56 protein-coding genes (2 of these 56 cut by a window edge) are annotated in these 57,671 nt (G+C 41.3%); 33 read left to right on the top strand and 23 right to left on the bottom strand.

What is annotated here, in order from left to right; all coding sequences use genetic code 11:
* Both CSV64_RS05125 and CSV64_RS05120 read left to right on the top strand, forming a co-directional pair.
* Positions 1–105 carry the end of a DUF4317 domain-containing protein gene (locus CSV64_RS05125; protein ID WP_099633713.1) on the top strand. The gene continues 1,089 nt to the left of window position 1, outside the view, so the window shows 105 of its 1,194 coding nt (coding positions 1,090–1,194); its start codon lies off the left edge, out of view; the stop codon is at positions 103–105.
* A gap of 248 nt (positions 106–353) precedes the next feature.
* Entirely contained in the window at positions 354–1,865 is a 1,512-nt protein-coding gene (locus CSV64_RS05120; RefSeq protein ID WP_099633712.1) for a malate:quinone oxidoreductase, read from the top strand.
* A 63-nt stretch (positions 1,866–1,928) separates the two neighbouring features.
* Here CSV64_RS05120 and CSV64_RS05115 read toward each other — a convergent pair whose 3' ends face one another.
* The 4 genes from CSV64_RS05115 to CSV64_RS05100 all read right to left on the bottom strand — a co-directional run bounded on the left by CSV64_RS05115 (position 1,929) and on the right by CSV64_RS05100 (position 5,531).
* A complete protein-coding gene (locus tag CSV64_RS05115; RefSeq protein ID WP_099633711.1) occupies positions 1,929–3,146 on the bottom strand; it encodes an NAD(P)/FAD-dependent oxidoreductase in 1,218 nt (405 codons plus the stop codon).
* Positions 3,136–3,477, bottom strand: a complete 342-nt coding sequence (locus CSV64_RS05110; RefSeq protein ID WP_099633710.1) for a (2Fe-2S)-binding protein — start codon at positions 3,475–3,477, stop codon at positions 3,136–3,138. The genes CSV64_RS05115 and CSV64_RS05110 overlap by 11 nt, the downstream gene beginning before the upstream one ends.
* Positions 3,474–3,743 (bottom strand): (2Fe-2S)-binding protein, encoded by a 270-nt coding sequence (locus tag CSV64_RS05105; RefSeq protein WP_099633709.1) that lies wholly within the window; start codon positions 3,741–3,743, stop codon positions 3,474–3,476. Before CSV64_RS05105 ends, CSV64_RS05110 begins: the two co-directional genes overlap by 4 nt.
* A 66-nt stretch (positions 3,744–3,809) precedes the next feature.
* Positions 3,810–5,531: a sigma-54 interaction domain-containing protein gene (locus CSV64_RS05100; protein WP_233190405.1), complete on the bottom strand. Its 1,722-nt coding sequence runs from the start codon at positions 5,529–5,531 to the stop codon at positions 3,810–3,812.
* 296 nt (positions 5,532–5,827) lie between these two features.
* Between CSV64_RS05100 and CSV64_RS05095 the strand changes: the two genes are divergently transcribed.
* The 6 genes from CSV64_RS05095 to CSV64_RS05070 are packed head-to-tail and all read left to right on the top strand — an operon-like array spanning position 5,828 to position 12,806.
* The gene (locus CSV64_RS05095) at positions 5,828–6,964 is read left to right on the top strand and encodes an NAD(P)/FAD-dependent oxidoreductase (protein ID WP_369823499.1); all 1,137 of its coding nucleotides are present in this window, start codon (positions 5,828–5,830) and stop codon (positions 6,962–6,964) included.
* Positions 6,961–7,980: a proline racemase family protein gene (locus CSV64_RS05090; RefSeq protein WP_099633708.1), complete on the top strand. Its 1,020-nt coding sequence runs from the start codon at positions 6,961–6,963 to the stop codon at positions 7,978–7,980. The genes CSV64_RS05095 and CSV64_RS05090 overlap by 4 nt, the downstream gene beginning before the upstream one ends.
* Positions 7,981–7,995: 15 nt before the next feature.
* On the top strand, positions 7,996–8,901 hold the full coding sequence (locus tag CSV64_RS05085; RefSeq protein WP_099633707.1) for a proline racemase family protein: 906 nt from the start codon (positions 7,996–7,998) through the stop codon (positions 8,899–8,901).
* A gap of 35 nt (positions 8,902–8,936) precedes the next feature.
* Positions 8,937–10,382 carry a Na+/H+ antiporter NhaC gene (nhaC, locus tag CSV64_RS05080; RefSeq protein WP_099633706.1) on the top strand — a complete coding sequence of 482 codons (1,446 nt, stop codon included), beginning with the start codon at positions 8,937–8,939 and terminating at the stop codon, positions 10,380–10,382.
* A 23-nt stretch (positions 10,383–10,405) separates the two neighbouring features.
* Positions 10,406–11,335: a 4-hydroxy-tetrahydrodipicolinate synthase gene (gene dapA, locus CSV64_RS05075; protein WP_099633705.1), complete on the top strand. Its 930-nt coding sequence runs from the start codon at positions 10,406–10,408 to the stop codon at positions 11,333–11,335.
* Entirely contained in the window at positions 11,316–12,806 is a 1,491-nt protein-coding gene (locus CSV64_RS05070; protein ID WP_099633704.1) for an aldehyde dehydrogenase family protein, read from the top strand. Before dapA ends, CSV64_RS05070 begins: the two co-directional genes overlap by 20 nt.
* Before the next feature lie 182 nt (positions 12,807–12,988).
* On the opposite strand, the gene CSV64_RS05065 is transcribed toward CSV64_RS05070, so the two are convergent.
* Complete coding sequence (locus tag CSV64_RS05065; RefSeq protein WP_099633703.1) at positions 12,989–13,525, bottom strand: ECF transporter S component; 537 nt, start codon at positions 13,523–13,525, stop codon at positions 12,989–12,991.
* 176 nt (positions 13,526–13,701) lie between these two features.
* Between CSV64_RS05065 and CSV64_RS05060 the strand changes: the two genes are divergently transcribed.
* The 6 genes from CSV64_RS05060 to CSV64_RS05035 all read left to right on the top strand — a co-directional run bounded on the left by CSV64_RS05060 (position 13,702) and on the right by CSV64_RS05035 (position 20,386).
* The gene (locus CSV64_RS05060) at positions 13,702–14,403 is read left to right on the top strand and encodes a polysaccharide deacetylase family protein (protein WP_099633702.1); all 702 of its coding nucleotides are present in this window, start codon (positions 13,702–13,704) and stop codon (positions 14,401–14,403) included.
* A 391-nt stretch (positions 14,404–14,794) separates the two neighbouring features.
* Positions 14,795–16,315: a phytoene desaturase family protein gene (locus tag CSV64_RS05055; RefSeq protein ID WP_099633701.1), complete on the top strand. Its 1,521-nt coding sequence runs from the start codon at positions 14,795–14,797 to the stop codon at positions 16,313–16,315.
* 13 nt (positions 16,316–16,328) lie between these two features.
* Entirely contained in the window at positions 16,329–17,192 is an 864-nt protein-coding gene (locus CSV64_RS05050; RefSeq protein WP_099633700.1) for a phytoene/squalene synthase family protein, read from the top strand.
* 18 nt (positions 17,193–17,210) lie between these two features.
* On the top strand, positions 17,211–18,719 hold the full coding sequence (locus CSV64_RS05045) for a phytoene desaturase family protein (RefSeq protein ID WP_099633699.1): 1,509 nt from the start codon (positions 17,211–17,213) through the stop codon (positions 18,717–18,719).
* Positions 18,720–18,746: 27 nt separating this feature from the next.
* Positions 18,747–19,865, top strand: a complete 1,119-nt coding sequence (locus tag CSV64_RS05040; protein ID WP_099633698.1) for a glycosyltransferase family 2 protein — start codon at positions 18,747–18,749, stop codon at positions 19,863–19,865.
* A 38-nt stretch (positions 19,866–19,903) separates the two neighbouring features.
* Complete coding sequence (locus CSV64_RS05035; RefSeq protein WP_099633697.1) at positions 19,904–20,386, top strand: glycosyl-4,4'-diaponeurosporenoate acyltransferase CrtO family protein; 483 nt, start codon at positions 19,904–19,906, stop codon at positions 20,384–20,386.
* Between the two features lie 107 nt (positions 20,387–20,493).
* Here CSV64_RS05035 and CSV64_RS05030 read toward each other — a convergent pair whose 3' ends face one another.
* Positions 20,494–21,279 carry a lantibiotic ABC transporter permease gene (locus tag CSV64_RS05030; protein ID WP_099633696.1) on the bottom strand — a complete coding sequence of 262 codons (786 nt, stop codon included), beginning with the start codon at positions 21,277–21,279 and terminating at the stop codon, positions 20,494–20,496.
* A gap of 155 nt (positions 21,280–21,434) precedes the next feature.
* Here CSV64_RS05030 and CSV64_RS05025 point away from each other — a divergent pair, with 155 nt between their 5' ends.
* Together CSV64_RS05025 and CSV64_RS05020 are read left to right on the top strand one after the other, a co-directional pair.
* The gene (locus tag CSV64_RS05025; RefSeq protein ID WP_099633695.1) at positions 21,435–21,827 is read left to right on the top strand and encodes a (deoxy)nucleoside triphosphate pyrophosphohydrolase; all 393 of its coding nucleotides are present in this window, start codon (positions 21,435–21,437) and stop codon (positions 21,825–21,827) included.
* A 24-nt stretch (positions 21,828–21,851) separates the two neighbouring features.
* Entirely contained in the window at positions 21,852–24,755 is a 2,904-nt protein-coding gene (locus CSV64_RS05020; RefSeq protein WP_099633694.1) for a DEAD/DEAH box helicase, read from the top strand.
* 41 nt (positions 24,756–24,796) lie between these two features.
* On the opposite strand, the gene CSV64_RS05015 is transcribed toward CSV64_RS05020, so the two are convergent.
* Positions 24,797–26,584: a multicopper oxidase family protein gene (locus CSV64_RS05015; protein WP_099633693.1), complete on the bottom strand. Its 1,788-nt coding sequence runs from the start codon at positions 26,582–26,584 to the stop codon at positions 24,797–24,799.
* 158 nt (positions 26,585–26,742) lie between these two features.
* On the opposite strand from CSV64_RS05015, the gene CSV64_RS05010 reads away from it, so the two are divergent.
* A complete protein-coding gene (locus CSV64_RS05010; protein ID WP_099633692.1) occupies positions 26,743–27,600 on the top strand; it encodes a YitT family protein in 858 nt (285 codons plus the stop codon).
* 251 nt (positions 27,601–27,851) lie between these two features.
* Positions 27,852–29,306 (top strand): protein adenylyltransferase SelO, encoded by a 1,455-nt coding sequence (locus tag CSV64_RS05005; RefSeq protein ID WP_099633691.1) that lies wholly within the window; start codon positions 27,852–27,854, stop codon positions 29,304–29,306.
* 82 nt (positions 29,307–29,388) lie between these two features.
* Here the strand turns inward: CSV64_RS05005 and CSV64_RS05000 are convergent, their stop codons facing one another.
* The 6 genes from CSV64_RS05000 to CSV64_RS04975 all read right to left on the bottom strand — a co-directional run bounded on the left by CSV64_RS05000 (position 29,389) and on the right by CSV64_RS04975 (position 34,672).
* The gene (locus CSV64_RS05000; RefSeq protein ID WP_099633690.1) at positions 29,389–30,327 is read right to left on the bottom strand and encodes an ABC transporter permease; all 939 of its coding nucleotides are present in this window, start codon (positions 30,325–30,327) and stop codon (positions 29,389–29,391) included.
* Entirely contained in the window at positions 30,305–31,228 is a 924-nt protein-coding gene (locus CSV64_RS04995) for an ABC transporter ATP-binding protein (RefSeq protein ID WP_099633689.1), read from the bottom strand. Before CSV64_RS04995 ends, CSV64_RS05000 begins: the two co-directional genes overlap by 23 nt.
* 84 nt (positions 31,229–31,312) lie before the next feature.
* Positions 31,313–31,984, bottom strand: a complete 672-nt coding sequence (locus CSV64_RS04990) for an ABC-2 transporter permease (protein WP_099633688.1) — start codon at positions 31,982–31,984, stop codon at positions 31,313–31,315.
* On the bottom strand, positions 31,981–32,841 hold the full coding sequence (locus CSV64_RS04985; RefSeq protein ID WP_099633687.1) for an ABC transporter ATP-binding protein: 861 nt from the start codon (positions 32,839–32,841) through the stop codon (positions 31,981–31,983). The genes CSV64_RS04990 and CSV64_RS04985 overlap by 4 nt, the downstream gene beginning before the upstream one ends.
* Positions 32,842–32,847: 6 nt before the next feature.
* On the bottom strand, positions 32,848–33,219 hold the full coding sequence (locus CSV64_RS04980; RefSeq protein ID WP_099633686.1) for a GntR family transcriptional regulator: 372 nt from the start codon (positions 33,217–33,219) through the stop codon (positions 32,848–32,850).
* Positions 33,220–33,343: 124 nt separating this feature from the next.
* Positions 33,344–34,672, bottom strand: a complete 1,329-nt coding sequence (locus tag CSV64_RS04975) for a TrkH family potassium uptake protein (RefSeq protein ID WP_099633685.1) — start codon at positions 34,670–34,672, stop codon at positions 33,344–33,346.
* 165 nt (positions 34,673–34,837) lie between these two features.
* Between CSV64_RS04975 and CSV64_RS04970 the strand changes: the two genes are divergently transcribed.
* Positions 34,838–35,023, top strand: a complete 186-nt coding sequence (locus tag CSV64_RS04970) for a hypothetical protein (protein ID WP_369823497.1) — start codon at positions 34,838–34,840, stop codon at positions 35,021–35,023.
* 96 nt (positions 35,024–35,119) lie between these two features.
* Here CSV64_RS04970 and CSV64_RS16620 read toward each other — a convergent pair whose 3' ends face one another.
* Positions 35,120–35,275: a hypothetical protein gene (locus CSV64_RS16620; RefSeq protein WP_158233005.1), complete on the bottom strand. Its 156-nt coding sequence runs from the start codon at positions 35,273–35,275 to the stop codon at positions 35,120–35,122.
* Positions 35,276–35,350: 75 nt separating this feature from the next.
* The gene (locus CSV64_RS04965; protein ID WP_099633684.1) at positions 35,351–36,268 is read right to left on the bottom strand and encodes a patatin-like phospholipase family protein; all 918 of its coding nucleotides are present in this window, start codon (positions 36,266–36,268) and stop codon (positions 35,351–35,353) included.
* A gap of 170 nt (positions 36,269–36,438) precedes the next feature.
* On the opposite strand from CSV64_RS04965, the gene CSV64_RS04960 reads away from it, so the two are divergent.
* From CSV64_RS04960 to CSV64_RS04930, 7 genes are all read left to right on the top strand, one after another.
* A complete protein-coding gene (locus CSV64_RS04960) occupies positions 36,439–36,786 on the top strand; it encodes a DUF378 domain-containing protein (RefSeq protein WP_099633683.1) in 348 nt (115 codons plus the stop codon).
* A gap of 138 nt (positions 36,787–36,924) precedes the next feature.
* Entirely contained in the window at positions 36,925–37,488 is a 564-nt protein-coding gene (locus tag CSV64_RS04955) for an RNA polymerase sigma factor (RefSeq protein WP_099633682.1), read from the top strand.
* Positions 37,481–38,197 (top strand): anti-sigma factor, encoded by a 717-nt coding sequence (locus CSV64_RS04950; protein ID WP_099633681.1) that lies wholly within the window; start codon positions 37,481–37,483, stop codon positions 38,195–38,197. The genes CSV64_RS04955 and CSV64_RS04950 overlap by 8 nt, the downstream gene beginning before the upstream one ends.
* A gap of 169 nt (positions 38,198–38,366) precedes the next feature.
* Positions 38,367–39,728: a copper amine oxidase gene (locus tag CSV64_RS04945; RefSeq protein ID WP_099633680.1), complete on the top strand. Its 1,362-nt coding sequence runs from the start codon at positions 38,367–38,369 to the stop codon at positions 39,726–39,728.
* A gap of 40 nt (positions 39,729–39,768) precedes the next feature.
* The gene (locus tag CSV64_RS04940; RefSeq protein ID WP_099633679.1) at positions 39,769–40,401 is read left to right on the top strand and encodes a class F sortase; all 633 of its coding nucleotides are present in this window, start codon (positions 39,769–39,771) and stop codon (positions 40,399–40,401) included.
* 127 nt (positions 40,402–40,528) lie between these two features.
* Positions 40,529–41,053: an RNA polymerase sigma factor gene (locus CSV64_RS04935; RefSeq protein ID WP_233190404.1), complete on the top strand. Its 525-nt coding sequence runs from the start codon at positions 40,529–40,531 to the stop codon at positions 41,051–41,053.
* Positions 41,046–42,362, top strand: a complete 1,317-nt coding sequence (locus CSV64_RS04930; RefSeq protein ID WP_099633678.1) for a DUF4179 domain-containing protein — start codon at positions 41,046–41,048, stop codon at positions 42,360–42,362. Before CSV64_RS04935 ends, CSV64_RS04930 begins: the two co-directional genes overlap by 8 nt.
* A 33-nt stretch (positions 42,363–42,395) precedes the next feature.
* Here CSV64_RS04930 and pgeF read toward each other — a convergent pair whose 3' ends face one another.
* Both pgeF and CSV64_RS04920 read right to left on the bottom strand, forming a co-directional pair.
* Entirely contained in the window at positions 42,396–43,157 is a 762-nt protein-coding gene (gene pgeF, locus CSV64_RS04925) for a peptidoglycan editing factor PgeF (RefSeq protein ID WP_099633677.1), read from the bottom strand.
* Positions 43,154–44,287: an amidohydrolase gene (locus CSV64_RS04920; protein ID WP_099633676.1), complete on the bottom strand. Its 1,134-nt coding sequence runs from the start codon at positions 44,285–44,287 to the stop codon at positions 43,154–43,156. The genes pgeF and CSV64_RS04920 overlap by 4 nt, the downstream gene beginning before the upstream one ends.
* A gap of 600 nt (positions 44,288–44,887) precedes the next feature.
* Between CSV64_RS04920 and CSV64_RS04915 the strand changes: the two genes are divergently transcribed.
* Both CSV64_RS04915 and CSV64_RS04910 read left to right on the top strand, forming a co-directional pair.
* Complete coding sequence (locus CSV64_RS04915) at positions 44,888–46,369, top strand: BCCT family transporter (protein ID WP_099633675.1); 1,482 nt, start codon at positions 44,888–44,890, stop codon at positions 46,367–46,369.
* Positions 46,370–46,648: 279 nt separating this feature from the next.
* On the top strand, positions 46,649–48,205 hold the full coding sequence (locus CSV64_RS04910; RefSeq protein ID WP_099633674.1) for an ABC-F family ATP-binding cassette domain-containing protein: 1,557 nt from the start codon (positions 46,649–46,651) through the stop codon (positions 48,203–48,205).
* A gap of 120 nt (positions 48,206–48,325) precedes the next feature.
* Here CSV64_RS04910 and CSV64_RS04905 read toward each other — a convergent pair whose 3' ends face one another.
* Complete coding sequence (locus CSV64_RS04905; protein WP_099633764.1) at positions 48,326–49,192, bottom strand: LysR family transcriptional regulator; 867 nt, start codon at positions 49,190–49,192, stop codon at positions 48,326–48,328.
* 115 nt (positions 49,193–49,307) lie between these two features.
* Between CSV64_RS04905 and CSV64_RS04900 the strand changes: the two genes are divergently transcribed.
* Together CSV64_RS04900 and CSV64_RS04895 are read left to right on the top strand one after the other, a co-directional pair.
* The gene (locus tag CSV64_RS04900; RefSeq protein ID WP_099633673.1) at positions 49,308–50,003 is read left to right on the top strand and encodes a CoA transferase subunit A; all 696 of its coding nucleotides are present in this window, start codon (positions 49,308–49,310) and stop codon (positions 50,001–50,003) included.
* Between the two features lie 15 nt (positions 50,004–50,018).
* The gene (locus tag CSV64_RS04895; protein ID WP_099633672.1) at positions 50,019–50,669 is read left to right on the top strand and encodes a 3-oxoacid CoA-transferase subunit B; all 651 of its coding nucleotides are present in this window, start codon (positions 50,019–50,021) and stop codon (positions 50,667–50,669) included.
* 51 nt (positions 50,670–50,720) lie between these two features.
* Here CSV64_RS04895 and CSV64_RS04890 read toward each other — a convergent pair whose 3' ends face one another.
* From CSV64_RS04890 to CSV64_RS04875, 4 genes are all read right to left on the bottom strand, one after another.
* Complete coding sequence (locus CSV64_RS04890) at positions 50,721–51,728, bottom strand: FecCD family ABC transporter permease (protein WP_099633671.1); 1,008 nt, start codon at positions 51,726–51,728, stop codon at positions 50,721–50,723.
* Positions 51,725–52,732: a FecCD family ABC transporter permease gene (locus CSV64_RS04885; RefSeq protein ID WP_099633670.1), complete on the bottom strand. Its 1,008-nt coding sequence runs from the start codon at positions 52,730–52,732 to the stop codon at positions 51,725–51,727. The genes CSV64_RS04890 and CSV64_RS04885 overlap by 4 nt, the downstream gene beginning before the upstream one ends.
* Before the next feature lie 71 nt (positions 52,733–52,803).
* Entirely contained in the window at positions 52,804–53,736 is a 933-nt protein-coding gene (locus CSV64_RS04880) for an iron-hydroxamate ABC transporter substrate-binding protein (RefSeq protein WP_099633669.1), read from the bottom strand.
* Positions 53,737–53,739: 3 nt separating this feature from the next.
* The gene (locus tag CSV64_RS04875) at positions 53,740–54,534 is read right to left on the bottom strand and encodes an ABC transporter ATP-binding protein (RefSeq protein WP_099633668.1); all 795 of its coding nucleotides are present in this window, start codon (positions 54,532–54,534) and stop codon (positions 53,740–53,742) included.
* A gap of 122 nt (positions 54,535–54,656) precedes the next feature.
* Here CSV64_RS04875 and CSV64_RS04870 point away from each other — a divergent pair, with 122 nt between their 5' ends.
* Entirely contained in the window at positions 54,657–55,703 is a 1,047-nt protein-coding gene (locus tag CSV64_RS04870) for an NAD(P)/FAD-dependent oxidoreductase (protein ID WP_099633667.1), read from the top strand.
* 51 nt (positions 55,704–55,754) lie between these two features.
* On the opposite strand, the gene CSV64_RS04865 is transcribed toward CSV64_RS04870, so the two are convergent.
* Positions 55,755–56,426 carry an MOSC domain-containing protein gene (locus tag CSV64_RS04865; RefSeq protein WP_099633666.1) on the bottom strand — a complete coding sequence of 224 codons (672 nt, stop codon included), beginning with the start codon at positions 56,424–56,426 and terminating at the stop codon, positions 55,755–55,757.
* A gap of 298 nt (positions 56,427–56,724) precedes the next feature.
* On the opposite strand from CSV64_RS04865, the gene CSV64_RS04860 reads away from it, so the two are divergent.
* Together CSV64_RS04860 and CSV64_RS04855 are read left to right on the top strand one after the other, a co-directional pair.
* Positions 56,725–57,375: a helix-turn-helix transcriptional regulator gene (locus CSV64_RS04860; RefSeq protein ID WP_099633665.1), complete on the top strand. Its 651-nt coding sequence runs from the start codon at positions 56,725–56,727 to the stop codon at positions 57,373–57,375.
* Positions 57,376–57,387: 12 nt separating this feature from the next.
* Positions 57,388–57,671, top strand: the 5' portion of a protein-coding gene (locus tag CSV64_RS04855; protein WP_099633664.1) for a Rid family detoxifying hydrolase. It continues 91 nt past the right edge of the window; 284 of the gene's 375 nt are visible here — the first part of the coding sequence; it begins with the start codon at positions 57,388–57,390; the stop codon falls past the right edge of the window.

Genomic DNA, 57,671 nt, shown 5'->3' with positions numbered 1-57,671 from the left:
GTGAAGCAAGTGAACTATGATGGCAAGCAATGTATTTTGATTGAAGTAGAAGAGGACACAATTATTGAAGGATTCAAAGTGATTTCGGAAGATTTATTGACATAAAAACAGTCATTAATTAAATCTAACAAGTGAAGAAGTTCAAAAATTCGACACATTACTGGCTTTATTCTGACAAATAAACAAGTCCCTTTAAACCTAGTTATATTTGATGTATACTAGAAAAGATGGTAGTAGATGTATGGTTAAACATGAGACAGAATAAAGTGCTCCTAGTACGCGCCATGTATGCTGTGACGCCTTATTTAGGAACATTTACGTTTCTGTAAATTTCACATATAAGGAAGGTCAAAATGAGTAATAGACAAACTAAATCAGATGTTATATTAATTGGTGCCGGAATTATGAGTGCAACGCTAGGAACAATGCTTAAAGAATTAGCGCCTGACTGGAATATCTCGTTATTCGAGAAACTAGATAAAGCTGGGGAAGAGAGTTCGCATGAGATGAATAATGCGGGAACAGGACACGCAGCATTGTGTGAACTGAACTACACTTCCGAAAGACCAGATGGGACTGTAGATATCGCAAAAGCGGTTAAAGTTAATGAACAGTTCCAGTTATCTATGCAGTTTTGGTCACATTTAGTAGAGAAAAATTTGATCAAAGATCCTGAACAATTTATTATGCCACTGCCACACATGAGTCTTGTACAAGGTGAAGACAATGTGACGTATTTGAAGAAACGCTTTGAAGCGATGACAGCAAATCCACTATTCGAAGGAATGGAGTTTTCCGAAGATCCGGAAAAACTAAAAGAATGGATTCCGTTGATCATGAAAGACCGTACTGTGGATGAAGCAATTGCTGCAACAAAAATCGATACAGGTACAGACGTAAACTTTGGTGCATTGACTCGTATGTTAATCGAGCACATGCAAAAAGTGGGCGTTGATGTAAACTACGGGCATCAAGTAGAAGATATCAAACGTACAAGTGATGGCGAATGGGAATTAAGAATAAAGAATAATAAAGACGGTAAGCTTGAATTCCATAAAACTAAATTTGTTTTCATTGGTGGCGGAGGCGGAAGTCTTCCATTACTACAGAAAACAGGTATACCTGAAAGTAAACATATCGGTGGATTCCCAATCAGTGGTGTCTTCATGGTCTGCAAAAATCCAGACGTCATTGCAAAACATCATGCGAAAGTATACGGAAAAGCAAAAGTGGGTGCACCACCAATGTCTGTTCCACACTTAGATACTCGCTATATTGATGGTGAAAAGTCCTTGCTATTCGGACCGTTCGCGGGCTTCACACCGAAGTTCTTAAAAGAAGGATCTATGATGGATCTTATTGGTTCAGTGAAACCGAATAACTTAACGACTATGCTAGCATGTGGTGCAAAGAATATGCCATTGACTAAATACTTGGTAGAACAAGTAGTACAAACAAAAGAACAACGTATCAATGAACTGCGTGATTTCATCCCAGACGCGAAAAGCGAAGATTGGGATCTATGGACTGCAGGTCAACGTGTACAAGTCATTAAAGATACTCCAAAAGGCAAAGGTACGCTTCAATTTGGCACAGAGCTTGTAACAGATCAGGATGGTTCCATTGCAGCATTACTTGGAGCATCTCCAGGAGCATCTACTGCAGTAGCAGTTATGCTGGATCTTATTAACAAGTGCTTCCCAGGACAAGTAAGTGATTGGGAGCCGAAGTTGAAAGAAATGATTCCTTCATATGGTAAAGCATTAGCAGAGCATCCTGAATTATTGAAGGACATGCATGCTTCTACTTCCAAGATATTGAAGTTAACTGAAAATGAGCTAGAGAAAGAAGCAGTTCGTAACTAATAGTTAGAATTATAAACGCACTACTACGATGTATTTCGTAGTAGTGCGTTTTTGTTTAAAAAATTATTTTGTCACTGCCGCATTGTACTCATCCCAATACAACTTAAGTTTATCCTTACCATGTGCGATTTCAGGATGAAATTGAATATAAGCATTCTCTCTTGTATGCTCAGTATGCTGTATCGAGGAAACCAACTCCTTTTCTAGTATGCCGTTCTCTAAGTTGTTTGCAATAGAGAGACCTGCAGTTTGTCCCTGGCACATGGCAACTTTAGCTCCTTCAATACCCGTGATGTTTCCCGCTACATAAAGTCCAGGAAGGGTGGATTCCATGCGTTCGTTATGCAATGGGACATAACCGCCTAGCTCTTCTATGTGATAGAAAGGACATCCAGCAACAGCTGCCAATTCCGCTAGTGGGTAGAGTCCGCCGGCGATGCACACGAAATCTGCTCCAATAATCTCTTCGGTACCAGGAATTACTTCACCGGCTGGATTAATTGTAGAGATCTTCACGCCTTCGACTTGTCCGTCACCAATTATTTCTGTGACTGCTTTTCGTAACATTATTGGTATATCCCACATTTTCACACCATTTTTAGGGAAGAATGTAATTCCGAGTTGTTTGAAAAAGTCATTTTTCATCAATTTACTTCCCATTTTAATAAATGCAGAGGGTGCCATATGCGAAACATGCAGAAGTGAGTTCATCACTTCTAATGGCTGTCCGAACTTTTCATTGACGGTATTGGAAACAGGTAATGTGATACAAGCGATATCAATATCCGCCATTTTCAGTTCCATTGCAATTGCCGATGATAAGACGTTCACTCCGATAATGACTCCGCGCTCTCCTGGCTTAACACGATGAACATTGGTCATGACTTGTGCAGCTCCGACTGACATGACGCCTGGAAGGGTCCATCCCTTAATCGGAAGAGGATTTTCTGCAGCGCCTGTTGCTAGTAGTAAATGAGTAGTTTCATGAATTTCTACATCCGTATGGACACTCCAAATTCCGTCTTGAACTTCGATGTTGGAAACGGGCGTGTGAAGCTTGATATCGACACCCAGTTTCTTCGCTTGTTGATGCAATTTATCGGATTCTACAATACCATTCCACCAGTTGCCGTTAGGTTCTTCGTATAGTTGACCGAGTAATCGTCCGCCCGGTTTCATATATTCATCGATAACCACTACACTGTGACCGCGTGAAGCAATTGTGATGGCTGCTGTCAAACCGGCCGGACCTGCACCGATGATGATTGTTTTATTTTCCATGATTGGCCCTCCAATCACGTACGTCAGTCTGTAGTTTACCGCCGCTGACGACTTTCATTCCTTGTGTGAGCGGTGTCAGACAAGCTCGTTCCCCTTGTACACCGTCTACGGTTACTCGGCATTCAAAGCAGTGACCAATATTGCAGTAAATCCCTCTAGGGGAACCACTTTCTTCATGATGGCGTAACGTTCTTATTCCGTTAGCCAGTAGAGCGGCAGCAATTGATTCGTTTTGAAGCGCACTGTATTCTACATCGTTGAATGTAAATGTAATAGTTTGTGATTCATCCAGTTTTCCTAGTACCGGGTGGTTTATGATTCGCTGGCTCATTCAATAACCTCCCCTAACTTGCCGAAACTTACGGGTCTAATTGGCGGTTGATACTTTAATGAAATTTGGGATTCGTTCCGTTCTGTACTTTCAAGCGCAATGCTGTCTACTGCATTGCGGCATGTTCTTCCTCCACAATAGCCCATACCTGCACGCGTACGTAATTTAAGTTCCCTTGGTGTGCATTGAAATTTTCTCGCTGTTTCTTTTAATTCGGAGTAAGTTACTTCTTCGCATCTGCAAATAATTATATCTTTTTCGGACATGTATGTTCACTCCTTGCTAGTTTACTGCTTAACTAATATGCAAGAATCGTGCCAATGGAAAATTCTTTAGAAAGGTATGTCTAATTTGTGCATTTTATTGTACAGAGTAGCACGGGTGATCTCCAGATTTTTTGCACACTGTAGTTTATTTCCACTTGTCTTTTCTAACTCCTGCACAATCAACTTGCGTTCAAAATTCTTTATCTGCTCCGTTAGTGGTGCAATTTCTGTCTGAACAGGTTTTGCTATATTGGCCACGGGCAGTGAATTGGTATTTTCAATGACTTCAGAGGGGAGATCTTGAACATTAACGAGGCCATTATCAGAGAATACGACTAGGCGTTCAATAGCGTTACGGAGTTCCCGAATATTCCCTGGCCAGTTATGTTGTAGGAGTGCTTGCATAACTACTTGCGAAACACTATTAATTTGCCGATTGTACTTAACAGAGAATTCATAAAGGAAGTAATGTGTCAGCTCAATGATATCTTCTGCCCGTTCGCGTAGTGCAGGAATTTTAACATTGACAACATTCAGGCGGTAATATAAGTCTTCTCTGAAAGCACCTTCGCTTACGAGCTCCCGTAAGTCACGGTTCGTTGCGGCGACAATGCGGAAGTCAGCTTCAATCTCCTTCGTACCACCTACTGAATAGTATCTACGCTCTTGAAGGACTCGTAGGAATTTCACCTGCATATCAAGCGGCATTTCTCCTACTTCATCTAATAGAAGGGTACCTCCTCTGGCTAATTCAATCTTTCCCTTTTTCCCTCGCTGGTCAGCGCCTGAAAATGCCCCCTTTTCATAGCCGAATATTTCACTTTCAAATAGACTCTCAGGTATTGCCCCACAGTTTATGGCGACGAATGGTGCGTTCTGCGACTCTCTTAGATTATGGATAGCCTTCGCGAATAGCTCCTTCCCTACACCGCTTTCTCCATAGAGTAAAATACTAGCGTCTGTAGTAGCCGCCTTTTTAGTAACTTCAATTGTCTGTTGCAACCTATCGCTATTTCCTTTTATATAATCAAAAGGACTGTGGCTGGCTGCATTTTTCCGTACCTCTTCTTCGAGCAAAAACAGTTTTTCGGAAGTCGCGTACAGCTCATCATTCATTCGGATTTGGCTTGTTATATCGGTTTCTGACACGACGGCTCCAATTATACGATCCCTGTGATAAATAGGGTTGGAGTTGATCAGCACAACGAGATCCCTACGTGCATGATGCTGCGAGTGACGCACTGAGGAACCAGTTTGCAATGTATGTAGTATCTCTAAATGCTTCGTATCAAAGAAGTCTGTAATGGGTTTACCTATTACATCTTTTTCTTTAAGAGAGAATAAAGACTCGGCTCCTTTGGTCCAGTACAATACATTGGCATCTTGATCAATCACAGTGCATGATTCGTCGATTGTATGAAGGACAGTCTGTAAATACGACAGAGTCTTTTCATGTTCTTCTATTAACTTATCAATAAAACGTTCAGCTTTGATATAACCTGTAATTTCACCATACGTGTTACGACATAATAAGAATTCGACATGGGAAAACTTCTTGGATACGTCACTGATTGGTATATCTAGAGAAAGAATGGGGGAGTTTTCGTAACAGATTTCGTTTTTGTGCATGCGTACATGGAGGTAATCCTGTGCTTGTTGAATAAACAGCTGTGTAGATGGAGTGCGTTTCATAAGTTCTTTAATCATTTCTTCGTTTGTTTTTCCGTTAATAATAAGAAAGTCTTTTTCCATAATATCTGTAATGAAGTTGTGAATATATTTCAACATTTTGGTCACTCCAATGTCAGTATTTTATACAGTGTATACAATACTTTACACATTTTATCTGAAGATTCAATAGTTACAGTGAACTACTCCTTAAAAGTAAATAATTATAGAATATTACGAGAATAGAAAGCGCTACCATGTTTTAAGGTTTATATGGATAATTAACTGTCACATAACTGTCAAATTATAAAGTTGGCATGGTTCTTGCATTATATAAAAGTGAATAAATAATCGAGAGGAGGAGTCTTGTGATAGGAATACAACATAGCGATATCGTTGTAATTGGCGGGGGGATTATGGGAGCCGCCATTGCATACTACGGTTCTAAAGCAGGCTTGGAAATTACAGTGCTTGAAAAGAGTGAACTGGCGAGTGGCACTTCCTCAAAATGTGATGGAAATATACTGGCGATTGATAAAGATCCCGGTTTCGACAGTCAAATGTCTTTGAAAAGCCAGGAACTGGTTCATCAATTAGATAAAGATTTGGAGCTTTCATTTGAATACCGCAATCCAGGAAGTATTTTAGTTTGTGAGAATGATGCAGAGATGGAAGCAGCAAATCAATGGGTATCAAAGCAAGTGGAAGCGGGTTTAAGTTTCAAGATGCTCGACCGTCAAGACTTACGAAATGAATCGAAATACTTTGCAGATGACTTGTACGGTGGATTGGAATGCAAGACGGATTCTACCGTTAATCCATATATGATGACATTCTCCATGTTCCACAGTGCTGAAAAGCAAGGGGCAATTATTCATAAAAATACGGAAGTAACGAGTATGTCACGGAATGTTTCAGGTGAGTTTTTAATTGAAACGACAAAAGGGCAATTTACCGCCAAGCGCGTAGTTAATGCGGCGGGTGTCTGGGCGCCATTGATTGGACAGATGTTAGGTTTGAATATACCGATTGTACCAAGAAAAGGGCAATTAATTGTCGCATCCAGACAACAGCCTGTCGGATTACGGAAAGTCATGGAGTTCGGATACTTAATTTCGAAGTTTGGTGGCGAACGTTCAGTAGATCTGCTTACGGAAAAGTACGGTGTGGCACTTGTCTTTGAACCTACGGAAGCACAGAACTTTTTAATTGGCAGCAGTCGTGAATTTGTCGGCTTTAATACAAAAGTAGATTATAAAGTTATTCGACAAATCGCCAAGCGTGCATTGCGCTTCTATCCTCAGATGGCCGACATGACCGTCATTCGGACGTATGCAGGTTTACGACCTTGGACAGAAGACCATTTACCGATCATTTCAAGAGTAGATGAGATTCCTGGTTATTATATTGCAGCAGGTCATGAAGGTGATGGAATAAGCCTAGCGGCGGTTACTGGAAAGTTAATAGAAGAAATGCTAAGCGATAAGGAAACGTGCATACCTATTGAACCGTTAAGTCTCGGTCGTTTTCGACAGGAGGTTGTACATTCATGAAGTACCAACGGATGTTTACGACGATAGATACACATACCGGAGGAAACCCAACCCGTACGCTGATTAGCGGTATGCCACCTTTACAAGGTCAGACGATGTCTGAAAAAATGCTTTACATGCAGAAGGAGTATGACTGGATACGTAAGTTCCTGATGAATGAACCGCGCGGACACGGTGTCATGTCAGGAGCAATTATGACAGATCCCTGTCATCCGGAAGCAGATGTGGGTGTCATTTATATTGAAACGGGTGGGTATTTGCCGATGTGTGGTCATGACACTATCGGTTTCTGCACCGCGCTGATTGAAACTGGCATGATAGAAGTGAAAGAGCCCTATACGATGATCAAAGTGGATACACCTGCCGGTTTAGTGGATGTTACCGTGAAAGTAGAAAAAGGCGTGGCGAAGGAGGTTACATTCGTCAATGTACCTTCCTTCTTATTGAAAACTGTAGAGTTGGAAGTAGAGGATGTGGGTCATATTGTTTGTGAAATCGCTTACGGTGGTAACTTTTATGGCATTATTGATGCCCGGTCGCTAGACCTTCAGCTGACGAAAGAAAATGGAGCATCGCTCATTAGTAAAGGAATTAAGATACGTAATGCAATCAATGCAACACAGGAAATTGTTCATCCTGAGTTTCCTTTCATTAATGGGTTAACCCATATCGAGTTCTATACTAATCCCACTCATCCGGAAGCAGATCTAAAAAACACGGTAATTGTACCTCCAGGTGGCATCGACCGCTCACCATGCGGTACAGGGACTTCTGCAAAACTTGCGACATTGCATAGTAAAAACGAGTTGAAGGTAGATGAATGTTTTGTTTATGAAAGTATCGTCGGAACATTATTTACTGCACGTATTCTAGAAGAAATAACGGTTGGCGGTGTTGCCGGAGTCATTCCTGAGGTTACTGGCTCTGCATGGATTATGGGAATGCACCGCTTTTACTACAACGAAAAAGATCCTTTGCGGGAAGGGTACCTTCTCATTCCGCCAATGGACCATTGAAGGTGGGATAGCTGAATGAATCTACAAAGAATGTTCCGTACGATGGACACACAGGTGTTTGGAGAAGCTTACCGTATAATTGTGCATTCACCTTTTAACTTTGAAAGCCTGGATGCGCTGAGCAATCAAAAGAAATTAGAAAGCCACTTTGATGCTGAAAAGAATTTATTGTTGAATGAACCTCGAGGACACCGTGGAATGAATGGTTGTATTGTAGGTGCTTCAGCCGTAGCGGATTATCAGTTATTGTTTCTTCATCATCAAGAGGCGATTAATTTTAAATACGAAGCACTTCTTGCTACCACAGCAGCACTACTAGAAATAGGGCATTTGCAACGGAAGAAAGACGGTCAGTATACAGTGGAAACGGTTCACGGTGTATGGCGTGTGAAAGCGGTTGTAGAGCAACAGGAAGTAACTGCTGTACGGATGGAAGTAGCAGAAGGAAAGATGGTGGAGAATGATTCAGAAGCTTCTTGTGTAAAGCTCACGAGTGGGCATATGTTCTATGTATATTCATTACCAGCTTCTATTAAATCGCTTCAATTGGGACAGTTATCAGAGATATTGGAGTGGGGGGCAGTACAAGTAAAAGAGTTGAAGTCACAACAGAAGGCTTTTGATGGCGTGATCTTGAAGGAACAACTTACAGAACACGAGTATCGTTCGGTTACTTTTGAACAGGACGGCTATATATTACGCTCACCGGGAATCGAAAGCACCATCGCTTTGGCAGTAAATGAGCAGCGTACTATAGGTTCATTGAGCAATCAGAGTATTTTCGATAGCAAGATTGACATTCAATTAGTGCCAGGCGATAGGGGCATATTCACGGTGGAGGGCGTGCCTTACATAACGGGCTCGCATGAATTCATTCTTGATCCTGAAGATCCATTACCGAAAGGATTTATCTTAGCTTAAAAGCCACGTCTAGTAAAACCACAGGGGGTTTTAAAATGGAGAAGAGATTACCCAGTTTGGCCGAAGTATTGTTTGTGCTAATCGGATTTGGAGCAATTATGGTGACATTTATTGTCGTATTCGGCATATCCATTCATCTGGCGCTCTTGACGACTTGGTTCCTGATTATAGGATTAGGATTAAAGATTGGCTATAGCTATAAGCAAATGCAGGATGGTTTATTGAGTGGCGTGAATGATGGTCTAGAAGCCGTCATCGTATTAACTTCAGTGGGTGCATTAATTGGTACTTGGATTGCAGGAGGGATTGTTCCTTCCATTATCTATTACGGATTATCAATTATTAATCCAAGTATTTTCTTATTGGCGGCATTCATTATATGTACGGTAACATCGATTGCTACAGGAACTTCTTTTGGATCCGCAGGAACTGCTGGAATTGCGATGATGGCAATTGGTGCAAGTTTCGGATTCCCATTACCGCTTGTTGCAGGTGCTGTTATCTCAGGTTGTTATGTAGGGGATAAAATGTCACCGCTTTCTGATACAACGGTTATGACAGCGTCATTGTCAAAAGTTGATCTCATCGACCATATTAAGTCGATGTTTACGGTCGCACTACCTGCTTGGATTATTTCGGCTTTCTTGTTCTTGATTGTAGGATTATTCTACAAAGGGAGCGGAGATTTATCGGCAGCATTGAACACAATGGATTCTTTGGAAGAGTACTTCAATATTAGCTGGTTTATGTTAATTCCAGCAGCAGTAGTAATTTTATTATTGATATTCAAAATGCCCTCAATTCCCGTTATTTTGTTTGGTGCATTTTTAGGAACGATTTGGGCGTTTTTGTTCCAAGGTGCGACGTTCCTCGAGGCATTCAATATTATGTATGCGGGTAACACGATTGAATCTGGCGTACCGTTTATCGATAATTTATTAAACCGTGGCGGAATTGTGTTTATGCTAGATGTAATCGCGTTGATCATTTTTGCTCTAGGTGTAGGTGGATTAATGGAGCGAATTGGTGTATTGCGTGCAGTAGGGAATTACCTTGGCAAATGGGCAAACAATCCGGGTAAAGCAACGGTAACCACGATGTTAGCTGGACTTCTCGGTAACGCGTTCGGTGGAGCTTATGTTTCATTGATTACGGCCACTAAAATTACTGGCGACAATTATGATAAATTGAATATCGACCGCAGGGTGCTATCAAGAAACTCCGAAGCCGGTGGAACAGTCACTACGGCTATGGTTCCTTGGTCGGATGGTGGCGTATTTATGGCTGCAGCACTCGGAGTATCCACAATGAGTTATCTACCATTCTTATGGTTTAATTTTTTAGTCATTATCATCTCGCTTATTTACGGGTTTACAGGCAAATTTATTTGGAGGACCCAGCCTGGCGAGCATAAGCAAGAGTTTGAAGGTGAAGAAAGTAGCGTAAGTGGTATAAGTGAAATAGGAAATGTAACTAACTAAAACACTAATTGGAGGAATTTAAAATGACAGAAGTAAAAGGTATCTTTCCAGTATTGGTAACACCGATGTTCAACCAGGAAGAGATTGATTGGGACGGGTTCCGTAGCAATATTGAGCATTTCATTGCGGAAAATGTTAATGGAATTGCGATTAACGGAAGTACAGGCGAATTCGTAAGTTTAACAAAAGAAGAGCGTTTCAAAGCAGTAGAAGTGGCGGTAGAACAGATCAATGGTCGCGTTCCATTGATCGTTGGCACAGCTGCGGAAACAACGGCGGATGCAATTGAATACACTCAACAGGCAGAAAAAGCGGGTGCACACACAGCGCTATTGATTAACTCTTATTACGCTCATCCAAAGGAAGATGAAATCTATGAACACTTCAAAGCGGTAGCTGAATCTGTTAAAATTCCGGTTATGATTTACAATAACCCGTTCACTTCCGGGGTAGACATCAGTACAGAAACAATTCTGCGCGTGGGTCGCGACGTGAAAAACATCACACACATTAAAGAGTCTAGCGGTGGTATTGGTAAAGCGCGTGATATTGCACGTCAAGGCGAAGGGTTCCTGAAAGTATTCTGTGGTTCAGAAGACTTGGCGATTGAATCATTCTTAGTTGGCGCTACAGGATGGATTTCTGTTTCAGGAAACATCGTACCAGGCCATGTTATGAAATTGTATAATGCGTTGCAGGACGGAAACATGGATGAAGCGTGGAAGTTATATGATGAATTATTGCCTCTGTGTGAGTTCCTCGAAGGATCTGGCAAATATGTACAGATAACAAAACGCGCAATGGAACTTAAGGGCTGTGCAGGAGGGCCTTGCCGTCTGCCACGTTTACCTTTAAACGAAGAAGAAGATCAAAAGCTAAAAGACTTGATGGATGGACTTGGTGTACTAAAAAAAGAATTGGAGGTAGCAACGGATGTTGAAATTAAATTATGAAATAAAACCTAAAGTGCAGGAGTTTTTACAAAATACAAAAGGTCTCTATATCAATGGAAAGTATGTAGAAGCGAAGAGCGGGAAAACGTTTAACGTAGTTGATCCTGCAACAGAAGAAGTCATCGCCAAGGTAAGCGAAGCACAACCCGAAGATGTCGATGTTGCGGTGGAAGCAGCTCGTAAAGCATTTGATGAAGGTGAATGGACAAAGATGGACGCGGCAACACGTTCACACCTGATATATAAGTTTGCAGATTTACTTGACGAGAATCGTGAAGAACTGGCGCAGCTTGAAGCATTAGACAACGGAAAGCCATATGAAGTAGCGTTGGCTGACGATGTAGACGGTACTGTGCAGCATTTCCGGTACTATGCAGGCTGGGCAACGAAGATCACCGGACAAACTGTTCAAGTATCCCCTGATTACCTGAACTATATCGTGCATGAGCCAGTTGGCGTGGTAGGGCAAGTAATCCCTTGGAACTTCCCTCTAGCGATGGCTGCATGGAAGCTTGGATCTGCACTCGCAGTAGGTTGTACAGTAGTCATCAAACCAGCAAGTGAAACACCACTATCCTTACTTTATGCAGCTCGCTTGTTTAAAGAAGCCGGATTCCCTGATGGTGTTGTGAACGTCTTGCCAGGTGCCGGAAGTGTAGCGGGTAATGCTCTAATCACACATGAAAAGGTAGACAAAGTAGCGTTTACAGGATCAACTGCAGTAGGAAAACAAGTGATGAAGTCGGCTGCGGATCAGATGAAAGGTATTACACTTGAGCTTGGTGGAAAATCACCATCTATCGTGTTGGAAGATGCGGATGTGGAAGAAGCTATCGAAGGTGTATTTGCAGGAACTATGTATAATCATGGACAAAACTGTAGTGCGTGTACCCGTGCGTATATCCATCGTAGCCTGTACGATCAATTTGTTGAAGCGTTAGCTAATAAAGCGAAAGCGTTGAAAGTCGGACCGGGGATGGATCCCTCTACGGAAATGGGCCCGCTCGTATCTGCTAAGCAACAGAAGACTGTCTTGGATTATATCCAAAAAGGTAAAGAAGAAGGTGCACGTCTAGTAGCTGGAGGCGAAAAAGCCCACGAAAAAGGTTTCTTCGTACAACCAACAGTGTTCGCAGATGTGGAAGATGATATGACAATTGCGCGTGAAGAGATCTTTGGCCCTGTTTTATCACTATTCGTCTTTGATACAGTAGAAGAAGCAATCCAGCGTGCTAATGACAGTGAATATGGTTTAGCAGCAAGTGTTTGGACAGAGAACGTCAAAAAGGCACATTATATCGCAAGCAAGTTACAGTCTGGAACTGTCTGGATTAATGACTTTGGCCTTGAGTGGGAGACTATGCCATTCGGTGGTTATAAACAATCGGGTATTGGTCGCGAAATGGGCGGAGAATATGGCTTAGCGAATTACACGGAAGTGAAGAGTGTATTTGTTAATATGAAGCAGTAATATAAAGAACCTTTCCGGGAGATCAAAATCTCTCGGAAAGGTTCTTTCATTAATACCAAACTAAGGTTTTCATCATTGTATACTTTGGTGGTATATACAATAAGAAACATCTAATAAAGTGAATTTGGGGAATTAAGAATTGATAGCAGCACTTGGGATACAAGGGATTGCAATTGTATTGTTTATTTAAACATAGAAACCTTCTTCAACATCGCACAAACCGGTATAGCAATAGCAATTCCTACTGCACATTGGACCAGATCACCTGGGATGGAAGCTAGCGGGATGATCAAACTGTTATATAGAATACTTTCTCCGATATAATAACCGGCAATCGTGAATGGAATGGATAGTAACATTGCAAGTAGATTGAATTTAAAACTCGTTCCTTTGCGGCCATTTGACCAAGCAACCTTACCCACGATATAACCTTGCAATCCGCGTGTCAAAATCGTGATAGGAGCCCATAAAGCCCATCCACTGACGAGGTCGAACAAGCCCATTCCAACGGCTCCTGCAATCATGCCTTTCTTCGGTCCGAATAAAATGGAGACAATGAACAACATGGCAGTACCAAGATGGATTAATCCACCATTTCCTAAAGGGAGCTTAATATTAAGTAAAAGAGTAGCGACGAACACAAGTGATGCAAGCATAGATGTCAGGATTAAATCAAAGGTCTTCGTTCGTTGTGCTGGATAGCTCTGTGTTTTTTGCATAGTCTGAATCTTCCTCACGTATAAAAGTAGTAAATTTAGAATAAAGGCAATCTGATACTTTAAAAAGAGTCAATTTACAATAAAGTTAAGGGGTCAGATAAGAATGAACCCATAGAGTGGGTTTTGAATTATGAACGAATACATTCTATACTTAGGAAAAAAGGAAGTGAGCTAGAATGAAAAAGAAAAATCTGGCTTGGATAGCAGGGGCAGCTGTACTTCTTCCTTTTGCCTATGGCATGGGAGCTACTGCCTTGATTCGAGCAACTGGCTATCGTGTCATGAAACGATTACCTGAAAGAAAAGGCATTGCACTCACGTTTGATGATGGACCCCATCCCGTTTATACAATGCAACTGCTCGATTTACTCAAACACTATCAAATCCAAGCAACATTTTTCGTGGTAGGTCAGAACGTTCGAGATTATCCTGAAGTTGTAGAACGTATGCATAAGGAAGGCCATCAAATCGGCATTCATCATGACCGCCATACGTCTAGCTGGCTGTTAACACCGTCTCAACTGTCATATGAAATTAAAGGAACCCACCGCGCGATTAAGACTGTCACAGGTGACTCGCCTACATTATACAGACCACCGTGGGGTTTCTTAAATGCTGCCACACTATTCGTCACCAAATCCTATCAAATTATTCTTTGGTCACACGTATTTCATGATTGGAAAATAGGGAGTTGTAAATCTGGGTTACTAGAAGGCTTGCGCAACACACCTGCTGATGGCTCCATTGTGCTATTGCACGATGACGGCACCAATCGAGGAGCAGATGACGAAGCACCAGCCTATATGTTGGATAAGCTCTCGGTATACTTGGAAGAGGCTGTTGCAAATGGTGTAGAATTTGTACCTGTCAAAGCTTAGATATAATAATTCAGCTGTTGGTAGTTTGTAGATATGTAATTATACAATTACTTTTTATTAATGTTTTAGCATGTGATAGTCGAAGTTTTCTAGCTATAAAGTTGATCAGCGTCCTCATGTTCTTTACGGTATTCTTCTTCTCACATCGTAATCAAGTAAGTATATACAAGCCTACACTTCTATAACTTTATGCGAAACGCCTCTAATCTTCTATAAGATTAGAGGCGTTTTTACATAGTTTTTAAAGAACGGTCATTCTATCGCTTGTGTAAGATTCAATAATAGTGTATAACCATTGTATAAGGTTATGCGAAGAAAAATACTATTAATCCATTAAACACACACTTTTGTATAATGTTTGTTTCGAATTTGACTTAAGGAGATGTGAGGAATGAAGAAAAAAGTACATGTAATTGGGGCAGGCGTAGCAGGATTAGCGAGCGCCATTCGACTTCAACATGCAGGTTATCAAGTAGAGCTGTTTGAAAAAGAGTCCATGGCTGGAGGTAAGATGCATCGTATCGAACAAGACGGCTATCAATTTGATTTGGGGCCTACAATTGTGATGATGCCTAATCTGTATAAAGAAATATTTTATCTATGCGGAAAAGATCCGGACGACTATATTCCAATGGAGCGTTTAGATCCAATGTATAGCGTGTATTTTGGTGATAAACCGCAGGATCACTATGAAATCTCTGCTGAACTGTCAAAACTAATGGAAGTATTCGAAGGAATAAGTGAAGATGATGCAGCTGGATTCCTAGAATACTTGCAAGTGATTTATAAGCGTTTCCTAGTGGCGAAAGAACATTTCTTGCAGAAGCCATTCCGCAAACCATCGGATTTCTATAACTTGTCTGTACTTAAACAAGGTTTGAAACTGAAGACGTTTGACACGGCGGATGCATTTATGAGCAAGTACATTAAAGATGAACGTCTTAAGCAGATGATCAGTTTCCAAACATTATATATCGGAGTTTCACCTTATAGTGGTCCGTCATTATATACGATGATTCCGATGATCGAATTCCTCTACGGCGTCTGGTTTATTAAAGGCGGAATGTACACTATGGCATCATCGCTTGAGCGTTTGTTCCTAGAGCTTGGAGGCAAAGTACATTACAACACACCGGTCGAGGAGATAGTCATTGAAAATAGACAAGCAAAAGGTATACAAGTTGCGGGTAAATTCATCGAATCCGATTATGTAATGTGCAATGCAGACTTCCCATACGCAATGAAAAGACTGGTAAAAGATGTGCCTTCTAAGGGGAAATACACGGATAAGAAAATCGATAATATGAAATACTCTTGTTCATGCTTCCTGATGTATCTTGGAATGGATAAGAAATATGAAGAAGTAAAGACTGCACATAATTTTATCTTCAATGAGAAATTAAGAGAAAACTTGGATGATATTTTTACTGGTAAGAAACTAGAAGAGGCATCTTTCTACGTTTATATTGGCTCCAAGTTAGATCCTTCATTGGCACCTGAAGGTAAAGATGGTTTGTATATTTTAGTACCGGTTTCGGATCGTTCGTGTTCGCAATACGATTGGGATGAAGAAACAATCCAGCATTATCGCCACTACGTTCTGGAAGCATTGAAGAAAGTAAAGGGCTTTGAAAATGTGGAGAATGAAATTGTATCTGAAAGCTTTATGACACCGAAAGACTTTGAAGAGCGTTTCAATGCACAAAACGGTGCAACATTCGGGTTGCAGCCAACACTTAGCCAAAGTAATCATTTACGTCCACAAAGTAAAGCAACACATTGTGAAAATTTATACTTTACAGGTAGTAGTACACATCCAGGTGCGGGGGTGCCGATTGTTCTTCTTTCCGCACGAATTGCGACAGAAGAACTGATGCATGACGATAGAGGTATATTATTCCAAGCAACTTGAGAGGAGAATTCATATGGTAATCGATCGACCATCGACTATAGCTTCTGACTATGCCTATTGTGAAAAAATCATCAAGCGTCATTCAAAGAGCTTTTATTACGCGTTCTCAAACTTACCAAAAGATAAAGCGCGCGCAGTATATGCTATCTATGCCTTTTGCCGAACTGCAGATGATAGTGTAGATGAAAATAATACAAGCGGTTTACAACTTATTGCGTTGGATCGATTGACAGATGAACTCAATCATTTTGCAAAAGGCCAAGAAGTAGATCATCCATTATGGAGAGCTTTACGTGACGTATTCAATCGTTTCGATATGGACATACAACCGTTTTACGAACAACTGACAGGGCAACGTATGGATATTCATTTTATGAGCCCATCGAATCTTAGTTCATTGGAAACGTATAGTAAGTATGTGGCAGGTTCTGTAGGAAAAATGTTGTTACCCATTATTGCCAGTAACGCTAAGATGGACTTGAATCGCGTGGCGGAAGATCTCGGCATTGCAATGCAACTAACAAATATCCTTCGTGATGTCGGTGAAGATTACCGAGACAAAGGTCGTATTTACTTGCCACAAGAGGAAATGGAACGCTATAAGTATAGTGAAGTTTTTTTGTCAGAAGGGCAAATCACAAAGAACTTTGTGGCTATGTGGGAATATCTTGCGAAACGTGCGGAGAACTTATATGACAATTTCACGCAACATATTGGAGAATTCGATGAGGATAGCCGTTTTCCCGTATTATCGTCAGCACATGTTTATCAAGGAATATTAAATAGTGTACGAAAAAGTGGATACGATTGTTTTAATCAGAAAAATTATGTGTCAGCGGTGGAAATGGCAAAGTTAGTTGCCCGTGCGAGCATGTAAGAAGGAGAGTGGCCCTATATGTTGGAAAACCAAAAACGCGTAGTGGTGATTGGCGGTGGCCTAGGTGGGCTGTCAGCTGCTATTTCATTAGCGCAACGTGATTATTCTGTAACCTTGTATGAACAAAACAATCATCTAGGTGGAAAATTAAATCGCTTGGAGCAAGACGGTTTCGGTTTCGATTTGGGCCCTTCCATTTTGACGATGCCGCATATTTTCGAAAAGCTGTTTGAGGATAGTGGGAAGTGTATGTCAGATTACGTAAAAATACATAGATTAGAGCGTGAATGGCGTTCTTTCTTCCCCGACGGAACAGTGCTCGATTTATATGGTGATTTACAAAAGATGGAGCAGATGAACCCACAGTTATCACATAAGGATATGAAAGATTATCAGAAGTTCCTGAACTATTCTAAAGGTCTGTATGACATGACGGAAGCGGGCTACTTCAAAGAAGGACTGGACTCCACGAGTGAAGTGATTAAACATCACGGCGCACTCAAGTCGATTAAAGGCTTTGATCTGTTTTCTACTGTACACGGTGCAATTGACAAGCGTGTACGTAATCCGCATCTGCGCGATATGTTGTCGTACTTTATTAAATACGTTGGTTCTTCTCCTTATGACGCGCCAGCTATACTAAATATGATGGTCTATATGCAGCATGCGCAAGGTTGTTGGTATGTACCGGGCGGAATGCATCATTTAGCCAATGCACTAGTTCAATTGGCAGAGGAAGTTGGTGTCAAGCTACATACAGGGATCGGTGTTCGGAAAATGAAGACAGTTGGAGACCAAATTATTGGTGCTGAACTGGCTAACGGTGAAATAGTAGAGGCAGACTATTTCGTTTCCAATATGGAAGTCATCCCGTTCTATCAGAAGATGGTTGATAGTGACCCGAAGTTCACGAAAAAACTCGAGAAGAAGTTCGAACCATCCAGTTCAGGCTTGGTGCTTCATTTAGGCGTCAAGAAGAGCTATCCGCAACTTAATCATCACAACTTCTTCTTCTCCAAGAATCTTGAAAAGCAAATGGATAAAGTATTTGTGAAGAAGCAATTACCAGATGATCCTACGATTTATCTTGTCAATACAAATAAAACGGATCCATCGCAAACGGTACCAGGGCATGAAAACTTGAAAATCCTCCCACATATTCCGTACATTCAAAATAACCCGTTTACGCCAACGGATTATTTGAAGTTAGAAAATAATGTGCTGAAAAAGCTAGAGCGTATGGGGCTCGAAGGCTTGCGCGAGAATATTGTGACGCGGGATGTCTGGACACCTCACGATATTGAACGCACGTATGGTTCCCACCGTGGCTCGATCTATGGAACGGTGTCGGATAAAAAGAAAAATAAAGGATTTAAACATTCGAAGCAAAGTGAGCGCTTTGACAATCTGTATTTTGTCGGTGGTACAGTCAATCCCGGTGGTGGTATGCCCATGGTGACGCTAAGTGGTCAACAAGTATGCGATAAAATCATCACGCGTGATCTGGCGAAACGTTCACAATCATAAATACACGATGCGGGAGAGGGGTTTGCGATGGACGTCTTAGTAATACTGTTGATGATAGCATTTGTCATAGCACTCCTTGGTCTATTGTCAGGCGTACTAGTCTTTTGGCGAGTACCGATTATACAACCTACAGGCACTCCCAAGTCTTCCGTTTCTATTATTATTCCAGCGAGGAATGAAGAGTTGCGACTACAACCGCTACTCGAATCAATTGTTCATCAGCAACATGTATCGTATGAAGTGATCGTGGTAGATGACGGTTCTACTGACGGTACAAGAGAGGTGGCACGATCTTACGGGGCAGTCGTGATTTCAAACGAGCTACTAGAAGACGGTTGGATTGGAAAATCTGCGGCTTGTTGGGCAGGTGCGTTGACGGCAGAAAATAAACTATTGTTATTTATGGATGCAGATACGGTTTTTACGCATCCAGACAGTTTGTCGAATTACGTGGCATCATTCGAGTCCATGGGGAGCCGTGGCATTTTGTCGTTACAGCCAGATCATTATGCAGAGAGATGGTATGAACAACTGGCATTTCTCTTTCCTCTCATAGTGATGGCAGGGATGAACGTATTTACTATAGTGGGAGACCGTTTGAAAGCTGGGGGTTCATTTGGGCCGTGCTTGTTATGTGATAGGGAGCAGTATGGACAGGTGGGCGGACACGCGGTTGTTCGCGGCGCTATAATGGATGACTTAGCACTTGGGCAGGCGTTTCAAGAACATGGTCTGCCTGTCCACTGTTTTGGTGGTAAGGGAATTGCGTGGTTACGTATGTATCCTGGCGGCTTGTCTGATATGGTGCAAGGCTATTCTAAAAGCATGGCAAGTGGTTCTACGGCGACGCATCCACTCGTTATGGGGATGATCTATGTCTGGATGGCGGGTGCGTCGATTGCTCCAGTTATGCTGATTGTTTCAAGTTTTAGTTCGACAGGTTGGCTAGGGGTATCTATTGGTTTATATACGTTGTACGTAATTGAATTAGTGATCGCTTCAAGACGTGTCGGTCGTTTTGTTTGGTGGATATTTCCGCTGTATCCGTTATTATTGGTCGTCTTTATTTCGATATTCATGTACTCTCTGTATCTATCTAAACGAAAAGGCAGTGTGGAATGGAAAGGGCGCAATATTAACGTATAAGGATAAAAGTTGCAGGAGCCAATGAAGGGGATGATAGGATGCCACTTATTGAATTACCGTTACTGTGGGTCATCGTGGTGGACGCAGTAGCATGGGTGATATTTCATCTTTCTATATCGATGGCGGCACAGCGAATTCCTATCGATTCGTTTGTGCGGCATAAATGCTTGTACAAAGCTTTTCGCTGGGAGCAAGAAGGTCAAATTTGGCAACGGTTATTCCGCGTGAAGAAGTGGAAGGGCTATATCCCTGATGGTACGTTGTTCATCTCTAACGGTTATAATAAGAGTCAGCTGCACGGGGCTGATGTTTCATCGCTTTATGACTTTCTGTTAGAGTCCAGACGTGCAGAATGTGTGCATTGGCTGACCATCTTACCTGGCTTTTTCTTCTTTTTGTGGAATCCTGTTTGGGCCGCTTGGTTAAACATTGCCTATGCCGTGCTGTTTAACGTGCCATTGATCATCGTGCAACGGTTTAATCGTCCGCGCTTGGAAAGGCTGATAAATTCATCAAGATAAGTTTTTGTAGTAGTATGTAAGTATTGGGTATTGTATGATAACACAACCTGATGGCAGGGATATTTGACGCAAAGGAAGAGGTGATTGCCTACTCCTTTGCGCTTTTTTTAGTTGCGTAGTTTTTTTACTGCTACGAATACAATGGTCAAAGTTATGAGAGCCAAACAGATTAATATAGAGAAGATAACAGAAGGGTACTCCCCATTAAAGCCACTTTCTGAAGTGTGCTTGGAATATATTCCGTAATAAGCCCAAATCAATACAAGTGCGTAGGCTATATCCTGACGTCGAATCGTAGTTGAAATCCCGATAACAGCACCTACGAATAAAATGACTATCGTCCATGTCGCGTCAGATAAACCAAATCCATCCCACTCAATTGAAACGAGATAAGCGGTAATGTTTGCGATGGTAGCGATTGTAATCCATCCAAAATAGACGCTGAACGGAAGCTTTATGAAGAAGGATTCTCTACGAGTCAACGAAGCATGAAATGTCAGGGTATTGATTTTTATTAATGTCAGCAACATGAATAGCATGACGATAACGGAAAGTAGTAGATATTCGTAATGCCACAAGAAAATCCACGATGCGTTCAGTAGGGAAGAGATACAGAACCATATGCCCACTGGACTGAGAAGTTGTGGATTTTTCTTCTTTTGGAAAAGACCCAATTGATAGATGACATGAAGTAGTAAGAGTAAGTAGATCAGACTCCAAATAGAAAACGTAAATCCTGCCGGTGCAAATAAATTTCCGTATTTGTCTGATAGCTCGCCAGTCGTTTGTCCATTTAACGGAATGATATTGGCCAATGCGTTAGCTGTGATCATGATGGCGTAGGTGATAACAATAGCTATGCGTAACAGTATAGAAGTCTTTCCTTGTTTCATTTCCCCACCTCCACTTTCTATTAGTATAGTGTAGTTTATAGTTAAGTATTCCTGGTTTTATGCAGAGTGAAACATGGGAGGTTTTCTTCACTTCATTTCGGTTGATGGTATAATGGATCCAAAATAGGTTGGTAATAAAATGGAGGTCATACTATATGAAGAAAAATGTCCATGTTGTGGGGGCAGTGATTGAAAATGAGCAAGGTCAAGTGTTAGCTGCACTTCGAAGTCCAGTGATGACACTACCGAATTTTTGGGAGTTCCCAGGAGGCAAAATAGAAGAGGGAGAAACACATCAACAAGCACTGCGACGTGAGATTCAAGAAGAGTTGGGTTGCACTATAACTGTAGGGGAAGCAGTAGAAGATACTACATATGAGTACGAAAAAGTAATTGTCCGATTGGAAACGTTCATGGCGAACATTGTAGAAGGAAAGCCTGTGGCGGCAGAGCACGCGGAATTACGTTGGATTGCAAAAGATCAGTTACATACGCTGGAATGGGCACCTGCAGATATACCGGCAATAAAAAAGTTGGGAAATCAATAGCGTCAAGAGAGAGGGGTCAGTGGGATGGGAGATTTTATTCGGCAACTTGAAGCGTCTTTACACAAGGGGTTTGTGAATAAAGAACATAATCAGAGTGGTAGTTATAAACCGGAGCTATTGGTGAATAGTTCAACAAAGAATACGACGGTGCTATCCTCGATTCAGAATGAACTTCGACACTGTGAACAATTTTTGTTCTCCGTGGCATTTATTACGGAAAGCGGCCTGGCTACACTAAAATCCTTATTTTATGATTTGCATAAACGAGGAGTAAACGGCCGAATTATTACGTCTACGTACTTATATTTCAATCAGCCAAAAGTATTTCGTGAGCTACTGAACATTCCGAACGTAGAAGTACGTCTTACTGAAAAGGAAGGTTTTCATTCAAAGGGCTATATTTTTCAGCAAGGTGATCAATATTCGTTAATCGTAGGTAGTTCAAACTTAACGGCACATGCGCTTCAAGTGAATTACGAGTGGAATGTGAAGTTAACATCTCATCGTGATGGGGAAATTGTTTATCATTTTAAAGATCAGTTTGAAGATGTATGGTCAGATGCCAATGTATTAACTGAAGAGTGGATTGAACACTACGAAACGGTTTATCAGGAACATGCAGATCGGGCAAGTGCCGCTCAAGTATTTGAGCATCCATCCGCCTATCAAACGAATGCAATTGAGCAAGCGCTAGTGATTAAGCCGAATAAAATGCAACAGGCGGCTCTTGCAAGTATTGAGGCAGTGCGTGCGAACGGTCAGGACAAAGGGTTGGTCATTTCAGCAACAGGTACAGGCAAGACGTATCTATCCGCGTTTGATGTACGTAAATTTGCACCGAAACGTATGCTATTCATTGTGCATAGGGAGCAAATCTTGAAAAAAGCTATGCAAGACTTCAAGCGGGTGCTCGGGGGAATCGACGAGGACTTTGGGGTGTATATCGGAGCCAACCGGCAGTCGGATAAGAAGTATGTGTTTGCAAGTATCCAGACATTGTCAAAGCCTGAAAACCTTCGGGACTTTGATCCGCAAGACTTTGATTATATTTTAATTGATGAAGTACATAAAGCGGGCGCAGCGAGCTATTTGCGTGTGATCGATTATTTCTCACCGAAGTTTCTGATGGGGATGACCGCGACACCTGAACGAACGGACGACTTCAACATATACAAGCTCTTCGATTATAATATTGCGTATGAAATCCGTCTTCAAGAAGCTCTAGAAGAAGATATGCTGTGTCCGTTCCATTATTTTGGCGTGACGGATTTTGAAATAGATGGCGAGCTTATTGGTGACCACACCGTTCTTTCTAAATTGGTTACGGATGAACGTGTTGAGCATGTCATTGAAAAAATTTCCTATTACAGTCACACCGGTAATCAAGTGAAAGGCTTGATGTTTTGCAGTCGAAAAGAAGAAGCGCGTGAATTATCAAAAGAACTCAATTTGCGTGGCTACAGAACCGTAGCATTAACGGGCGATGATTCGTATGAGGAGCGCATGCGCAGAGTGGATCAGCTAGAAAAAGGAGAACTCGATTATATACTGACCGTGGATATTTTCAATGAAGGTATCGATATTCCAAGTATTAACCAAGTGGTCATGCTTAGACAAACACAGTCCAGTATCATTTTCATTCAACAACTAGGACGTGGACTGCGCAAGGATCACAACAAGCCATTCGTTACGGTCATTGATTTTATCGGAAACTATGCGAATAACTATTTGATTCCCATTGCATTGTCTGGGGATCGCTCGATGAATAAAGACACTGTTCGACGGAATATGAAAGATACTAGTTATATTAAAGGTGTCTCGACAATTAATTTTGAAGAAGTTGCACAGAAACGTATTTTCAACGCAATCAACAGCAGTAATTTAACGTCTTTGAAAATCTTGAAAGAAGCGTATCAAGATTTGAGGAATAAAATTGGCAGAGTGCCTTATCTATACGATTTTATCGAGCAGCATTCTATTGATCCAGTCGTTATCATTAATAAACACACTAGTTACTTTGATTTTCTACTGAAGGTTGCATCTAAAGAAGATCCTATTCAAACGATTACTCCATATGAGAATCAAGTATTAACGATGTTCTCTATAGAATTGATCAATGGCAAACGGATTCATGAAGTAGTGCTGGCGGAGATGTTACTTTCTAAAGGAAGTGTCCATGTAGATGAATTCATCTACGAGCTAGAAACTACAGGCTGTCAAGTGGATGAGGATACGATTGAATCCGTCACGCGAATTTTTAATTTATCATTTTTCACACAAAATGCCCAAACGAAATATGGCAATCAAGCGATTATTACGATGGATCATAACCAAGTTTTCACGTTCAACGAAAAGATTCAGCAGAGTATTGAAGATGATTCGTATGCAGTGTTTCTAATTGCGGATGTGTTGCGTAGTGCGAAAGAGAAATCTAAAGTATACGATTGTGCAAATAAATTAACGCTGCATGCCAAATATTCACGTAAAGATGTATGTAAATTATTGAATTGGCAGGCGGACGAGAGCTCGACAATGTATGGTTATAAAACAAAGCACGGTACTTGTCCTATATTCGTCACGTATCATAAGCATGGGGAAGTGGAAGCGAGCGTGGATTACGGTGATGAATTCATCAATCCTGAGTTATTCAAATGGTATACACGCAGTAACCGAACGCTCCGATCGAATGAAGTGCAAACGATTATTCAGGCGAAAGAAAAAGAGATCGACATTCATTTATTCGTAAAGAAAGATGACGATGAGGGAACAGACTTCTATTACTTGGGGAAAGGCCTACCTGATCAGCAAAGTGTTGTGGAAGACCATATGATAGATGGTAAAGGAAAGCGCTTGCCAGTAGTCCATATGAACATGGTAATGGAGCACCCAGTAGAAAATACACTCTATGATTATTTGATAGAAGCCTAAAAAACCCCGTGAGATTACATCTCTCACGGGGTTCTTTTTCATCATTCACATTCGCATCGATATGTCTCGGAACAAGGAGGGCATGTTGGACATTTTTTATGATGGTGTTCTTTTTTCGATGGGTGATTCGATTTCTTTTTCTTACAAGTACAAGTTTTTTTACATGTACACTTACCTTGACATGTACACTTCTTCTTGCACTCACATTTACGTTTTGATTTATGCTCCTTGCAAATGCAGTTAGTTTTGCAGTCACATTTGCGCTCCACTACTTCGAATTGTCGCATCATATCATGATCTTCGTGCTCTAAAATATGACAATGAAGCATGTAGCGACCGGTGAATGGAGCAAAGCGCATAATGACCCGTGTCACAAACCCAGGTGGAGACTGCACGACGTCTTTCCAACCACGTTCATTTATGTCAGGTTGTTCTGGAGGTCCAGTGAAGTTGAGTAAACCATTCGCTGTGAAACCTTGGGCGTCAAATGGGATGCGGTCGAGGATCTGGAATTGGATCAAATGGATGTGTATAGGATGCGTTGCGCCGGCCGTGTTAATGATGCGCCAGATCTCTGTATCATTCAGTTTAGGCTTGAAATCGATTCGTTCCATGAAACCTTTATTATTAAACAGGAACTTTAAACGACCATATTCATCGATGTCTGCATCCAGTGTAATATCACGTGTTCGAGCAGCGTCGCATTCGCGAAGTTTGGGTATGTGGCTGAGTATAGCCGGGAGATTGCTCGTATCTGGCGCCGCTAATTCAACCACTCTGAACTGCATAATTTGTCCATCGGTTTCTGGGTCAGGCAGAGCACCTACTGGCGGTGCGAAATCAAACGGTGTCGCTGCAGTATTTTCTAAGACGATCGTATCACCGGGTGCCTGTTTGGAGAAATCGATAATTACGTCCATACGTTCAGCGGGTGCAATCGTTAACTCATCCATATAGGCAGGTGTTTCCAATAGTCCGCCATCTGAACCGATTTGTATGATCTTCTGACCGTTAGATAAATTCATTTTGTAAAAGCGTTCATTGGATGCGTTCAATATGCGGAATCGGTATTTTCTTGGCTCTACTTCTAAATATGGCCAGACCTTACCGTTGACTGTGATGTTTTCAAACGCTTCGCCAGGTGTGACGGAAGGATGAGGGAATGTTAATCCCGGTTGTAGTGGTCCCGGTATGAAAGCCGGTGTATCTGAATAAAATAGGGAGCCATCTTCGTTAAAGCCGCGATCAGCGATAATTAATGGCATTTCATACGCTCCGGAAGGAAGATTCAGTTTGCGTTCTTCTTCATCGCGAATAATATACATGCCAACGAGACCCGCATAGACATTTAAACGGGTAATGCCTACCGCGTGATCGTGGTACCAAAGTGTAGCTGCACGTTGATTGTTATTATATTTATAAACAGGCGAGTCAAATACCGCGCCGACGGTACGATAGTTATTTGTAAACCAAGCTTCAGGATGACCATCGCTTTCAGGCTCAACTTCCGCTCCGTGTAAATGCACAACTGTACGAACATCTGGCATATGTTCGCTTGAACCGTGCAGTGTTCTATCGATTGGTAGGAAATGTTGCTCGGGGAGTTCATTCTTCCACTTGATATGTGCGCACTCACCACTGTTGACATTCACTAGTGGACCAGGGAATTGCCCCTCATATCCCCAAATCTTTGTAGGCGCCAACTCTGAATGAAACTCGTGAAAGAACTCTTTCATGCCAATTTCATAGTACGAGAAGTACTTATGCTTCTCGAGTGGAGTAAGATATTGAGGAATAGGTAGTGGATCAATAAACGGTGTTAATTTCAATACATCGCTTCCTTCCAAGTGAATTTACTATCAAAACTAGTAGATGCAAGAGGAAGACCACTTATGCCTATAAACTAATGATAGGCTATTCATAGCTCAACATATGATGTAAAATAGCAAAAGTGCTTTTAGCGCATCAAGATAGGGAGGTTTTATGAATGAAGACCCGTTCACCAAGGAAAAAGCTGCTGATAGAATACGTGTGGATTGTGATTGGATCCATCTTAGTCGGTTTAGCTTTTAATATATTTTTCTTACCGGCAAGACTCGCAGCTGGAGGCGTATCTGGCGTGAGTACTATTTTATACGAGATGTATGGATTTGAACCTGCCTTTGTGCAGTGGCTTATTAATATCCCGATATTTTTTATAGGCTTATTTCTTCTTGGCAAGGATTTTAGTCTGAAAACATTAGTTGGAACATTTTTTGTGCCGCTAACCATTTGGGTGACTGCTGATATCCCATCCACAATTGATAATCCTTTATTGTCTGCCATATATGGGGGGATTATGTTAGGTGTAGGGCTCGGGATAGTCTATCGAGGAAATGGATCGACTGGGGGACTTGCGACGGTAGCGCAAATCGTTAAGAAATATACAGGTTTGTCTAGTGGTTATGCGCAATTACTCGTAGATGGACTAGTTGTGATTGCTTCTGCTATCGTATTTAATTTGGAATTGGCATTATTTGCGATGATGGCAATATTTGTGACGAGTAAAGTCATTGACTTTGTGCAATTACAAACATCACAATCTAAATTAGTATTGATCATTACGGATAATGAAGAGCGTATACAGACGATTATTAAAGAAGAAATCGACCGTGGATTGACTAAAGTACGTTCGGTAGGTGGCTTTTCCAATCAAGAGAAGACGATGATCTTATGTGTAGTAGAGCAAGCGGAAGCAATTTATTTGAAGAAGATCCTGAGAGAGGAAGAACCTCAGGCATTTGTCGTCTTCCTAAATGCTTCGGAAATTCTTGGTAGAGGATTTTCACTCGCAAAAGTATATTGAAAAAAGCTATCCTGGACATCAAATGATGTCTCGGATAGCTTTTTTATGCTAATACTGGTGTTGGTTCATGAGCCCAATATAGGTGTGCTGATCGATGCTTGAAGAGACTTCAGTAATTCGAATGCTTTGGCTGGCCGCTAACCGAAATGATACAATACATGCATCTGGAGATAGAATAGTGAGTTAAGGAAACAAGGATCGATATATAAGTAATTTTTACTAGGGCATCATATGGAAAGGAAGAAAAACATATGAAACATAATCAAAACATTGGTTGGAAAGTTGAATGCAGTTACCGTGAACTACCCGAAACATTTTACACCGTAGTGGAACCAAACACCGTCAGCTCACCCCAACTGGTTGTGACTAATGATGAACTAGCAGTATCGCTCGGTCTTGATAAAAAACAATTACATTCTGAAGAAGCAATTGCAGTTTTTGCCGGAAACGAAAAACTTGAAGGAATTGACCCTATTGCTCAAGCCTATGCGGGCCATCAATTCGGTAATTTCACCATGCTAGGTGATGGACGTGCCATGCTGTTGGGAGAGCATCTAACACCAGAAGGGCAAAGAGTGGATATTCAATTGAAGGGATCAGGAAGGACACCCTATTCGCGCGGTGGAGACGGACGTGCGGCTCTTGGGCCCATGTTACGTGAGTATTTGATTAGCGAAGCGATGCATGGACTGAATATCCCGACAACACGTAGTTTAGCCGTTACGGTAACAGGAGAGCCTGTTTTACGTGAAACAGCTTTGACAGGAGCCGTGTTGACAAGGATTGCTTCGAGTCATTTACGTGTCGGAACATTCCAATATGCGGCGGCTAGACAAGTTGTCGAAGATTTACGTGCGCTTGCAGATTACACAATTAAACGTCATTTCCCTGAGGCGAAATCGGAGTCTCATCCTTATGTAGCGTTACTTGAACAAGTCATACAGCGTCAGGCATCTTTGATCGCAAACTGGCAGCTTACCGGATTCATTCATGGGGTGATGAATACGGACAATATGACAATTAGCGGCGAGACCATTGACTATGGACCGTGTGCATTTATGGACAGCTATGACCCGCAAACCGTCTTTAGCTCAATTGACGTGCAAGGACGCTATTCTTACCGCAATCAACCAGGTATAGCGGAATGGAATCTGACACGTTTTGCCGAGACACTTTTGCCGTTGCTTCACGAAGAACAAGCGGAAGCCGTGAAACTGGCGGAGAACAAGCTTTCCAACTTTGCCAGGATTTACGGTGCGGAATGGATGGCAGGTATGAGATCCAAATTAGGTTTGTTCAATGAAGAAGCGGCCGATGAAACACTGGTAAATGACTTGCTGACTGTCATGAAAGGTCATCAGGCTGACTATACAAATACTTTCCGTTCATTGACACTTGGACAGCAAGAAGAGTGGTTCGATGAGCCCGACTTTATTGAGTGGAAAGAGCGTTGGTTTGATAGACTACAACGTCAATCGGAAGATACGCAAACAGTAAAATCGTTGATGAAGCGGAATAATCCATCGGTCATTCCGAGAAACCACCGGGTGGAAGAGGCGTTACAGGCAGCTGAAGCTGGAGATATGCAGCCGTTTATGAAGTTACTTACAGTTCTAGAAAACCCTTATGCATATACGACTGAACAACAAGAATACGTGAATCCGCCTGAAGACGGAACTACTTTTCAAACATATTGTGGAACATAAAAAGAGACGTCCCATTGAAAGTGAATACACTTTAATGGGACGTCTTTTGTATGGAGTAAGTTCAAAATCCAAAACGAAAATATTATGCAGTAATATCCCGTTTCGTAAACACAGTGTAACTAATTACTAAGAAAAAGACTAAATATGCCGCCAATATTACAAGCGAGAATGGCATAGTGATACCATCCACGAATACGGAATTTGTTTCATACATTGTCAGATTCATATGTGTGAATACAAGATACTTCACAATTTCATACTGTGAAAGTAATAGAACAATGGTGTTACCTGTAAAGAATATGAACAATGAAAGGCCGATCGCCATGCCGTTTGAGCGGAAGACGCTACCAATCATGAATGCAAATGTAGCGGTGATGATAACGTTAGCGAAAGATAGAACAAGCATATACAAACCGTGTCCCCATACGGAGACGGGCACAATCGCATTGCCGTCCCATTTCAGTTCCTGACCTACTCCTGAAGGGAACAGGATGTACGCACTCAAAATAGTTACCGCAAATCCAATAAACATTAGGAAGACGCCAAACAAAAGAACTGTGATGTATTTTGACGTCATGATCTTCCAACGACTTACTGGTCGTGTTAACAACATTTTAATTGTTCCCTGAGAGAATTCGGAAGCTACGATACCCGCTGCAACAATAACTGTAAGAAGTACGACAAGACTACCAACCCCTACAGGATTAATAATTAAGGATTCTCTACCGTCTACGGCAAGGGGCGGGATATCATTTGCTAAACGGTACTCCAAAATCTTAAGTGTTTCTTCGTTTTGCTTGCGTTCCATCTCTGGTAAATCCGACTGAGTAGTTTCATTTATATAGTTCATTTGTTCTTGTGCATTAGACTTCCAATCGCTCGGCAATGTAGTGTTCTGGTTGTTTACCCATTTGGTTATTCCCATAACACCAATGACGGCTGCGATTAGCAAAATCGTCATAATCCACGTACCTTTTTTAGACCATAGTTTCATCCATTCATTTTGTATAAGATTCAGCAATCTGTCCGCCTCCCGTCATTTCTAGGAACTGATCCTCTAATGTTTTACGGTGCGGTTGCACAGCGAACACTTCGATTTCATTGGCTGTCAGTAGCTTTATAATGGATGGAATCTGAACTTTTTCGACCTGCAGTACCAATCCAACCGGTAATAATTCTGGTGCGAAACCTCCGGACAACAACAGGTAGTGTGCTTTTTCAGCAGGTGACAGTTCGAAATAGTAATGAGGTTGCGCCGTTTCTGACATATCCCGTATATCAACGAGCCGACCATTTTGAATGACAGCAATTCGGTCGCACATTAATTCGATTTCCGAGAGCATATGGCTCGAAACGAAGACAGAAACACCTTCCGTTTCAGCTATAGCCCGTAAATGCTGCCGAAACTCTCGAATACCTGCAGGATCCAGTCCGTTTGTCGGTTCATCTAAGATGAGGAATTTTGGACGATGCAATAAAGCTTGGGCCAAGCCAAGACGTTGTCGCATACCTAGCGAGTAAGTGGAGACCTTTTCATGGATACGCTGTTCTAATCCTACTTGTCTAACGACTTCATTGATTCGTTCTTTACTAATATTTTTCTGCATACGTGCGAAATGCAACAGATTTTTATAGCCTGACAAGAACTTATACATTTCAGGATTTTCAACAATGACACCGACTTTTGAAAGACCCTCTTCAAAGTTTTCCGAAAGTGGTCTCCCATCAATTAGAATCTCACCGCTTGTTCGCTTCATCAAGCCGACCATCATACGAATGGTCGTAGTTTTACCCGCCCCGTTAGGTCCGAGGAATCCAGTAATTTGCCCGGGGTATAATGATAAACTTAGATCATCAATAATTTTCTTGTTACCGATGACTTTCGTCAGATTTTGTAACTCGACTATAGGTTTAATATTCATACATCCTCTCTTTTCATTATTTACTAACATTCTTTCTATAATAAGTAACGAATTTTATTTGAAAAAGTTAGTTCGTGTAAAAAATTATGCATGATCAAAATCTGTTTTATGCACAATTCGTATCGATAACAGAATGGATAACCATGTTAGTAAGGCGCTGATTAGTAGAACGGAGAGTGCAATTGTCCATTGATTCGTGGTAATAAGATCCGCAGTTTGCAGAAAGAATGTTTGTTCTGCCACCATTCTCGGGTTTTCCATAATATTTAATATAATTCTAAACGCCATCAAGCTTAGAAATGGCAAGGCAATGGTTAAAGAAGTCGCCAGTATATAGCCCGCCTTGAATTGCAGCGGATAAAAGAGGGAAATGATGAGGTAAAAGCATCCAAGCGCGATGAGTAATTCTGGGATGGTCATCATCCTAGTTGGAAATGGAGCAAATGTATCGAACAAGAAGATATAAACTAAGATAGCAGCCGCTGACAGACCGAACCAGATGAAACCAGACATGTATTTTGCCAGTACAAATTGTTTTCTTGTAACCGGTAGGCTGTTTATTAAGACCGACTCTTTCTCAAATGCCTTGTTACTCGTTGAAATGGCCATGTAATAAGCGGCGAAGATTAGAAGTAAAACATGACGTACAGGTTGACCTTCTGTGAAAAAGTTTGTAAAGATGATGAACCACAGTGCTGTAATGAGGTAAGTACTCATCTTTTGCGTGTATACATCTTTTCGAATTAAAGCATTCATTCGAACCCTCTCCTTCCGGTGTAATACATAATGTCTTCGAGTGTCGGCTTTTCAATAAACAATTTTGACAGGTGGTCTAAAGGAGTCTCGGTAGTATCTACCAAACATTCAAAGCCGACATCTGTAGTACGTAGACCAATCACAGTGAGTCCATCAAGCAGAGTACGCTGATCCGTTGTACCTTTGACTAATACATAACGTTCGGTGAATACGTCCTTCTCACCTTGAAAGATTATCTCTCCCTGATGAATAAAGACAATGAAATCTGCTATTTTCTCCAAATCAGTCGTGATGTGCGTCGAAAAGAAAATCGCCTTTTCTTCATCTTGTATGAGGTCTTGCATCATTTCGAGCAATTCTCGTCGAACGACTGGATCCAGACCGGCTGTTGGCTCATCCATAACGATAAAATCCGGGTGGTGGGAAAGAGCCATTGCAAGTGAAAATTTCATGCGCATACCTTTCGATAAATGCTTTATGCGTTGTGCTGTATTCAACTGAAACTTTCTTAGATAGTAATGGAATAATTCATCGTCCCATTTAGAATAGAAGGGGGCAAGAATCCGTTTGTTTTTCTCGATAGTCAGGTCTTCATAATAGAAATCTGCATCATACACGAAACCGAAGCGCTCCTTAATTTCTACCGTATGGTTTTTATGCGCCTCGCCAAACAGACGTATTTCTCCTTGGTCAGCCCGAATTAAATCCATCAAACAGCGAATCGTTGTTGTTTTCCCAGCACCATTAGCTCCGATGAATCCAGTGATGAACCCTTTTTTAATATCGAAGTTGAGATTTTTCAGTGCAAAGCCATCAAACTGTTTCGATAGATCTCGTACTTCCACTATATTCTCCATTACTCTTCACTCCTCATATAGTAATGTCAGCATATGAATGATCTCTTCTAGCTTTACGTCAAAAGCTCGCCCGTCCTCAATAACATTCATCAGCTGTTCTTCAATTTTCTTTAACTGTTCTTCTTTCAATAGCTCGTGATTCTGCGCAGCAACAAATGATCCTTTGCCTGGAAAAGTCTCAATAAGTCCATCCCGTTCTAGTTCTTCATAAGCTTTTTTCGTTGTGATGACACTGATCTGTAGATCCTTCGCTAATTTGCGTATGGAAGGGAGTGCTTCTTTCTCTTGCAGTGTCCCTAATAAAATCTGCTCTTTCAACTGATTCTTGATTTGCAGATAGATCGGTTGATTCACCGAATTGGAAATGACAATATTCAATACATCACCCCTTTTCATTTATACTGTATATGCACAGTATATACAGATATGACAATTGCGTCAACAATAAAAAAACTCCAGAGTCAATCTCTGGAGTTTTTTAAATAGCAGCAGTAACTGTTAATTAACCCGTTTGCACTTGATCATATGAATAATGATAGGATTCTTTTTTGGTGTGAATGAGCAGGAAAAATAAAGTTAACGGTCCTATGCGGCCTAGAAACATAACGAAACAAAGAATGACTTCACCGACAGGGCTAATGTCTCCTGTAATTCCTAATGAAAGTCCTACAGTTGCGAAAGCGGAGACTGTCTCAAATAATAAAGGTAGGAATGGCATCTTTTCAGTAACAGTCAGCAAAAATAAAGCGACAAAGATAATGACAGAGCTAACCGCTCCTATAGCCATAGAACGAAATATGATTTCCGACTTAATAGTACGCTGGAAAATATGCGGTTCTTTTATTCCTCTAAAGTAAGAAATCGTCGCCAGTAAAATAACCATAAAGGTCGTTAACTTTATGCCGGAAGCTGTAGATGCGCTACCACCACCAATAAACATGAGAAGAAGTGTTAGTAAGAGAGAAGACTCCTCCATATCTCCCATGACGACCATATTGAATCCAGCAGTACGTGGGGTCACGGCTTGGAAGTATGAAGTCCAAAGCTTGTCAAGAAAACTGAAACTACCGATTGTTTTTTCGTTATGAAACTCTAAGATAAATAAAAAGAGCGTAGCAATAATGTTCACTGTCAGCGTACCGAATATCATCATTTTCGTGTGTAGTGTCCATTGTTGAATCGATCTCTTTTGAAGGATGTCCTTCACAACAATAAAGCCGATTCCTCCAATAATAAATAACCCAGACAGGATCATGGTGATGATAGGATTACCTGCGAAAGAACTCAAATTGTCAGGAAATAATGAAAACCCTGCGTTATTAAAAGCAGATACTACATGGAATACACTGTAATACATTCCTTGTTTCCAGCCAAACTCCGGTACCCATACAGTGCATAAAGCGATAAAGGCAATACTTTCTATCACGAACACGAACGTTAAGATTTCACCTACAAAGCGAACCGTTCCCCCAATGGATTGGTAGTTAAATGTTTGCTGGATGAATATACGGTTGGTCATGCCGACTTTTCTGCCTAAAATAATGAGTATGGCAACTGCAAATGCCATTAATCCGACTCCGCCTATTTGAATCAGTATGAGCAACACGACTTCTCCGAAAATGGTTAGTGTAGCGGTGATATTAAAGACGCTTAGTCCAGTTACAGTTGTAGCGGAAGTGGCAGTGAAAAGGGCATCTATCCAGCTAATTGGTTTATATGTAGCCATCGGTAATTTTAATAGTAGAGTACCAATTATTATAGTGAATAGGAAAGAGAAAGCAATAAGAGCAGGAGGAGAAATAGCTTTCTTACGTTTTTTAATAGCTGTCATGATCTTTTCATCTCCAGGTAGATCGAATGAAATAACAACTGCTAGTATGTTTCACTTTAAAAATTAATAACAAAAAGACTCGTAGCTCTAACGAAATTAGCGACAAGTCTTCGTTTTAAACTTTTTGATAATTATGATACAGTGTCAATAAGGGAGTGAATCCAGATGAGCAATTGTGCAATTGATCATACGCAACAAGACGTCATAGAAAAGTTAGCAGAACAGCAATCCTTCATGCCAGAAGAATTAGTGAGAAATTGTGAGTTGTTTTTAAGCAAACCATTGAGTCAAGAGACATTGAATGAGTCAAGAGACATTGAACGTGGTATTTCATTTGTTGAAAAAATATGACTTGGCAACAGAAGAAGAACGGGCAGAGCGTGATAGTGAACTGCAACAGTTATTTTTATGAGCTAGAGGATAGGTCTACTCTTATATGATAAGCCATTACTGGACGTCACTTTGTAAAAGAGAAATCGCAGATTCAAGTAACTGAATATCTTGTAGGATATACGTTTTGATATCGGCGGGCGCAGAATGGTACTCGTCACTAAGTAGTTCGAGCTCTCGGATGAAAATAGAACTTTCATTTTGGTTGGTCATGATTGCAACCCTCCTTATAAGTCAATTTACCCCCTAAGATGGCGTTTTAAACTGCATTGAAATCAAATATTTCAATCATATTACATTTTGGTTGCTGACTAACTGAGGCTTCGTTGGTGACCAAGTTAGCAAGAATTCCTTGGTACGACTACGTCCGATAAACAGCAAGTCATCCATTTGTTCCTCACTTAAATCAAATTGTGTCGCACTATAGTTTTCTACAGGAATGAAGACTACGTTTTGCACATGTTGTTTTGAAATGTATTTTTCATCGTGCGCATTTTTCATGGTTGAAAATAACGCTTCGAATAATTGCATGGCATTTCGAATGGTGCGGCCGGGTACTTCATCTTGATTGCGACTTAATTTGATTCCGATAACAGGTCGTTTACGCGACGATGTATCTTCATCGAAAATCCACATCGGGAAATTACTCAATACGCCACCATCTACGACAATCGTTCCTTTTGGTGCATCGAGACGTACAGGTTCAAAAAAGTAGGGGATACCACAACTCATACGCAATGCCTTTGCAATGGAAAATTGGTTAGCATCATATCCGTATTTCTGTAAATCATCAGGTAGTACCATCATCTTGCCATTGGTTAAGTCAGATGCGACCAGTTTTAACGAGCCTTTCGGAAGATCACCAAACGCATAACAACCTTTACGCGCAAGCTTTTCAAAAAACCAATCCTCCAACGCCTTACCTTGATACAAACCCATTCTCCAATAAAGCGAGACCCATTTCATAAAGGGAAATGGCAATAGAGTCTTCCTCGGATCCAGCAGCGCTTGGAAATCTTCTTCAGCCAACATAACTTCGATTTCATCGGCTGTATAGCCGGCCGCCAAAAAGCTCGCTACAATAGCTCCTGCACTTGTACCAGCTACGTTTTCAAAACGATAACCTTGTTTTTCCAACTCTTGGACCGCTCCAACTAGCGCAAAACCTTTCAATCCGCCGCCTGAAAACACGCCATTTATCCGCACTGTATCCCTGCTTTCATTTTTATTGGTCTATTAATGTAAGGTCTAAGCAACGGAAATAGAACATTATTCATATGAAAATGTATGAAAAATCTCTTTCAGTGAACTATAATAAGGAATCTATACAGACATGTACAGGATTCGATTATAGATTGTTGGAGGAGGTGTGCAACATGAGCGTATTTATGCGGATTGCACTGACGTTAGTCATTATTGGTGCTCTAAACTGGGGATTGATTGGTTTTTTCAACTTTGATTTGGTTGCCAGCGTATTTGGTGGACAAGACACGATTCTTGCGAAGATAGTCTATGCCATTGTCGGACTGAGCGGATTGGCAGCGATTGGACTTTTAGTTAGATCGAATGAAGAGATCATTGATGACGTGGATGAGAAAGTAGAGCCCCATAAGCAGTTCGATCGAATTCGGAATGTGAATTACAACACCGAATTTGGGGAAGAACTGGATATGACGGAGAAGCGTAAAAAAGTGGATCGGTCACCTAAAGGTCCAAAAGAATAATAAGTGGGGCGTTCTCGTATCTAACGACGAGGGCGCTCTCTTTTTCTATATTAAAGATGTTTTACAAGAGCAGTGAGCGATACCATCCGGTTGTCTGTGGTAAAGTAAAAAGAAAAAGCCTGTAAAAAGGAGAATTTTATGATCGGAACGGATGACGTACAGCTCTATTATCAAACAGTCGCACACAATCGGCATTCATTTGAACAGTTATATGACCGTTATGAAAAATTGGTATTTTCGTTTTCTTATCGATTGACCAATAATCGAACGATAGCGGAAGAAGTGACGCAAGATGTCTTTTTAAAGTTGTGGAATGGAACGAATCAATATGCTGAGGATAAAGGGAAGTTTTCATCTTGGCTACTGACCGTGACAAGAAATAAATCGATAGACGAACTTCGTAAATCTAAACGTCATGCGTACGAACCGATGTTGGACAAAGATTCGCTGACGGAGGAAACCGTATCGACAGAAGTAACAGCGGAGTGGAATGAACGGCGTGAATTGATTCGAACGGCAATAGCAGAGTTACGTGCAGAGCAACAGGAAATTATTGAATTATTCTACTTCAAAGGCTTCAGTCAAAGCAAAATCGCTGAACACTGTAAGTTACCACTCGGAACAGTCAAAGGCAGGATTCGGCTAGCACTTAAACATTTAAAAGGAATTATCGGTCAGGAAGGAGGGGTTTCGAATGAATAAATCATGTCATATGTTGATTGACTATTTCAATCGTACCCTAACTGATGTCGAGATGAGACAATTTGAAGATCATTTGATAGAATGCCCATCTTGTCAAGAAGAGTTAATGGAGTGGGAAATGCTGACAGAAGATTTACCGTATGAATCAGAGGCAGTAGAAGTACCGACAGATTTAAAAGCGCGGGTATTTGCTTCGCTTCCTGACGAATCAAGTAAGAACGAAAATGTCATGCAGATACCGGTAAAGGAAAAAAGTCGTCGCCCTTTGGGTGTTGCGACATCCATACTAGCTGCAGGGTTATTTGCCTCACTTGTTGCAAATGCTTTCCTATTTACTGAAATGCAAAAGGAACCTGACATAGCACAGAGTGAGATCCAATTGATTGGCCAAAGTATACTAGCACCCGAAGAGGGTACAAGTGCATCTGCAGTCGCCATGTTGATAGCTGATGGCGATCAAGAAGTACTGCTACTTGACGCCACTGATTTACCGACATTATCTGCAGACGAACTCTATCAGGTCTGGGTGATAGAAGGGGACCAACCGTATCCCGCGGGAATCGTCCAACCTAATGAAACGGGTACAGGAACTGTAAGTCATCCACTCGCAGATCTTTCCGGAACTTGGGACACGGTTGCCATCACGATAGAAAAAGAACCGAATCTTCCAGCACCAGAAGGTCAGATTATCTTGGCTGGTGGAATATAAACGATCAAAATAGAGTCTGGATCCTCACGCAATGTGATGGATTCAGACCTTTTTTATTGCAGAAGTACTATATTTTAAAAATTTTTTTAAAAAAATTCGAAAAAAGTGATCCATTCTTATTTTTGTTACGTTAGCTGTATAACAAAAACGAAAAAGGGAGCGATTAATTATGCAATTCAAAAAATCTTGGGCGGCTATTCCATTGAGTGTTTCATTACTATTTCCAACAGGTGCGATTCTGACAAGTGCGGCAGAACATGAACACGGAGGGAAAGCATCAGAAGCCATATCGAACAAAGCGGTAGATTTACGAGCAACACTCGACAGCATTCTTTCGGAGCATGCCTACTTGGCGGTTGTTACGATGCAGAAAGGTTTGGACGGAGCGGCAGACTTTGAAGCCGCGGCTGGACAACTTGGGGAAAATACGGATGAATTGTCGAAAGCGGTAGGCTCTGTTTACGGCGACAAAGCAGGTGAGCAATTCAAAGAAATCTGGAGCAGCCATATAGGCTATTTCGTCAACTATGTTACGGCAACAGCTGAGAAAGATGAAGAAGGCAGAAAGAAAGCGCTTAAAGATCTAGACGGATACCGTGTCACTCAGGCAGACTTCTTGGCTGTCGCTACGGAAAATCGTCTAAAGGCGTCAGATCTAGAAGAAGGCTTGAAAATGCACGTCGATCAGTTGATCTGGGCATTCGATAACTATGGAGCAGAAGATTACGATAAGGCATATGAAAGTCTAAAGGAATCTATGCATCACATGTTCGGAACAGGAAAAGGCTTATCATGGGCTATCACTGACCAGTTCCCTGAGAAATTTGATAATCAATCCGTAGATACGAAGGCTGCAGATTTACGCGAATCACTAAACAATGAATTTTCTACACATGCAGCTTTAGCAATACTGGCTATGCAAAAGGGTATTGACGGCGCGAAAGACTTTGACGCAGCTGCAGCTATTTTGAATACGAATACGGAAGATTTAACGAAATCTGTTGAATCAGTATACGGGGCAGAAGGTGCAAAACAGTTCAATGAAATCTGGAGCAGCCATATTGGGTACTTCGTAGATTATGTACAAGCAACGGCGAAAGAGGATAAAGCGGGACAAGACAAAGCGATGGCGGATTTGGATGCTTATCGTGTGACGCAAGCAGCATTTTTAGACACTGCAACGGAAGGTCGATTGAAAGCGGCAGATCTTGAAGAAGGCTTGAAGATGCACGTCGATCAATTACTTATGGCATTCGACAGTTATGTGGATGAGGATTATGAAACAGCATATGACAATATTCACGAAGCCTACAGTCACATGTTTGGTGTAGGAACGGCATTATCCGGTGCGATTGTCGATCAGTTCCCTGATCAGTTTGCTTCTGCAATGCCTGCAGATATGCCGAAAACAGGAATGGGCGGTATGAGTCAGGAAACGGATTACACGATTTTGTGGGTAACGTTAAGCATGATCTTCATTGTGTGTACATCAATGGTCTTGATTCGTAGGAAAACAGGAGAGCAACAATAAAAGAATAGACTACTTTTTTAGGGAGGGAGCCGTGTAGACGATGAAATTCTATATACAAGTACTCATTGGGGTCATCATGTTGGCTGGTTGTGCACAGTCCGATTCACAGCCACAAGAGAAAATTGTAAAGGCTTCTTCCTCTGCAAAAGTAGAGGTAGAGGACATGCCCATTGTTCCTTTGCGGTCACCGGAGGAATTCTCCTTAGAAGACCAGCGGGTTGGAATCGATCCAAAAGTTATTGAAATCCCTTCGCTCGACGTCAAGGCAACAATCGAGGAAGTAGGACGTCTTGATAACGGTCAGATGGGTGTTCCACAAGATCCCGATCAGGCGGGCTGGTTTTCACCGGGGACAAAGCCTGGTGGAAGGGGGAACGCAGTCATTGCAGGTCATGTAGATTCCAAAACGGGTCCAGCCGTATTTTACGAGCTAGATAAGATGGAGATTGGCGATGAAGTATTGGTACATGGCGAAGACGGTGAGATTGTACGATTCGCGGTAGTGAAAAAAATTGCATACCCGCGTACCGATGCACCAGTCGATACCATCTTCGGCTTCACATATGGCAGTGGATTGAATTTAATCACATGTACCGGATCATGGAATCGAAAGGCTAAAACGCATGACGATCGCTTAGTCGTCTATACAGAATTAATTGAAGGAACAGAATAAGTGAAGTAAGGTGTCTTGCGAGAGCAGGCATCTTTTTTGTGCATAAAAATAAATAAAAAATGATGTAAACTTTTAAGCTAATGTAGAGTCTAATGTATAAGAGGGCAGAGAGTGGGGTGACGGTCGAATGGAGATAAAAGAAAAAGAGTTGCATGTAAAAGCAATAGCCGGAGATGATGAAGCATTTCTCGCTGTTATGCAATTGCATAAGGAATCACTTCTTCGGACGGCCTTGGCTTTTCTGCAAAACGAAGACGATGCGATCGAAGCACTGCAGGAAGTAACATATCGGGCCTATAAAAAGGTACGGACAGTAAAAGAACCCAATTACCTCAAGACCTGGCTAATCCGCATTATGATGAATTATTGCCAAGATCAGTTGAAACTGCGTAAACGATTTACAGCAAATAATAGCGCGTTGGAAACTGTATCATCAGAAGATATTTCATATATTGAAATGAGAGAAGCACTGGCGACATTGTCTGACGATGAACAGCGATTAATCTATTTGAAGTACTTTCAGGAATCGAAATTTAAAGATATTGCACAATCTGAAAATATACCGGAAGGCACTGTGAAGTCGAGACTCTACAAGACGATGCGCACATTAAGGTCATACTTTGAAGATAAAGGGGGTAGTGATCATGTATGAGACAGAAGAAGAGCGGTTGAAGCAGTTGAAAGAGCGTTTGGATCAACAACCCTTGCCTTTATCTAAAGCTGACCAGGCGATCCGTCAAGGGGTGGAAAGGGTGCGGCAGGAAAAACGTCGAATCAGAAAAAGACGTAAGAGATTCTTAGGGAGTGTGGCAGTCATTGCATTATTGCTTCTGACTTTCATTACATCCATTCGCGTATCACCCGTCTTTGCTAATGTGGTAGCTTCCATACCAGGTATGGAGAAGTTTGTGGAATTGATTGCGATGGATAAAGGACTCAATGCCGCGATCCAGAACGACTATTATCAAGAAATCGGGGTTACTCAAACTATTCAAGATAAAACGTTAACAATAGATGGCGTTATTTTAGATGAAACGGGAATGAATATATTCTATACGATTGATTCAGAACGTCCACTGACTGGCTTACGAGTCGATTATATCAATTTGAAAGCGGAAGGTATGCCAGAAGGCAGCTTTTCTTATGGAAATATGATGGATGAAGAAGAGGTGTATACGTACAAGGACCGTATCGATTATCAGTTTGGGGAATTGTATACTTCACAAGATCAGTCGTTTGACTTGAAGGTAGCTACTAAGCTAAAAGGCGAAGAGACAGTGTTTACCGTACCCTTCACTGTGCCTAAGCAAGTAAAACCAAGTGAAGTCTATACTATAGATAAAGAAGTGGATATTGCAGGACAGAAATTTACGATTGAAAAGGTTACTGTATCCCCGTTGCGTGTTGGTGTGAAAATTACTATTGACTCTGCCAATCCGATGAAAATTCTACAATTCGAGGATATGCGGCTGGAGGATGAGAAGGGCGAAGTCTGGGGATCTATCCAAAACGGTACGACGGCGTTTGGAGGCGAGGATGGTGAATCCACACTTTTCCTTCAAAGCAATTACTTTTCAAAGCCTGAGAAGCTTTATTTGCGAATCAATAAAGTGCAGGCGCTAAAAGCAGAAGAGGCTATAGCAGAAGTCAATACGGAAACAGGGGAATGGTTTAATCAACCTGAAGATCAAAAAATACAGTTAGTGAAATCGGATAAAAGCCATGCGGAATTCATTATGGTAAAAGCAGATCATCCGTCCTTCCAATATGATTTTGCATCCGCTATATCTGATGCGAAAGGAATAGAAATGCACAGCCCATCAGTAGGTATGTATAGTAGTGATTCAATAAAACATTGGGATATTAGTTTTAGTCCTACCGATTATACAAATCCCTTGAAGCTCGAAATATTTGCCTATCCGAACTATTTGGAAGGCGATATCAAAATAGAATTGAAATAAAAAAACGCAGTGAGGGACTTCTCACTGCGTTTTTTAGACGGTTCTCCTAATGAAACTTACATGACGACCCGCCTGCCTATCTTGCCGATAGGAAAAGCCTTCTGTACTTAGGAATGTACATGTACGGTCTATTGTAATATTGGCTTCAGGAATTCCAGCCAGCGTGCATTGTTTCTTCACGGTCAGCTGGTTATCGATATTATATTTTTGTGTTTCCGCATTATAGGATATGAATTCGTGTGCATAGCCAAGATTATGGAACTTCTTATAGACATCTTCATCGACTTCAAATTTTTCTTGACTGAGTGCTGCACCAATTTGGACATGAATATGACTCAGGTCACAGTGCTCGTATTGCTGTAGGTGATGAAACAGCTTGAGTGTGATTTCTTTCACAGTGCCTTGCCACCCCGAATGGACTGTGCCAATCAATGTACGATCTACACTGTAAAATAATACAGGAACGCAGTCCGCCGTTAAACTGCACAGCACGATATTTGGTTCAAATGTATACAGTGCATCGGTGTCAGGAATTGCTGTATCTTGTTGCCATGCGCCTTTACCTCTATCTTGTGTAGTCACCTTATGAAAGTTAGCACTATGTGTTTGATTGGCAAATACGAAATCTTCCAAATCACATTGCAAGAAGTCTGCCAGTTGACGGCGATTGTTTATCACGTCAACTGGCGAAACGCATGCATGCAAAGCGGTATTATTGCACTCGACTTCACTGCAATCTTTCATGGTCATGCCTGCTAGTAAATTGTTATGGTCTTGATAGATAGTTGTTTTCATAACTCTTGATCCGCATTTAGCAATAGTTGCGTCAGAATTTGTGCACCGTAAATTAAAGCGTCGGTATTGAATGACATTTGCGGATGATGCAAGCCTGGTTTCAAATCACAACCGAGTCCAATCATCGTGGCGGGAATAGTAGGGGTTTTCCACGTGTAAAAATGAAAGTCTTCTGCCCCTTGAGAAATACATGGTCCCTCTACATTTTCTTCTCCTAATACAGAACCAATCGCCCGTTGTGCCAGTTGGATTGCTGTGGCATTTTCCGTAGCGGCAGGTGAATAGCCCTCTTCTTCATAGGTAATCTTCGTCTCTGTCAGTGCAGCAGTGTACTGTATAATGTGGCGGGCTTTTGCCAGCAAAGCATCCATCGTATCATTCGTTTCAGCGCGAACATCTAGTGTGAATCGAGCACTGGCAGGGATGGAGTTACTCGTTTCACCACCATGTAGCTCTGTAATTTTAATGGAGAATTTTTTATTACCTGGTAAGCGGATCTGACACAGTGACTGAATTAGTAAACTTGCTGCTTCAATTGGATTATTACCTTCTTCAGGTCTCGCTGCATGCGCAGGTGTACCTGTAATCGTGCCTATAATAGTGGCAGACGATCCATGTAAAATCGCAGGGGCAGACTTACCGAACGGCACTTCCGTATGTGGACGTACGTGCAGGCCACCTAGAAATCGAACATCTTCAAGCACGCCTTCTTCCATCATTTGCAATGCGCCTTCTGCTAACTCCTCAGCAGGTTGGAAAATGAATCGGATTGTATGATGTAAATCTGTTTCGCTGTTCTTTAAAGCCAGTGCGGTATATAACGCCATTGTGCTGTGCGCGTCATGTCCGCAAGAGTGGTTAGCGACTACTTCCCCGTCGACTTCCTGTACTAGTGCATCCATATCCGCACGCAACGCAATGACGCCATTCGTACGTCCAGCAATTTCTGCAATGAATCCGTGATGCCCAGTGTAGGTAGTGATACTTAATCCGGCAGATGAGAGATGATCCTGTAAATAACGTGAAGTCTGCTGCTCTTGCCAACTAGGTTCAGCAATAGCATGCAGGTCTTGATAGGTCTGTAGGATTTCCTTTTGATGAAGTTCTATATAGTTTAGCGGGTCAGTCATTATGAATTCCCTCCGTTTTATAAAGTAGATGATGTTAAAAGTAAAACATATTGACTAGTAAACAGCAAAGATGGTGACTATTCGACAAAAAGTTAATTGACTTTTCAAAACAGTTACTCGAGAATAGTAAAGTAATAGGTCGAACTATCAATAGAAGGAGGATCTTTATGAAACACATGACAATAAAAAACCCCCTTAAATTATTGAGGGGATGCTGTGGATACTAGTAACACACACGACACTACCTATCGGATTTGCCGATTATATAAAAGGCTTTGAACTCCATCCAATGGAAAGTGATAACATTGCGATTATGTATGTAGATAAGTGATGTATAGTCGGCTAGGAAAATTCCAGCCAACCTTTTCTTTCATAATATCCAGTTTTTTGATAATTCGACAGGTTTTTTCTACTAGTAAAGTATAGTGATAAAAATAAAATGAGATTGTATAAGATGTAGAAGAAAACTTATTGCAGTAGGGTTTAAGCTATGTCGTGTTCTAATTAAATCAAATAAATTGTTTGTATTCATTTGATTTCTAGATTTCTTTACAGTATAGTGTAAACCTGCTTGTGTAATTCATCTCTAAAGGGGGAACTATGAAGAAAATATCAAAGGTTTTTTATATTACCATTGTCTTAATAATAATCGCGGTAGGATATGGAGTAATAAATCCAGTACATTTCGAGGAAATCACTTCAGCTGGTAAAGCTTTTGTAGCATCTACATTCGGTTGGTACTACATGCTAATTATGACAGCGCTACTGTTGCTCAGTATTTTTATGATATTCAGTCCATACGGTAAAATCCGTTTAGGAAAAGATACAGATCGTCCGCAATTCTCTACGATTACGTGGATTGCGATGTTATTCTCCGCTGGGATGGGAATCGGACTCGTTTTCTACGGTGCCGCAGAACCATTATCCCATTACGCAGTACCGGCAACAGAGGATCCGCAAACACCTGCTGCTTTTAAAGAGTCTATGCGGAAAACATTTCTACACTACGGTCTTCATATCTGGGCTTTGTATGGAATGGTCGCCTTGGCATTGGCGTACTTCCAGTTTAGAAAAGGCGAACCAGGCTTGATTTCAGCTACATTGAAGCCGATTTTCGGGGAAAAAGTAAAAGGACCACTAGGAACAGTAATTGACGTCCTCGCAGTTTTCGCAACTGCTTTCGGTGTGGCAACTTCACTAGGATTAGGTGCTGTTCAAATTAACGCAGGGTTGGATTACTTATTTGGTTTCACGATAGGTATTCAATCACAAATTATAATCGTAACGGTCGTAACAGTACTATTTATTGGATCGGCCTGGTCTGGATTAAGTAGAGGGATTCGCTATTTGTCCAATATCAACTTGATATTAGCAGTAGCCCTTTTAGGATTAATTCTTATTCTTGGCCCTACATTATTGATCTTGAATATGTTCACTGATTCAGTTGGTGGCTATTTCACAAATCTCATCGATATGAGTATGGGAACAGCTCCACTCAATGGTGAAAATCGTGGATGGTTAGATGGATGGACTATATTCTATTGGGCTTGGTGGATTTCTTGGTCACCATTCGTCAGTATGTTCATCGCACGAGTATCTAAAGGGCGTACAATCCGCGAATTTATGGCAGGCGTCTTGCTTGTTCCTTCATTCTTCGGGTTCTTATGGTTCTCGGCATTCGGTACTACAGCAATTGAAATGCAGAATAACGGAGTAGCAGATTTGGCATCATTGAATATTGAAGTAGTTGCATTCGAGATGTTTAACTCAATGCCATTTTCACTAGTTCTATCATTGTTCGCGATTCTTCTAGTGACTTCATTCTTCATCACATCAGCTGATTCAGCGACTTACGTGTTGGGCATGCAGTCAACATATGGTTCGTTGACACCTCCGAACTCTGTCAAAGTGATTTGGGGTATCATTGTTTCCACAATCGCATTAATTTTGCTTTCTGCAGGTGGACTTCTTGCCTTGCAGAATACAATTATTATAGCGGCCTTGCCATTCTCATTCGTTATCTTATTGATGATGTATGCGTTGTTCAAGTCAATGAACGAAGAGTTATATAAAATGAAATAAAAAAGAAGGAACATGCGGCTTTGACTGCATGTTCCTTTCTGTTTTTTATTGAGGCAACAGGTAAGCAGAGAGGCATCATTACATTTGTAGTTTGTTTTTACGTTAATAAAAAATAATACAAACATGAAATGAACTAGACATTCTGTAGTTACTATAACTAAGTGTAGTTGCTCTAAAATACATATTGTTTTCTCTTTTCTTAAGTAATTATAAGTGTAGAATGTTAAAATAACGTAGATAAGTTTGATCGATACAATGGAAAAGGAATAGGTGTACAACATGAGTTTATTAACAGTGAAAAATATTAGCCACGGTTTCGGTGACCGTGTGATTTTTGAAGATGTATCATTTCGTCTATTAGCAGGTGAACATATAGGATTAGTAGGTGCAAACGGGGAAGGGAAATCTACGTTTATGAATATCATTACGCATAAGCTAGAGCCAGATGCTGGGACTGTTACGTGGTCAAAGCGTGTTCGTATAGGATACTTAGATCAACATGCAGCTTTGAAGCAGGGCATGTCCATCCGTGATGTATTACGCACCGCGTTTCAATATTTATACGATATGGAAACGGAAATGAATAGTCTTTTCACGAAGATGGGTGAAGTGGGGCCAGATGAACTGGAAGGTTTGCTTGAAGAAACCGGAAAGATTCAAGAGTCTCTAGAGCAGAGTGATTTTTACATGATTGACGCAAAAGTAGAAGAAGTCGCAAACGGTCTTGGACTCGATGAATTTGGATTGGACACGGATGTAAATGATTTGAGTGGGGGCCAGCGTACAAAAGTATTACTGGCTAAATTATTGCTTGAAAAGCCCGATATTTTATTGCTTGATGAGCCGACGAACTATTTGGACGTCGAGCATATTGAATGGTTGCGTACGTATTTGCAAGAATATCCAGGGGCGTTCATCTTGATTTCGCATGATATTCCATTCTTGAATAGTGTCATTAACTTGATCTATCATATGGAAAATCAACAGGTCAATCGTTATCCCGGCGACTATGACGAGTTTTTGCGTGTGCGTGAAATGAGGCAGCAACAGGTCGAGGCGGCTTTTAAAAAGCAACAGAAAGAGATTTCCCATTTGAAGGACTTCGTAGCTCGTAATAAAGCAAATGCGGCAACGAGTCGAATGGCAACGTCTCGACAGAAGAAGTTGGATAAGATGGACATTATAGAGTTGGATTCAGAAAAACCTAAACCACATTTTGATTTCAAAACGGCAAGAACGCCTGGAAAATATTTATTTGAAACGACAGATCTAGTGATAGGCTACGATGAACCGCTATCGAAACCTTTGAATCTTTCTATGGAACGTGGACAGAAAATCGCTTTGGCAGGCGCTAATGGTATTGGTAAAACCACATTGCTAAAAAGTATTCTCGGGGAAATAAAAGCTCTATCAGGTAAAGTAGAGCAGGGCGAGCATCTCTCGATCGGATACTTCGAACAAGAAATGAAAGCCGATACGGATAACACCTGTCTAGAAGAAATATGGAGTGAGTTCCCACATCTTGCTCAATATGAAGTGCGTTCGGCTTTAGCGCGCGTTGGATTAACGACAAAGCATATTGAAAGTAAAGTGAAAGTACTGAGTGGGGGAGAACGTGCGAAGGTGCGTCTTTGTAAACTAGTAAATAGTGAAACGAATTTATTAGTTTTGGATGAGCCGACCAATCACTTGGATTACGATGCTAAAGAAGAACTCAAACGTGCGTTAAAAGAGTATAAAGGAAGTATCTTACTCATATCACACGAACCTGATTTTTATGAAGATGTAGTATCTACTATATGGAATGGTGAGTCATGGACTACGAAAATGTTCTAAACAAATGTTACTGTTCCACGTGAAACAAAAATCCGACCGATACCGGTTGGATTTTTTTATTCAATACTTATGATCGTTGGCGCAAACCATCTTGTTTTGTAGAGATTAATTCAATTGACCTTAAAACATCTGCATAAACTTTTTTAAAGCAAATGAATGGTAACTGTTTTTCTTAGTGACGATGCCGAGCTTCCATAGTAGAGGTGGCTCCTGAAGGGATATCATTTTAATGTTTTCATTTGTAAATTTCGTTGATATGGATTGAGGAAGAAGCGTAATACCCAGTTTTGCTGCCACCAGTTCGATGATCAAATCCCATTGGGAGCTTTCATACGATATAGTTGGATTGAACCCTACTTCTTTACAGGCACCTATAATATAGTGGTGTAAGGCAAAGCTTTTAGAGAACAAGATGAGTTGTTCGTCTTTTAACTCGGATAATGCGACAGCATCTCGTTTTGCAAATGGGTGATCAGAGTGGACGAACAGATAGAATTTATCTGAAATGAAAGGTTGAACTTGGAATACGTCTTGATCGGTTGGCAACACAATAATGCCAGCGTCAATCTGACCTTTATCTACAAGCTCTTCTACTACTTTAGCACCGAGTTCGTGCAACTCGATTTTAATATGGGGGTAATTCTTTGAAAGACTTTTAGCAATCTGTGGAAAGAACAAGGTCCCAATCAAAGGTGGCATACCAATTTTAATTTCTCCTGACACACCCTCCGCAAGATCTTCAAGTAAGACCGGAAGCTCTCCAAGTAATTGAAGGATTTGCTGTCCCTGTTCATATACAATGTCACCCGCATCCGTCAATCGAAGGCTGCGTGTAGAGCGGTTGAAAAGTATGACATTCAGTTCTTCTTCAAGTCTTTTCACCGATTTACTTAAAGAGGGCTGTGATATATACGAATGTTCGGCGGCTTTTGTAAAGCTTAAATGATCTGCTACGTGTATAAAAGCTTGAAAGTCTTTGAGTTCGATGATAATCCAACCTTTCATTTATTCGCAATAAGAATAAATTTTATTCAATATATTCATTTTACATATAAGTCAGAAATCTGTACACTATTACTAAAGAGTTGGAGGAGGTTACGGTATGAGTAAAGTAATGAATTCATTTATGGAAGCGGTTTCAGATATTCAAGACGGTGCTACGTTAATTGTAGGAGGCTTCGGATTATGCGGTATTCCGGAAAAGTCCATCGAGGCGTTAAAAGATAGAGGTGTGAAGGATTTAACAGTAGCTAGCAATAACTGTGGAGTAGATGATGCAGGCCTTGGGAAGTTGTTAGTGAATAAACAGATTAAAAAGATGATTGCTTCGTATGTTGGAGAAAACAAGACTTTTGAAAAGCAGTTCCTAAACGGTGAGTTAGAAGTAGAACTGAGTCCGCAGGGAACGCTTGCCGAGAGGATTAGATCGGGTGGTGCAGGAATTCCTGGATTCTACACAGCAACTGGAGTCGGTACACCCATTGCAGAAGGTAAAGAAACAAAAGAGTTTAAAGGTCAGACGTATTTACTTGAAGAAGGAATCGTCGGGGACTTTGCGCTTGTGAAAGCTTGGAAGGCCGATACCTTGGGAAATTTAGTGTACCGTAAGACGGCAATGAACTTTAATCCACTTGCTGCGATGGCGGGCAAAATAACAATTGCGGAAGTAGAGGAAATCGTCGAAGCCGGTGAGCTTGCTCCTGAAGAGATTGATACACCGGGTATTTATGTACAGCGAGTTTTACTTGGCACGGATTATGAAAAACGTATTGAGCGCTTAACAGTGAGAAAAGCGTAAAAAGGAGAGATGAACATGACAGAAACACGGAATACAATCGTAAAGCGCGCGGTAGAAGAAATTCAAGACGGTATGAATGTTAACCTAGGTATTGGTATGCCGACTCTTGTAGCCAATGAAATTCCAGATGGGATGACGGTGTTATTGCAGTCGGAGAACGGTTTGCTTGGTATTGGCCCTTACCCAGTAGAGGGGCAAGAGGATGCAGATCTGATTAATGCGGGAAAAGAAACTATTACCACAGTCCCCGGTTCATCCTTTTTTGATAGCGCGGAATCGTTTGCGATGATCCGCGGTGGACATATCGACTTAGCGATCCTTGGCGGCATGGAAGTTTCGGAGAACGGAGACTTAGCTAACTGGATGATTCCAGGAAAAGTCGTCAAAGGAATGGGCGGCGCAATGGACTTAGTTGTCGGTGCAAAACGTGTCGTAGTGATCATGGATCATGTCAATAAACACGGGGAATCGAAAGTTAAGCAAACCTGTTCTTTGCCGTTAACGGGACTTGGTGTTGTAGATCGACTCATCACGGACTTGGCTGTATTTGATTTTACGGAGGACGGTATGGTGCTTGTTGAAACTTCTGCTGGTATTACAGTAGATGAAGTAAAAGACAAGACAGAAGCAACGTTCACGGTTTCGCCGGACTTCAAAAATAAATAATACTTTATATGAAACATGCCAGAACACCCAAAGTGGGTAGTTCTGGCATGTTTATTTTTTTATTAGTAAATAGCAAAAGTACGGTGCGCCTATTAATGAAACGATAATACCTGCTGGAATACCACTTGGTTCCAAAATATTTCGCCCAATTGTATCTGCTAGTAATAGAAGAAAGCTGCCGAGCAGAATGGCAATAGGTAAATTCATTCGATGGCGTGGGCCGATTAGGGACTTAGCGATATGAGGTGCCATCAGCCCGATGAACGCGATGCCACCTGTGACTGACACCGCGGAAGCAGCTAGAGCCACAGCGGTCAGCAATAATATTACTCGCTCCCGTTCGATTGACACACCGATACCCGTCGCCACTGTTTCATTCAAACCGAGCATGTCCAGTCGATGTGCTTTAAATAACGCGAAAGGGATTAATATGAGCAACCAAGGGGCGAGTGCCCAAATATAAGGCCAATCAGTTCCCCAAATATTCCCGGCGATCCATCTTGAAATAAAATCGACTTTCTCTTGCTTGGCGGAAGAAGTCAATACGACCATCACGCCTGAAAGAGCCATCGAAAATCCAATACCCACCAGTACGAGGCGCATAGGCTGTAGTCCGTTTTTTCTACTATAAGCAAATAGATAAATTAAAATGGAGGTGATGATGGCGCCCAAAAATCCTACTAACGGCAATAAGTAAGCGAATGCACCCGCCTCAATCGGTACAAACAAGAAAAATACCGCAATAGCGACTCCAGCGCCGGAATTAATACCGATGATACCTGGATCTGCAAGATCGTTACGCGTGATCCCTTGTAAAATAGCACCCGATAAGGCAAGCGCAGCGCCAGCGAGCAACGTAATAATGATTCTCGGAAGGCGAATAGAAAACAGTACAAACTCTTCTTTAAAAGTGCCTTGGCCTAGGAAAGTAGGGACTAGCCGACTCCACTCGATAGAAGCAGATCCTAAACCAAGTGCGAGAATAGCCAGGAAGAGAATTAAAACAACTAAACATACTCCTAGAATTCTTTGTTTTCTTCGTATACGTGGATGTATCATGAGAAAGCACGACCTCCTTTGCGTACGATCAAAAGAAAGAATGGTAAGCCAATAATCGCAATCAATGCAGCAACGGGCGTTTCAAATGGTGCTTGCAGCATTCGTCCAACCGTATCTGCTAACAACATAAAAGTTGCACCTAAAATAGCGGAAATGGGGATGATAAATCGGTAATCTGTTCCCACGATTGCACGAACAATATGTGGAATCATTAATCCGACAAATGCTACGTTACCCGCTAATGCCACAGCGGCTCCTGCTAATAAAATAATAATAATAAACAACATGACTTTTATTTTCAATGTATTTTGACCAAGTCCAATCGCAACTTCTTCATTCAAACTTAATAATGTCAACTGGCGTGAAAGTACGAGTGCAACGACAATACCTATGATGATGACTGGCGCAATGGTCTGCAACTGTCCCCATGAGGTGCCAATTAATCCGCCGGCGGTCCACATTGCCACGTCCTTTGAAATCTTAAAATACAAACCAACACCTTGTGCAATGGCGAACAAAAATGTAGAGACGGCTGCACCTGCCAATACCAGTCGAATGGGTGCAAAGCCGCCTCGCTTTGCGGAAGCAATACCGAAGACGATCAGCACACCAGCAGCTGAGCCGATGAAGCAAGCTGTCATAATACCGAAATAGTTAATAGTTGGAATGAATGCAAGCGCGATAGCTAATGCGGCATTCGCCCCGGCAGTCAATCCAAGCAACCCTGGATCAGCCAATGGGTTTCTCGTCATGCCCTGCATGATAGCACCTGAAACGGCCAAAGCGGCACCCACAAACACGGCACCTACTTCACGCGGAAAGCGTATTTCTTTTAGGATCAAAACATTTTCTTTTGGGTTTGATGTGAATGAAAGTAAGACGTCTTGCCATGAAGTGTGAGCGGCACCAAGCTTCATAGCAAATAGGAAACCGATGATTAAAAGAATTGTGCTAGCAAATAATTTGAGACTAAATGGTATAACTTTTCCAACGGGTTTTTCCATTCTATTCATCCGCTCCTTTCTTGTCATAAAAAAAGGGGTTCTTCAATGAAGAAGAGCCCCATCCTGTTTGATTACTTAGTTCCTAAAAAGCTTTCGATAAAGAAATCAAGCTGGTTATCAAGTGTATAGGCATCATTGAAAGAGAATTCTGCTGTGTTTACCTGATAGACTTGATCATTTTTGACGGCAGGAATATTCTTGTATGTTTCTGTTTCTAGGAATGAATTATCCCCAGTATCACTTTTACTCAAGATGACATAATCTCCGGCAAATTCAGGCAAGACTTCTGCAGATAGAGCATAATATCCATCTTTCTCGGTCATTTCCTTTACCTTTTCAGGCATAGCTAATTTCATTTCCTGATAGAGAATTTCTGTCCCTCTACCCCAGTTATCGCCAAAGACGTAAATTTGTTTGTCAAACTCTTCGATGACGGAAACTGTCGTATCTTCTCCGATTTTGGCTTTAATATCTTCTCCTGCTTGCTTAGCACGTGCCTTAAATGCATCTACCCATTCTGTTGCTTCTTTTTCCTTATTCAATAATTTACCGATTTCGATTTGCTGTGTTAAATAATCCACTTTTCCGTATGTATACGTAACAGTAGGTGCAATTTCTTTTAATTTATCAATGTTCTTAATCGTGTTCAGTCCAATAATTAAATCGGGCTCCAGTTCAATAACTTTTTCGATGTTTTCGTCTGAAACTTCTTCTACATCTTTCAGAAATGAATCAAAGCTTGGATTATCTTTTGACCAAGATTCTGCTCCTACTAAATTCACACCAAATTCATGTACAGTCCCAGCAAAACTTGATAACACCACAACGCGCTGTGGATCTGCAGGAACCTCCACAGGACCTTCTTCGGATTCATAAGTAATCGTGCCACTTGCTCCTTGTTCCTTTGCCGGTGTATCTTCTTTCACAGGTTCTTCCTGTTTATTGCCGCAAGCTGCTAACGCAAGTACGATAAGCAAAAGGGCAGGTAATAGAATTTTCTTCAACAGTTATTCGTCTCCTTTTAGTAGATCATATGTGATGCATAACGGTTTGCCCGTTCTTGGATCCGTTCCAATTTCCGCGTCGATTCGAAATACTTCGCGCAGTATGTCTGGTTGTATTACTTCCTCGCACATACCCGCACGTACAATTTCTCCATCTTTCATCGCAATGATGAAATCGGCAAAACGTGCTGCCTGATTTAGGTCATGAAGCACCATGACGATAGTGCGTTGCTGCTCTTCGTTGAGCTTTTGCAACAGCTCTAGTACTTCCAACTGGTGTGCCATATCCAAATAAGTAGTTGGCTCATCTAGGAAGATAATATCTGTTTCCTGAGCAAGTGCCATCGCAATCCAAACGCGCTGGCGCTGACCACCTGATAATGCATCGACTTGACGATATTTGAATTCAGTTGTGTTGGTGACTTCGAGTGCCCAGTTGATCACATCCATATCATGCGGTGTTAAACGTCCCAATGCATTCTGGTAAGGGAATCTACCGTAGGATACCAATTCACCAACTGTTAGACCACTGGCAGCTTCTTGCGTCTGGGGAAGAATAGCCATCTTTTGCGCGAGCTGTTTCGTTCTTTGTTTAACGATATTTCCACCATCCAATATGACTTCTCCTGATTGATGAGGAATTAAGCGTGTGACAGCTTTGAGAAAGGTCGATTTGCCACATCCGTTTGCTCCGATAATGGCAGTCACTTTCTTGTCAGGTATTTGAACCGATAACCCTTTAACAATAAGGTGATCATCGTATGAAACTTGTAGATTTTCTGTATACAAGCGAACCATTTTGTGAAATCAAACCTTTCCTACTAAGTAATCATTGATAATGATTATCAATATCGTTACAATGAGAACTATAAATTGAAATGCAAGCGATGTCAATAATTATTTTAAAGGGAGAAGATGGAATGAGACAAGATGAGCTACTGGACGTAACGATTATCGGCGGCGGACCTGCGGGGTTATATGCAGCTTTTTATAGTGGATTGCGTGAAATGAAGACAAAGATCATTGAATATCAGCAGCAGCTTGGTGGAAAGATCCATGTCTACCCGGAGAAAATGATTTGGGATATTGGCGGCATGACCCCGGCACCAGGAGCTCAGGTAATTGAACGGCTTGTGGCTCAGGGATTAACCTTTGACCCAGAAGTCGTACTCAATGAAAAAATTGTGAAGATTGAAAAGACAGATGACAAGCATTTTGTATTACACGGCTCATCGGGTACTGTTCATTACAGCAAAGCCGTGATAATTGCGACAGGTACAGGTATTTTGAATCCACAGAAGATTGAGGTGGAAGGTGCAGAACGATTTGAAGTGTCGAATTTGAACTATACGGTAAAATCTTTAGCGCGCTTTAAAGGGAAGACCGTCCTGATTTCAGGTGGTGGCAACGCGGCGATTGACTGGGCCAATGAACTGCAACCGATTGCTAAGAAAGTATACCTAACATATCGTAAAGAGAATTTGAACGGTCATGAAGCGCAAGTACGGCAACTCTATGAGAGTGGTGTGGATTGTCACTTTAATACCAATATATCTCGATTCATTGCGTCTGAAGATCATAGCTCAATTGAGAGGGTGGAGCTACGACACAATGAAGAAGGAACGGTTACTACACTAGCTGTGGATGAAGTGATCATTAATCATGGTTACGAGCGTGATACTTCGTTAATTGGCGATGAGCAACTTGGTGTGGAACTAACGGAACATAAGCAGATTGCAGGTACTTGCACGAGTGCTACCTCCATAGAGGGGATGTATGCAGCAGGGGATGTACTAAGCCACAAAGGCAAACTACATTTAATTGCAGGGGCATTTCAGGATGCCGCGAATGCAGTAAACTGCGCCAAAACCTATATTGATCCAGAAGCAAATGAAAATGGCATGGTATCTTCCCATAATGAGCTCTTCAAGGAACGAAATCGGGAATTAGTGAAACAACTCATATGAATAAAAAAGGAACTGACCGACGATTTTTATAATCGTAGGTTAGTTCCATTTTTAGATATTCTCGAGCTTATCTAGCCGTTTCGTCAGCATATCCCGCCATTCTTCAGCTAGTGCTTCGACTTCCAATATTCGTTTCAAACCTTTCAAATCTTTAGGACGCTGAAAATACACTTCATTTGCATATAGAATGGAAACTTGCTTTGGATCCTGTTGAAGCAAAGTAATCGGAGAATCTGAACGAACAACTCCTTCTTTAACCACACGGCATAAAAAACCTGTGAATCCGGTGTTGACCATTCCTTTCATCAGACTAGGCAAGCCGGTGCGCTTACTAATAGTGCTGCAAGGTACTCGACCTTGCGCGACTTGAATCACTGCATCTCCTACTGCAAACATATCTCCAATGCATATATCTGTCTCGAGCATTCCGTTTACTGTCAGATTTTCTCCGAACGTGGAAGTCGGTAACGTACAGGAGAACTCTTTTTCCCAGAAGGCATAGTGCTCTCCAGGATAGATACAAACCGCTCGATCAGGACCTCCATGATGCTTTGTGTCCGCAATTCCGTCCCCTTGAAAACCATCTACAGAAAGAAATGTTTCTTCGGCAGACTGTTTACAAATAGCGCTTGAAAATTCTCCGCCATTAGCAGATTGTAATGTGCGTGGCATCCCAATAGAAAGCATTTGCAGTGACGGCTCAATATTCAATAAGAACCCCATCCTTCCATGTAATTATATATTTAGTATACGACATTCAGTCTTTGTCGACTGAGGCAATGAGTAAATACTTTTAGGTCAAAGGAAATAAATGAATTTGACGGTTAGTACAAAAGAACTGTATTTTAGTTAGACTTTTTACATAAAGAGCAGTAGAAACAATGCTTATACAAATATTTTAATTACAAAAATATTGTATGTATTAAAATAATGTTGCAATTGAAATAATTACTGATAATATAAATCTTAAGTTATTTGAATTGAAAGTGAATTTAAACAACTAATGAAATGAGGAGTTTTTATGGATAATGAAAGCGCTTTAATATTTGACCATGCTATTCGTACAGCAAATATTTTGGTGGAGATGTTCGGCGTGAATTGTGAAGTCGCCGTGCATGACTTTAGCAGCCTGGAAAGTTCTTTAATTCATCTGTCGGGGACAGTGACAGGAAGAAGTATAGGTTCGCCAATAACGGACTTAGTTCTGGAACAGCTACAGAAAAATGTAGTGACCGACTATGCAAACTATAAGACGGTATCGCAAAAAGGTTCAGTGATGAAATCGTCTACAGTTTTCTTGAAGAATCAAAAGGGCGAGGTGTTGGGCGCACTTTGCATCAACTTTGATATTAGCAATATGATGCAAATGGAAGGTGTACTTAAAGACTTCATAACGTTTGAAGAAGATAAGCAACAGAAAGAGAGTTTCCATAAAGATGTACATGAAGTCATTCATTCAATGACGCAACAAGCACTAGACAAGTATTATAAACCTCCTGCTTTATTGGAAACAGATGAAAAAGTCGAAGTGATTCGTGAGCTTGAAGCAAAAGGAGCGTTTTTAATAAAAGGTGCTACTGAATATGCAGCAAGTGTATTAGGTGTTTCCAAATTTACTATATACAACTATTTGCAAAAGGTACGTACTGATGCCAGTTTTAATTCTAAATAGGAGTTGGTTTAATTGTTCAAGAAAATTCACAGTGATCACGTCCCAGCCGCAGTAGGAGCTTATTCTCAAGCAGTTGAGAAGGAAAACATCATTTATGTATCGGGTCAATTACCAATTAATCCTGAAACAAATGAAATGAGTTTAACAGTAGTAGAGCAAGCAGAACAGTCCTTAAAAAACATTGAAGCTATCTTGAAGGCAGCTGATTTGTCATTAGCAAGCGTCGTGAAAAACACAATTTTCATGACATCACTAACAGAAGCAGCTCAAGTCAATGAAGTATACGCAAAGTTCTT

This window comes from Sporosarcina sp. P32b, assembly GCF_002743335.1.
Taxonomy (GTDB): Bacteria; Bacillota; Bacilli; order Bacillales_A; family Planococcaceae; genus Sporosarcina.
Note: the sequence above shows the minus strand (reverse complement) of the source record. Positions and strands in the feature narration are given on the sequence as shown.

What these genes read in the sequence shown, in the direction of transcription:
- CSV64_RS05055 (WP_099633701.1), top strand. Translation starts at nt 14,795, where the DNA reads ATGAAGAAAAAAGTACATGTAATTGGGGCAGGCGTAGCAGGATTAGCG.
- CSV64_RS05115 (WP_099633711.1), bottom strand. Translation starts at nt 3,146, where the DNA reads ATGGAAAATAAAACAATCATCATCGGTGCAGGTCCGGCCGGTTTGACA.
- CSV64_RS04890 (WP_099633671.1), bottom strand. Translation starts at nt 51,728, where the DNA reads ATGATACATCCACGTATACGAAGAAAACAAAGAATTCTAGGAGTATGT.
- CSV64_RS04920 (WP_099633676.1), bottom strand. Translation starts at nt 44,287, where the DNA reads ATGACTGACCCGCTAAACTATATAGAACTTCATCAAAAGGAAATCCTA.
- CSV64_RS04870 (WP_099633667.1), top strand. Translation starts at nt 54,657, where the DNA reads ATGAGACAAGATGAGCTACTGGACGTAACGATTATCGGCGGCGGACCT.
- CSV64_RS04930 (WP_099633678.1), top strand. Translation starts at nt 41,046, where the DNA reads ATGTATGAGACAGAAGAAGAGCGGTTGAAGCAGTTGAAAGAGCGTTTG.
- CSV64_RS05105 (WP_099633709.1), bottom strand. Translation starts at nt 3,743, where the DNA reads ATGTCCGAAAAAGATATAATTATTTGCAGATGCGAAGAAGTAACTTAC.
- CSV64_RS16620 (WP_158233005.1), bottom strand. Translation starts at nt 35,275, where the DNA reads ATGACCAACCAAAATGAAAGTTCTATTTTCATCCGAGAGCTCGAACTA.
- CSV64_RS05120 (WP_099633712.1), top strand. Translation starts at nt 354, where the DNA reads ATGAGTAATAGACAAACTAAATCAGATGTTATATTAATTGGTGCCGGA.
- CSV64_RS04940 (WP_099633679.1), top strand. Translation starts at nt 39,769, where the DNA reads ATGAAATTCTATATACAAGTACTCATTGGGGTCATCATGTTGGCTGGT.
- CSV64_RS04955 (WP_099633682.1), top strand. Translation starts at nt 36,925, where the DNA reads ATGATCGGAACGGATGACGTACAGCTCTATTATCAAACAGTCGCACAC.
- CSV64_RS04860 (WP_099633665.1), top strand. Translation starts at nt 56,725, where the DNA reads ATGGATAATGAAAGCGCTTTAATATTTGACCATGCTATTCGTACAGCA.
- CSV64_RS04960 (WP_099633683.1), top strand. Translation starts at nt 36,439, where the DNA reads ATGAGCGTATTTATGCGGATTGCACTGACGTTAGTCATTATTGGTGCT.
- CSV64_RS04895 (WP_099633672.1), top strand. Translation starts at nt 50,019, where the DNA reads ATGACAGAAACACGGAATACAATCGTAAAGCGCGCGGTAGAAGAAATT.
- CSV64_RS05070 (WP_099633704.1), top strand. Translation starts at nt 11,316, where the DNA reads ATGTTGAAATTAAATTATGAAATAAAACCTAAAGTGCAGGAGTTTTTA.
- CSV64_RS04970 (WP_369823497.1), top strand. Translation starts at nt 34,838, where the DNA reads ATGAGCAATTGTGCAATTGATCATACGCAACAAGACGTCATAGAAAAG.
- CSV64_RS05005 (WP_099633691.1), top strand. Translation starts at nt 27,852, where the DNA reads ATGAAACATAATCAAAACATTGGTTGGAAAGTTGAATGCAGTTACCGT.
- CSV64_RS05060 (WP_099633702.1), top strand. Translation starts at nt 13,702, where the DNA reads ATGAAAAAGAAAAATCTGGCTTGGATAGCAGGGGCAGCTGTACTTCTT.
- CSV64_RS04975 (WP_099633685.1), bottom strand. Translation starts at nt 34,672, where the DNA reads ATGACAGCTATTAAAAAACGTAAGAAAGCTATTTCTCCTCCTGCTCTT.
- CSV64_RS04945 (WP_099633680.1), top strand. Translation starts at nt 38,367, where the DNA reads ATGCAATTCAAAAAATCTTGGGCGGCTATTCCATTGAGTGTTTCATTA.
- dapA (WP_099633705.1), top strand. Translation starts at nt 10,406, where the DNA reads ATGACAGAAGTAAAAGGTATCTTTCCAGTATTGGTAACACCGATGTTC.
- CSV64_RS04865 (WP_099633666.1), bottom strand. Translation starts at nt 56,426, where the DNA reads ATGGGGTTCTTATTGAATATTGAGCCGTCACTGCAAATGCTTTCTATT.
- CSV64_RS05035 (WP_099633697.1), top strand. Translation starts at nt 19,904, where the DNA reads ATGCCACTTATTGAATTACCGTTACTGTGGGTCATCGTGGTGGACGCA.
- CSV64_RS05030 (WP_099633696.1), bottom strand. Translation starts at nt 21,279, where the DNA reads ATGAAACAAGGAAAGACTTCTATACTGTTACGCATAGCTATTGTTATC.
- CSV64_RS04985 (WP_099633687.1), bottom strand. Translation starts at nt 32,841, where the DNA reads ATGGAGAATATAGTGGAAGTACGAGATCTATCGAAACAGTTTGATGGC.
- CSV64_RS05095 (WP_369823499.1), top strand. Translation starts at nt 5,828, where the DNA reads ATGGGAGCCGCCATTGCATACTACGGTTCTAAAGCAGGCTTGGAAATT.
- CSV64_RS04875 (WP_099633668.1), bottom strand. Translation starts at nt 54,534, where the DNA reads ATGGTTCGCTTGTATACAGAAAATCTACAAGTTTCATACGATGATCAC.
- CSV64_RS05090 (WP_099633708.1), top strand. Translation starts at nt 6,961, where the DNA reads ATGAAGTACCAACGGATGTTTACGACGATAGATACACATACCGGAGGA.
- CSV64_RS04990 (WP_099633688.1), bottom strand. Translation starts at nt 31,984, where the DNA reads ATGAATGCTTTAATTCGAAAAGATGTATACACGCAAAAGATGAGTACT.
- CSV64_RS04885 (WP_099633670.1), bottom strand. Translation starts at nt 52,732, where the DNA reads ATGGAAAAACCCGTTGGAAAAGTTATACCATTTAGTCTCAAATTATTT.
- CSV64_RS05110 (WP_099633710.1), bottom strand. Translation starts at nt 3,477, where the DNA reads ATGAGCCAGCGAATCATAAACCACCCGGTACTAGGAAAACTGGATGAA.
- CSV64_RS05045 (WP_099633699.1), top strand. Translation starts at nt 17,211, where the DNA reads ATGTTGGAAAACCAAAAACGCGTAGTGGTGATTGGCGGTGGCCTAGGT.
- CSV64_RS04915 (WP_099633675.1), top strand. Translation starts at nt 44,888, where the DNA reads ATGAAGAAAATATCAAAGGTTTTTTATATTACCATTGTCTTAATAATA.
- CSV64_RS05020 (WP_099633694.1), top strand. Translation starts at nt 21,852, where the DNA reads ATGGGAGATTTTATTCGGCAACTTGAAGCGTCTTTACACAAGGGGTTT.
- CSV64_RS04900 (WP_099633673.1), top strand. Translation starts at nt 49,308, where the DNA reads ATGAGTAAAGTAATGAATTCATTTATGGAAGCGGTTTCAGATATTCAA.
- CSV64_RS05010 (WP_099633692.1), top strand. Translation starts at nt 26,743, where the DNA reads ATGAAGACCCGTTCACCAAGGAAAAAGCTGCTGATAGAATACGTGTGG.
- CSV64_RS04910 (WP_099633674.1), top strand. Translation starts at nt 46,649, where the DNA reads ATGAGTTTATTAACAGTGAAAAATATTAGCCACGGTTTCGGTGACCGT.
- nhaC (WP_099633706.1), top strand. Translation starts at nt 8,937, where the DNA reads ATGGAGAAGAGATTACCCAGTTTGGCCGAAGTATTGTTTGTGCTAATC.
- CSV64_RS05085 (WP_099633707.1), top strand. Translation starts at nt 7,996, where the DNA reads ATGAATCTACAAAGAATGTTCCGTACGATGGACACACAGGTGTTTGGA.
- CSV64_RS05100 (WP_233190405.1), bottom strand. Translation starts at nt 5,531, where the DNA reads ATGTTGAAATATATTCACAACTTCATTACAGATATTATGGAAAAAGAC.
- CSV64_RS04950 (WP_099633681.1), top strand. Translation starts at nt 37,481, where the DNA reads ATGAATAAATCATGTCATATGTTGATTGACTATTTCAATCGTACCCTA.
- CSV64_RS05065 (WP_099633703.1), bottom strand. Translation starts at nt 13,525, where the DNA reads ATGCAAAAAACACAGAGCTATCCAGCACAACGAACGAAGACCTTTGAT.
- CSV64_RS05050 (WP_099633700.1), top strand. Translation starts at nt 16,329, where the DNA reads ATGGTAATCGATCGACCATCGACTATAGCTTCTGACTATGCCTATTGT.
- pgeF (WP_099633677.1), bottom strand. Translation starts at nt 43,157, where the DNA reads ATGAAAACAACTATCTATCAAGACCATAACAATTTACTAGCAGGCATG.
- CSV64_RS05025 (WP_099633695.1), top strand. Translation starts at nt 21,435, where the DNA reads ATGAAGAAAAATGTCCATGTTGTGGGGGCAGTGATTGAAAATGAGCAA.
- CSV64_RS05040 (WP_099633698.1), top strand. Translation starts at nt 18,747, where the DNA reads ATGGACGTCTTAGTAATACTGTTGATGATAGCATTTGTCATAGCACTC.
- CSV64_RS04995 (WP_099633689.1), bottom strand. Translation starts at nt 31,228, where the DNA reads ATGAATATTAAACCTATAGTCGAGTTACAAAATCTGACGAAAGTCATC.
- CSV64_RS04935 (WP_233190404.1), top strand. Translation starts at nt 40,529, where the DNA reads ATGGAGATAAAAGAAAAAGAGTTGCATGTAAAAGCAATAGCCGGAGAT.